The following is a 55,154-nucleotide window of genomic DNA, read 5'->3' as shown; positions in this document are numbered from 1 at the left end:
TCCACGTGTGGGCCGCAGTCGGGTTGAGCCTGCTCATCGCGCTCGCCATCGGTGCGCTCAACGGGTTCATGCTCAACCGCAGCGGTTTGCCGAGCTTCCTCATCACGCTCGCGACGTTCTTCGTCCTGCAGGGCGTCAACCTCGGCGTGACGCGCTCCGTCACGGGTGGCGTCGCGAGCAACGACATCTCCGACATGGCCGGTTTCGACTCCGCGCACGCATTCTTCGCGGCCTCGATGAAGATCGGGCCGGTCAACCTCAAGATCCCGGTGCTGTTCTGGATCGTCCTGACGATCATCGCCGCCTTCGTGCTGCTGCGCACCAAGGTCGGCAACTGGATCTTCGCCATCGGCGACGACGAGAAAGCGGCCCGCGCCGTCGGTGTGCCCGTGTGGAAGGTGCGCGTCGGGCTCTACATGTTCGTCGGGTTCTGCGCCTGGCTGTCGGGCATGCACCTGCTGTTCGCGTTCAACCAGGTGCAGTCCGGTGAGGGCATCGGCAACGAGTTCATCTACATCATCGCGGCTGTCGTCGGTGGCTGTCTGCTGACGGGCGGCTACGGCTCCGCGGTCGGTGCGAGCTTCGGTGCGCTCATGTTCGGCATGACGCAGCTCGGCATCAACTACGCCGGCTGGAACCCCGACTGGTTCAAGACGTTCCTCGGCGTCATGCTGCTCGCCGCCGTGCTCCTCAACACCTACGTCAAGCGAAAGGCGGACGCCCGATGATCCGCATCAAGACCGGTGACGACGGCCGCCGCCGCCCGGGCGCAACGGGAAGGCCGGGCACGGGTGACACTGCTGGCGCGACGCAGTCGGTGATGCCGGATGACGCTGCCCCCCGACGCGAGGCGGCCGAAGAGACCCGAACAGCGTCGGCTGAACGCACCGCGTCCCCCGCGGTTGATGTTTCACGTGAAACGGCCTCCTCGGGCACGGACAGCGCGGGCGAGACGAGGGGCGCCACCGGCGTGAACTCCCACGATGACACCGCCATCGTCCAGCTCGTCGACGTCGGCAAGGCCTACGGCAACGTCGACGCCCTGCGTGGCGTCGACCTCACCGTCCGACCCGGCGAGGTGACGTGCGTGCTCGGTGACAACGGTGCCGGCAAGTCGACGCTCATCAAGATCATGTCGGGCCTGCACGACTACACGAGCGGCGAGATGGTCGTCGACGGCGAGGTGCGCCACTTCTCGTCACCGCGCCAGTCGCTCTCGTCCGGTATCGCGACGGTTTACCAGGATCTCGCGCTCGCGCCGCTGCAGTCGGTGTGGCGCAACTTCTTCCTCGGCAACGAGTTGACGAAGGGCCCGTTCGGAGCGCTCGACATCAAGCGCATGAAGGCCGTCTGCGACGAGGAACTGACGAAGATGGGCATCGCGGTGCCCGACCTCGACCGTCCCGTTGGTGGCCTCTCGGGCGGGCAGAAGCAGTGTCTCGCCATCGCCCGAGCCATCTACTTCGGCGCCAAGGTCATCATCCTCGACGAGCCGACGGCCGCGCTCGGCGTCAAGCAATCCGGCGTCGTTCTGAAATACATCATGGCGGCGCGTGACGCCGGCCTCGGCGTCGTGCTCATCACGCACAACCCGCACCACGCCTACCTGGTCGGCGACCACTTCGTCGTCCTGAAGCTCGGCCGCGTGACGCTCGATGCGTCGAAGAGCGAGATCGGCCTCGACGAGCTGACGGCGCAGATGGCCGGCGTGAGCGAACTCGAGGCGCTCGAGCACGAATTGCGCCACGACGACGCGCCGAAGGTGGCCGCGTCACCGATCGACGTCGAGTGATTCCTTCGGAGCCGAGACCGCGCGCTGCGGGATCGCAGCTCTCAGAGACGAGTTGAGGGCCGAAACTCTGCATTGCAGGGTTTCGGCCCTCAGCCGTGGAAGGTGCGCGTGGGCCGGCGACGCGGCCTCCAGGCGAGCGCGGCGGACGTCAGCCCAACAGGTGCGTGTGCGTGATGGCGAACGATCGCTCGTCGTAGCCGTACGCCGACGCGACGGCCCCGAGCACACCGGACAGCGGGTCGTGCTCGTGGCGGATGACGACGAACTCGTCGACGCGCGTCAGTGTCAGGCGTGGCCAGACGCCGAGGCTCGTGCCCCCATCGATCGGGACGATGACCTGCGTCGAACCGTTGCTCACCCGCATCTCCGACGGCGGCAGCGGCATGGTGCCCTGGGTCCCCGTGGCGATGAGCACGCGGTTCATCGGCTGCGTCATGTCGACCGTCAGCGTGTTGCCGCGTGGGGTGACGCTCGAGCCGTCCTGCAGCGCGAGCAGGTCGAGACCACGCCGACGCACGAGCCATTCGACCGTCAGGTAGCCGACGCCCGAGGCAAGCCGGTCGAGCGCGGCGACGCGGTGCAGCTTCACCGTGCGCCCCCCGACGACGCTGACGCCCAGCGGCGGCGGAGACGGGCGTCGACGTGCCGGCACGACCTCGACCCGCCCGCTCGGAGCGGGCGCTTCGCCGCCTTGCCCCACCGCGACGCCCTGCTCGCCCGCGGACGGGGCCATGTCCGTCACCGACGGGCTCGTCTGCCGCGCGAGAACGCGCAGCCAGGCACCATCGGGGTTGCCGAGCTGCGAATCCGGCACACCGCGCTCGGACGGCGCATCCTCCGGTGCGTCCGCAGGCAGCGGCGCCGGCGTCGGGGGCTGCACCCGGCCTGGCTGATCCTGCGCGTAGCCATCGGTGCCTCCGGGAAGTGAGAAAGCGCCCCCCGACGATGGAGTGGGCGACGAATCCCCCTGCCCGGAGCCGTAACCGGGCGGTGGCTGCAGCGTCACAGCCGGCTCCCGGCCTGCTGCATCGCGGCGTCGAGGCCGGCGTCGTAGCCGCGGCCGGTGAACTCGACACGCCACCCGGCATCCCCTCGCACGACCTCCGCGACGACGAGCGCCGACACAGGCCCCGCCGCTGACGCGAGGTTGCCCGAGCGCGTGATCTCGCGACCCGTGGCGTCGTCACGCACGCTGACGTCGAGGCTGCTCACCTCGTCGAGGGTGCGCTTCGGGGCGTTGGCGCGCGGCTGAACGAACGCGAGGACGACGATGCGCTCGACGTCCGTGGGGGCTGCCGCGAGGTCGACCTCGACGACGCCGTCGGAGATACCGAGGCGCGTCGTCTCGTCGGGGGTGGCCGGCTGGTTGGAGTGCACGACGTGCTCGCGGCTCTCGACGCGGTCGCGCACGAGCGGCATCGCGGCGATGCCGAGGCGGTCGCCCAGCGCGGTCTGCGCGCCGGTGTTCCAGCGCACGTCGAGCGAGACGATGCGGACGCCGTCGAGTGAGGCGCCGGTGCCGGGCGCGCGGGATTCGTCAGCCATGGCCGAACTTCTCCTCCAAGAACGCGCCCTGGATCTCCAGGGCGTCGCGGGCGTTGTCGATCGAACGGCGCGCCGCGGACGAGGCGACGTGCTCGATCGTCGTGAGCTGCTGGATCAGCATGTCCTGCGCCCCGGCGACGCCGCGCGCCGCGAGGTAGGCGTTGATCGTGTCGGGCACGTGGGCGCTCGCGGTGCGCTCCAGCGTCACGAGGGTCTGCACGTCGAGCAGGCGCGCCGACGGGTCGGCGACGACGTCCTCGAGGTGGTCTCCGATGAGACGGCACAGCACCATCGCTCGCCCGGGCACCTGCGCGCCGAGGGAACGCAGCCACCGCACGTACGGGTGCAGCGCCGCCTCGACGGCTTCGACGGTGCCCGGAGTCGGCCCGCTGGGCTGCTGCTGGCGCGCGTCGTCGCGCGAGAACCACCCCACGTCAGATCCTTCCTGCGAAGCGGTGCGTCACGAGGCTCAGGCGGGCCCGCCGGGCAGCTGGCCGCGCATGTTCTCGTTGCTCTCGAGCTGCTGCTTGCGGGCGCGCTCCATGTACGGCTCGGCACGCTTGATCTGCGTCTGCAGGGACGTGATGGTCGCGGCCATCGAGTCCGTCGCGGCGCTGCGGTAGGAGTCGATCGCGTCCATCGTCGCGAAGACGTTGGTGAACGCGTTCTCGAGCTTCTGCACCTCGACGAGCGACTCGGTCGACTTCGCGTTGATCTCGGCGCCCTGCTGACGCAGCTGCTGCGACGTCGACTCGATCATGTTCGACGTGGTCGAGCGCAGGGCGTTGATCTGGTCGAGCACGAGCTTCTGACGCGCCAGCGCCTCGGAGACGATGACGGCCGTGTAGAGCGCGGCGACTGTCGTCGACTTGGCACGGTCGACGGCCGTGATGAGCTGGTCGTTGTTCTGCAGGACGAGCCCGAGCGACATGTAGCCCTGCGTGGCGACGGCGATCTCCGTCGCGAGGTCCTGACGGCGCTGACGGACGGTGAAGAGCACCTGCGACTTCATCGCGTCGGCCTTCTCCGTCTCACCGCGGGCGCCGAGCTCGGCGACGCGCTGCTCGATGGCGGCGTCGAGCTGCGTCATCTTCTCGTCGAGGTCGCGCAGGCGGATGAGCGACTCCCACAGGCGCGTCTGCTCGAGCTGGATGCCGGCGTTGTCCTTGCGCAGGTCGTCCTGGCCCGATTCGAGCGCGGCGATGATGGCGTTGAGGTGGGTCTGGCTCGACTGGTACTTCATGAAGTAGCGGTCGACCTTGTCGCCGCCCGGCATCCACTTGAGCAGCTTCTTCGCACCCTTGAGGTCGGCGCGGTGCGGGTCGAGGTCGGTGACCGTCTGACGCAGCTCGGCGAGGGTGTTGCCGACCTTGTTCTGGGCGCTGTCCTTGCCGGCGAGGGAGGGGCGCTGCAGGATCGAGTTGCTCACCTGCGCAGCCTTCATGGACTCCTCGCGGCCCATGTTGGTGATCTCCTTGAGCCGCGCGCGGAACGCCGGGTCGTTGGGGTCGATCTCCTCGAACCTCGCGACGGTCTGCGTCGCCTCCGTGACGGCGAGCTGCTTGTGCTGCTCGTCGATCGGCACCATCGCCGCAGCCTTCTCGGGCTCGACCACGTCGACCGGTTTCGGCGGGGCGAGCATGGGCTGGGGTTCAGGGTTCGTCATCGTGCTCCTCCTTGGTCACGCGGCCAAGACATCTCGGTTGCGTCGAGCCTAGTCCACGCCGGTGACAACGCGCTGAGGCCCGGGGAACGTTCCCCGTCCGGCTCTGCGGCGCCAAGTTTCACGTGAAACACGGTGGTGCTCCGTCGTGCCGCGGACGTTCCCCGTCGCTGCGCGGCTAGGCTGAGCGATGACCCCGCAGCCCGTGCCGATGTCGCCGGGCGCGTCCCCTTCGGAAACGGATCCTCATGCTCCTCAAGACGTTCGGATGGTCCGCCGCCATCACGATCGCCGGCCTGGTCGGCGGCTTCCTGATCGGTGGGCCCTCCGGCCTCGCCATCGTCGCCATCCTCATCGTGCTCGAGGTCTCCCTGAGCTTCGACAATGCCGTCGTCAACGCGACCATCCTCAAACGGATGAACGCCTTCTGGCAGAAAATCTTCCTGACGGTCGGCATCCTCATCGCCGTCTTCGGCATGCGCCTGGTCTTCCCCCTGCTCATCGTGTGCCTGACGGGTCACGTCGGGCCGATGGAGGCCATCGACCTGGCCATCAAGGGCGGCGACCAGGAGACCCCCGGCACATACGCGCACATGCTCCACGATGCGCACCCGAGCATCGCCGCGTTCGGCGGCATGTTCCTGCTGATGCTGTTCCTCGACTTCGTCTTCGAGAAGCGCGACCTGCAGTGGCTGCGCCCCATCGAGCGTCCCCTCGCCAAGATCGGCAAGCTCGATCAGCTCTCCGTCGTCGTCGCGCTGCTCGTGCTCGCCGTCGTGTCGCAGACGCTCGCGAAGGAGCCCGGCACCGTCCTGTTCTCCGGCATCCTCGGCCTCATGACGTACCTGCTCGTCGGCGGTCTCGGTGACCTGTTCGAGAGCCAGGGCGAGGATGACGACGACGCTGCGGCAGGCGATGACGACGCTGAGCGCAGCGTCGCCACGAAGGCCGGCGACACTGCGGCGCAGGCACCCGCGTCGAAGGGTGTCGGCACCACGGCGGGCAAGGCGGCGTTCTTCCTGTTCATGTACCTCGAGGTGCTCGACGCGTCGTTCTCGTTCGACGGTGTCATCGGCGCGTTCGCCATCAGCCAGGACATCTTCATCATCGCGCTCGGCCTCGGCGTCGGGGCGATGTGGATCCGGTCGCTGACGGTGTACCTCGTGCGTCAGGGCACGCTCGACGATTACGCCTACCTCGAGCACGGCGCGATGTGGGCCATCGGAGCGCTGGCCGCGATCCTGCTCATCAGCATCAAGCACGAGGTGCCGGAGGTCGTCACCGGGCTCATCGGTGTCGGCTTCATCGGCGCTGCCTACCTCAGCTCTCTGGTGCGCAACAAGCGCATCGAGGCGGCCGGCGGTCAGGTCGAGCACCTGGGCGGCTGAGCCCTCACGAACAGCGCGCGGCCACTCGTCCTGATGGGGACGGGTGGCCGTCAGCGTCCCGCGCGCACGAACGTCGCCGCATCGTGGCCGTAGGCAGCGGCCACGGGCCCGAGGTCGCCGGAGCTGGGGTCGTGCTCGTCGAGCAGGACGACGAACTCGTCGACCCCGACGAGGCTGAGGCGGGGCCAGACGCCGTAACTCGTGCCTGCGGGCAGGCGGCACTCGACGCGCGTCGAACCGTTCGCCACGATGATGCTCGACTCGGGCAGCTCGACGCCGCGCGCGGTGCCCGTGCAGATGAGCACGCGATCGAGGCCGGGGAGCAGATCGATGACGAACTCGTCGCCGCGCGGGTCGACGGTGGAGCCGTCGACGAGCGCAAGAAGGTCGCGGCCCTCACCGGTGAGCGACCACGAGATCGTCAGGGCGCCGTAACCCGAGGCGAGACGGTCGAGGGTGATCGCGCCGTCGAGCTGCGTCGTCGTCCCGCCTGTCATCTCGAGGCCGCGAGGTGCGTCGTGGCACGCGCGCGCGGGCGGGAACGACGCCGGCGTGCGGGAGGCGCTGGCAGGCCCGGGCGGGGTGCCGGCCGACGTGGAACGGTGGCCCGCCGCCGGCGGGGTGACGGCAGGGGTGCCCGTCGTGGCCGGTGTTGCCGCAGTGCTCACCGGCGTCGCGGACGGCGCCTCGAGAGGGTTGGGTCGCGCGGTGTGGACCCACAGCCAAGGACGCGGGCCACTCGTCGTCGGCGAGGACGCGCTCGGCGAGGCGGCGGGCTGCGCCTGCCCCGCCGCGGAAGCCGGGCCCGGGGTCGATGGGCCCGGGGTCGATGGGGGCGCGGAGGTCCCGGGCGGCGCGAGCGTCGGGCCGTCCGGCGTGCCCGGGCCGCCCGACGAGGGCGGACGCAGGAAGCCGTCACTCATGCCGGCAGGCCGAACTGCGCGAGGCCCGCGTCGAGTCCTCCGTCGAAGCCCTGGCCGTTGACCTTGACCTTCCACTCACTGCCGCGGCGGTACACCTCGACGGCGATGAGCGCGGTGACGTTGCCGGCGCTCTTGGCGAGGTCGACGGAGCGGGTGATGGGCGTGCCCTTCTCCGCGTCGGTGACGACGGCGCGCAGCGAGCGCAGCTGCGACAGGGAGCGGCGCGCGGCGCCGGGGCGCGGGTGGATGAAGACGATGACGGCGACGCGCCCGACGTCGGCGGGGACGGCGTCGAGGTCGATCTCGACGACGCCGTTCGAGGCGCCGAGGCGGGTCGACTGCTCGGGTGAGGTGGGTTGGTTGCCGAACACGACGTGGCTGCGTCCGGGCAGTTTTTCGTCGACGAGGGGGAGCGCGGCGACGCCGAGGCGTTCGTCGAGGACGTTCTCGCGTCCGGCGTCCCATTCGAGGCTGATGCGCAGCAGGCGCAGGCCGGGGACCTCGCGTAGTGAGACGTTGGCGCCGGGGACGAGATCAGACATGGAACGAACCGTACTTGTCCTCGAGGAAGCTGCCCTGGATGAGGAACGCGTCGCGCGCCGCTTCGATGGAGCGCGCGGCGGCCTTGGACGCGGCGACCTCGAGCGTCGCGAGCTGTTCGACGAGGAGTTCGTCGGCGTCGGGCATGGTGCGGGCTGCGAGGTAGGCGTTGATCGTGTCGGGCAGGTGGGTCGTCGCCATGCGTTCGAGGGTGATGCGGGAGCCGACGTCGAGCAGGTGAGCCGACGGGTCCGCGACGACGTCGTCGAGGTGCTGGGCGATGGTGCGCGCGAGGATGTAGGCGCGGTTGGGGATCCGGCCGGATTCGCGGCGCAGGAACTGCAGCAGCGTGACGTTGCCGGCGGCGATCGCCTCCACCGAGCCGGGCTCGGGGGCGGATGGGGCCGCTGGGGCTGCTGAAGACGCTGCGCGCTCGCCGAGCCGATCGAAAAAGCCCATCGTCACGGCCTCCCCTGGCTTCGTCGGTGCGTTCGAGTGTTCGCACAGAGCGTACTGCTGCAACCTTCGCAGCGTCTCGTGCGTTGGTAGTGTCACGAGCAAGGGCCGAGACCTGCGTCACGCTGGTCACGGCCACCGGAGCATCAGGTGATCAAGGAGCAGTCATGGCTGTCAGCCTCGCCAAGGGCGGAAACGTCTCACTCACCAAGGAGGCCGGGCCCGCCGGTCTCACTGACGTCGTCGTGGGTCTCGGATGGGACGCGCGGACGACGACGGGCACGGAATTCGACCTCGACGGTTCGGCGATCGTCGTCGACGCGTCGGGCAAGGTCATCGACGACGGTTTCTTCGTCTTCTACGGCAACCTCGCGAGCCCGGACGGCACCGTCCAGCACACCGGTGACAACCTCACCGGTGAGGGCGAGGGCGACGACGAGCAGATCAAGATCGGCCTGTCGGGCCTGCCGCCGCAGGCTGACCGGGTCGTCGTCGCGGTGTCGATCTACGATGCGGAGACGCGCCAGCAGACCTTCGGGCAGGTGCGCAACGCGTTCATGCGTGTGATGAACGCGGCCGGCGGCTCGGAGCTCGCGCGCTACGACCTGACGGAGGACGCCTCGACCGAGACGGCGATGATCTTCGGCGAGGTCTACCGCAACAACGGCGAGTGGAAGTTCCGCGCCGTCGGCCAGGGGTACTCGAACGGCCTTGCGGGCATCGCGCGCGACTTCGGCGTCAACGTCGGCTGACGCGTCGCGTCCGGCTCGATCTCGACGCACGATCCGTACGACTCACATCGAACGAGGAGAAATCTCATGGGTGTTTCGCTCTCCAAGGGTGGCAATGTCTCCCTGACGAAGATGGCCCCGTCCCTGCAGGCCATCACGGTCGGCCTCGGCTGGGACGTGCGCACCACGACCGGCGCCGACTTCGACCTCGACGCCTCGGCGCTGCTGCTCGGTGCTGACGGCCGCGTCATCGACGACCAGCACTTCGTCTTCTTCAACAACCTCCGCAGCCCTGACGGCGCCGTCGAGCACACCGGTGACAACCTCACCGGTGAGGGTGAGGGCGACGACGAGTCGATCAACGTCGACCTGTCGACGCTCTCGCAGAACGTCGAGCGCGTCGTCGTCGCGGTGTCGATCTACGAGGCGCCGCAGCGCGGGCAGAGCTTCGGGCAGGTGGCGAACGCGTTCATCCCGCGTCGTCAACCGTGCTGACGGCGCCGAGCTCGCGCGCTATGACCTGACGGAAGATGCCTCGACCGAGACGGCGATGATCTTCGGCGAGGTCTACCGCAACAACGGCGAGTGGAAGGTTCCGCGCCGTCGGTCAGGGCTACGCCGACGGTCTCGCGGGCATCGCGCGCGACTTCGGCGTCAACGTCGGCTGAGCAGTTCCTGCGACGTGTGAGGGGTGAGGGCTTTCGGGCCCTCACCCCTCACACGTGTGTCGTCACAGCCCGAGCATCTGCGCGGCCGGCTTGACGAGCTTCTTCACGGTGCGGCCGTTGGCGAACTGGCCGATGGCGCGCATGTCCCACGTGCCCTGCGGAGTGCGGCTCAGCGCTGCGATGACGACACCCGTCGCGCGATCCGACTCGCTGAGCGAGAACCGCACGAGTTCGGCACCCGACTGCGCATCGACGAGACGGGCGTACGCGTTGCGCACATCGGTGAACTTCTGCCCCGAATAGCTGTTGATCGTGAACACGAGGTGCGCGACGGCCGGCGGGATGGCCGTCAGGTCGAGGGTGATGATCTCGTCGTCACCGTCACCCTGGCCGGTGAGGTTGTCGCCGAGGTGCACGATGGCGCCGCCGAACTCCTTCTTGTGCATGAACCAGACGATCTCCAGCTCGCGCCCGCGCGCGTCGAAGGCGATGACGGACGCGTCGAGGTCGATGTTGCGGCCTCGCTTCGCCGGATCCCATCCGAGCCCCATGAACACGCGGCTCATCGGCGGCGCGCCCGTCTTCGTCAGGCTGACGCGATCACCCTTGCGCAGGCTCACATGGCCCTTGTCGAGGTTGACGACCGACGGCGCGGCCTGAGTGGCCGGCGCGGCCAGGGGCATCTGAGGCGGCGCCATCTGAGGAGGCGGTGCCATCTGCGGCGAGGGCACCTGCTGCGGAGCCTGCTGGTGGTGCGGAGGCTGCAGGGGTTCGTACTGCGGGGCCTGGGGCTGGTGGGGCGGCTGCAGCGGCGCCTGGTGCGGAAGCGGGGCCTGAAGCGGAGCTTGGGGCTGGTGGGGCGGCTGCAGGGGGGCCTGCTGCGGTGCCGACGGCTGCTGTGGAGGCTGTAGCGGCGCGGGCGTCGGGGACACCGGCGCCGCGTACGGCTGGCTCGTGTCGCTGCCTGGCTGCTCGCCCTGCGAGGGCTCGGCAGGCCGGAGCGCCGGTGCCGGGGCAGGAGCCGACGCAGGGGTGGCAGCCGGCGCCGTTGACGACGAGGGCTGTTCGGGGGCGTCGTCGACGCTGATGCCGAAGTCGGTGGCGAGGCCGGCGAGGCCGGAATCCCAGCCCTGGCCGACGGCGCGGAACTTCCAGGCGCCGGCGCGTCGGTACAGTTCGCCTGCGACGAGGGCGGTCTCGCTCGTCGCGCCCATGTCGCCGAACTGGGCGACGACCTGGCCGCTCGTCGCATCGTCGACGCGCACGGTGAGGCCGGGCACCTGCGAGAACGGGCCGCCGTCAGCGCTGAGGACGACGACGATGCGTTCGACGACGCCCTCGACGCCCGTGAGATGCGCTTCGACAGACGCGGACCCGGGCGAGGAGGGGCCGAGACGCACGGCGCCCGACGCGTGCTGCGGGGCGTTGTAGAACACGAAGTCCGAGTCGTCACGGACCTTGCCGGTGGCGGTGACGAGCAGGGTGGACAGGTCGACGGTCGGCGCCTGGGGTGCCGCCGTCCAGGTGACGACGATGTTGACGGCATCGCTGGGGACGGCGACGTTGGCGCCCTTGGTGAGCTGGGTCATGCCTCGATCCTCACATGCCGTGGCGTCCCGTTGGCGGATGACGGGCGTCGACGGGGCAGACTTGGGCGCAGGCACACCGACATCAGGGAGGGCATGCGGTGCAGCACTATTCCCATCTCGACGAATCGACCCGCGAGGCCATCTTCGCGAGCCCGCCTCATTCTTTCTCGGCGCGTGATGACGCGCAGCACGTCGGTTCAGGCCTCGGGGCGTGCCTCTACATGCCCGGTACGCGCCCGCAGCTCGCCGATGACGTCGTCACGCATCACGCGCGTGGTCTCGTTAGCACCGTGTGGTGCCTCGAGGATTCGATCTCCGAGAGCGAGGTGCCGGCGGCGCAGGCCAACATCGTCATACACCTCGCGGCGCTCGCGGCGCGGTTTCCGACGTCTGACGACGTCGCCGCGGCGCTGCCGCTGATCTTCGTCCGGGTGCGCACGCCGCAGCAGTTGCGCGACCTCGCCACCCTCGTGAACGAGGGGCCAGGCGGCGAATCAACCTGGAGTTCAGCGGTGTTGGCGGGTTTCGTCATGCCCAAGTTCACAGGCGCGAACGCGCCGGCCTACTTCGACGCTCTCGCGGAGGCGAGCGCGCTCGCGGGGTATCGCCTGCTCGCGATGCCCGTCGTCGAGACGCCCGGCCTGCTTCATCGGGAGACGCGCGGCGGCCTGCTGTCGGCTGTCTCGACGGTGCTCGCACCCCATCGCGACGTCGTCGCCTGCGTGCGCATCGGTGGTACCGACCTGGGCGCCGCGCTCGGGCTGCGTCGCCCGCGCGAGCTGACGATCTACAACATCGGGCCCGTCGCGGACGTGGTGTACGACATCGTCAACGTGTTCGGCCGCACCGACGGCACCGGCTTTCCGATCTCCGGGCCCGTCTGGGAGTGCTTCGCCAACTCGCGCCGCCTGTTCAAACCGATGCTGCGCGAGACCCCGTTCCGTGCGCTCGAGCACGACGACATCCGTGAGGAGTTGCTCGAGGAGAACCTCGACGGCCTCGTACGCGAACTCGCACTGGATCGGGCGAACGGGCTCACGGGCAAGACGATCATCCACCCCCAGCACGTCGGCATCGTGCACGCGCTGAGCGTCGTCTCCAGCGAGGAGCACGCCGACGCCGTCGACATCCTCGCCAAGCATGCGAGCGGTGGTGGGGTGCAGGCCTCCAGCGCCGGCAACAAGATGAACGAAGCCGGCCCGCATCGGGGGTGGGCGGAGCGCACGATGACGCGCGCCGAACTGTTCGGTGTCGCGCGGCCCGGCCTGGGCATGGTCGACTTCCTCCTCGCGCACGTCGAGGCCCTCTCGGGTCGTGGCGCGGGCAACCCAGCCGGTGAGCAGGCATGACGAAGGAGCACCCCATGACGACGACGTGGCCGGGCGAGTGGGTCGCCGAACGCCTCGGTGCCGACCTGCGCACGACGCAGGCGCTGCCGGGGCTCGATCTGCACGACCTCGTCGGGCTCGCGGTGCGACGCAACCCTCGTCGCGCACACTTGCTCGTCTCGAACGTCCTCGGCAAGCACGTGCCCGTCGACCCGCAGATCGTGCGCGGCAGTGGCCGGGTGCTCGGCGAGCTGGTGCGTCGGGTTCTCGACGCAGGAGCGGCGGTTGGTAGCAGTGACGCGGGAAGCGACGACTCAGGTGCGCAGGGCCATGGCGTCGTCGATGGTGCTCTCGCACGCGTAGGACAGGCGCTGCACGAGGCTCTCCGGGCTCCTGACGACGCGCGGGTGGTCGATGAATTCACTTGCGCCGTCGACTCGTTCGTCGATCTGCAGCACTCACCTGCATGCGTCGTCATGGGGTTCGCCGAGACGGCGACGGCGCTCGGCCAGTGCGTCGCGGATGCGCTGCGGGCGCCGGCGATCCACTCGACGCGACGCCCCGTCGCCGGGTTCACGCCCGTCGGCGCCTTCGAGGAGGAGCACTCACACGCCACCAGCCACCTCGTCCTGCCTTCGGACGACGGCTTCTTCGCGCGGCGTTCTGCTGGGCGCGTCGTGCCGCTCGTCCTCGTCGACGACGAACTGTCGACGGGCCGCACGGTGCTCAACACCATCGCCGCGCTGCACGAGAGCCTGCCGCGCGAGCGTTACGTCGTCGCGACGCTCGTCGACATGCGCAACGCGAAGGACCGCGCGGCGATGGCCACCCGCGCCGCTGAGCTCGGCGTGCAGATCGACGTCGTCTCGCTCGCGGCCGGTCACCTCGACCTGCCGAGCGACGTGCTCGAGCGCGGGCAGCGGCTCGTCGAGCAGGTGGAGTCGCGCGCGAGCGTCCTGAGAGATGCCGGCGCAGAGCAGGGGCCCGAATCGAAGGCTGCGTGGGCATCGGGGAGCGCCAATGTCTCGACGGCCGCACCGAATGCTGCCCGGGGAACCATCACCGAGGTCGACGTGCCGTGGCCGCCCCGCACCCCGTTGACGGGGCGTCATGGGGTGACGCCTGCGCAGCTCGCCCCCCTGACCGCGACGCTTCCGGAGGCGGCGAACGTCGTCGCACAGGCTCTGCCCTACGGCAACGGTGAGGTGCTCGTCCTCGGCGCCGAAGAGCTGATGGACGCGCCGCTGCGTCTGGCATGCGCGCTGCGCGAACGCGGTGTCGCCACGCGGTTCTCGACGACCACCCGCTCGCCCGTACTCGCCGTCGACGACCCCGGTTATGCCATCCGCAACGCGCTGACGTTCCCGGCCTTCGATGACCCGGCCGACGGTGACGGCCCGCGTTTCACGTACAACGTTTCACGTGAAACACCGTGGCGGACGATCGTCCTGTGCGTCGACCCGCCGAGCCTGACGCCGCAGCTGCACGCCCCGGATGGCGTCATCGAGGCGCTCGCGGCCTGTACGGACCGCGTCGTCGTCGCGCGGCTGCCCGAGCCGGCGACGGCCCCGGAACGCGAACTCGTCGGCCCGACGTTTGGTTCGTACGCGCCCGAGGAGGTGACGTGGCTGCTCGAAGATCTGTCCGGCGTCACGCTCGAGGCGCCGACCGAGGAACGCGAGGAAGCCATCCAGTCCGGCGGCGCGCATCATGCCGAGAGCCTGCCCGTCGAGTACCAACCGGACGCGGCCTACGGACAGCTGTTCCGCGACGCGCTGGAGATGTCGAGGGCCCGGGTGGCTGCTGCGGTCGCCGCCGTCACCGAGCTGGCGCTCGCAGAGCGCGGCGATGACCTCGTCCTCGTCTCCCTCGCCCGCGCCGGCACTCCCGTGGGGGTGCTCATGAAGCGTTGGGCTCGTCAGGCGCGCGGGCTCGACGTGCCGCACTATGCCGTCTCGATCGTGCGCGGGCGCGGCATCGACACGGTGGCGCTCGATCACATCGTGGCGCGGCACGATGCGTCTTCGGTGCTGTTCGTCGACGGTTGGACGGGCAAGGGCGCGATCAGCCGCGAACTCGTCGCGGCGCTCGAAGAGTACGAGCAAGCCACGGGGGTGCAGTTGGATCCGACGCTCGCCGTGCTCGCCGACACCGGGTCGTGCACGACGATGTGGGGCACGCGTGATGACTTCCTCATCCCCTCCGCCTGCCTCAACTCGACCGTCTCCGGTCTCGTGTCACGCACCGTGCTCAACGACGCTCTGATCGGGCCCGGCCAGTTCCATGGAGCCAAGTTCTACGCCGAACTCGCGCCGCACGACGTGTCGGGATTCTTCGTCGACGCCGTCACGGGAGCATTCCCGCCGGCCGCGGACGCCGCCGACATCCGCGCCGAGGCGCAGGCGCGATGCGCGGCGGAGCCACCCCGGTGGACGGGGTGGGCCACCGTCGAGACGCTCGCCGAGGAGTTCGGCATCGGCAGCGTCAACCTCGTCAAACCGGGCGTCGGCGAGACGACCCGCGTGTTGCTGCGCCGGGTGCCCTGGAAGATCCTCGTCGCGCCCGGCGCTGGCGAGGATCTGCGCCACATCGAGGCGCTCGCCGCGGCGCGTGGCGTGCCGGTCGAGGAGTATCCCGGCCTCGACTACAGCTGCGTCGGCCTCATCCACCCGCGCTTCACCCGCGGGGCGACCGGCGATGACGGCACCTCGGCCACACGCGACCCGAAGGAGCGAGCATGACGACGCATCCCGTCTCGATGCCGATGACGGACGAGCTGCGCGCCCTCGTCGCGTCCTACGCGGACGCCGCGCCGCCCCGGCCCTCAGGCGGGGAAGCCATCGTCGCGTGCGACCTCGACCGGACGCTCGTCTACTCCGCGAAGGCGCTCGCACTCGCCGGCGCTGACGCCGACGCACCCGTCCTGCTCGTGGCGGAGGTTTACGAGAAACTGCCCCTGTCATATCTCACGGTCGATGCCGTCGCACTCGTGCAGGAGATGCATCGCGTGGCGACCTTCGTGCCGTCGACGACGCGAACGCGCGCGCAGTACGAGCGCATCCGGCTGCCGATCGACCCGCAGTACGCCGTCACGACGAACGGTGGGTTCCTGCTCGTCGACGGCGTCAGCGACGAGGACTACCACTGTGCCGTCCTCGACGAGCTCGACGGCTCGTGCGCGCCTCTCGCCGGGATCCGCGAGCACCTCGAGGCGATCGCCGATCCGGGGTGGCTGCGCAAGCTGCGCGACGCCGAGGGCATGTTCGCCTACCTCGTCGTGGAGCGCGCCGAGTTGCCGGCGTCGGTGGTGCGCGACCTGACGGGGTGGGCGGGTGAGCGCGGCTGGGAGGTGTCGCTTCAGGGCCGCAAGCTGTACGTCGTGCCGCGGCCGCTGCGCAAGTCGCGAGGCCTGGCGGAGGTGCGGCGTCGCACGGGTTCGACGTTCACGGCCGCGGCGGGCGATTCGCTGCTCGACACGGACCTGTTGACGTCCGTCGACGCCCCCGTCCGTCCGCGCCACGGGGAGCTCGACGATCTCGACTGGACGTGCCCGGGCCTGCAGGTGACGACGGCGTCCGGCGTCCTCGGTGGCCGCGAGGTGTGTGCGCGGCTGCTCGCGGCGGTGGGGTGACGCGCGCTCGTTTCGCAGGGCCGACCCGGCCAGTCACGTCGACGGTCTCGTGCCTGGCGCGAAAACTGCTCGATCGGCAACGGCGTCCGATGCCTGTTGCGCTGACATGATCGACGCATGCTCCTGCCCTTGACCGGCGTCACGCTCTTCCTCCTCGGTGCGTTGACGCTCGGTGCGCGCGAGGTCGTCGCCGCAGGCCATCGTCAGGGCGTCACCTACCGCGCGCCGGCGCTCGCACGCCTCGACATCGTGTGGCTGGCAGCGTCGACGCTCGCCGTCGTGCTCATGGGTGCGGCGATGCAGGTGTGGTGGGGTACGCGGCCCGGCCTCGTGCTGACGCTCGCACTTGTCGCGCCCACCCTCGTCAGGCTCGCCGTCATCGATCTCGACGTCCATCGCCTGCCCAACGCGCTGACGCTGCGCGCGGCGGGCGTCGTCGCGGGCGGTCTCGTGCTGGCGGGTTTTGTCGACGCACACCGCTCCGGCACGACGGTCTTCGACGCTGACGCCGCCCGCCGCGCCATCGCTGGTGCCGTCGCGCTGGGCGCGTGCTACCTCGCTCTCGCGTTGCTCGGCGGCGGCTCCGGCATGGGGCTCGGCGACGTGAAACTTGCCCCGACGCTCGGCGCGCTGCTCGCCTGGGCAGGGTGGAACGTGTGGCTCACCGGCGCGTTCGGGGCGTTCCTGCTCGGCGGTGCATGGGGCGTCGTGCTGCTCGCGCGCGGCAGGGGACGGCAGGCGCGCATGCCGTTCGGCCCGTTCATGATCGCCGGCGCCCTCGTCGCCCTCGCGCTGGCCTGACGCGCGCCCTCACGGGCGGCAAAGGGTCGCGCGCAAGGCTCACGCCAGGGCGTCCTTGCGGCCCGGGGACCTACTTCGGTCAGTCGGCGTGGCGCACAGATCCTCCGGCGTGGCGCTGTGCCGACGAGTGGCGCTGGCCTCTCGTCATCCCACACCCATTCCGAAGAAGTTTGCCGCGTTTCGATATCTCGACTCGATACATCTGTTAGGAATGTCTCTGAGCGTTCACCCGCTCGTCATTTCCGTGTGGCGCGTCCGTTTGAAAAACTGGACATTCGTGTCGCGCGGTGCGACGCAGACTGTTTCCAGGCGAAGGAGAGTGGCATGTCACGTCGTGGCACGGTGCTCGAGTTCGCCGTCCTCGGTCTGCTGCATGAGGCGCCCCTGCACGGGTACGAGTTGCGCAAGCGGCTCACCGGTGTGCTCGGTGCGTTTCGTGTCGTGAGCTACGGGTCGCTGTATCCGTGTCTCGCGAAGCTGTCCCGCAAGGGCCTCATCTCCGAGAGTGCGTCGTTCGCTCCCGGCGGTCGGCGCCCGCGCATCACGTACGAGATCACCGACGAGGGTCGGGATCATTTCGCGGATCAGTTGTCGCGCTCCGGCCCGACATCGTGGGACGACGAGAACTTCGACGTGCACTTCGCCTTCTTCTCGCGCGCGAGCGCGGAGGTGCGCCTGCGCATCCTCGAGGGGCGACGTCTGCGGTTGCAGGAGCGTCTCGAGCGCTCCCGCGAGCAGGCGATGGACAGCCGCAGCACACGCGATTCGTACATTGCGGAGCTGTTCCGTCATGACATCGAATCGACGGAGCGTGAGGTGCGTTGGGTGAACGAACTCATCGAGATCGAGCGGAAGGCTGCTGCCGATCCGCGCCCCCTCGCCTCCGAGACCTGACGATTCGGGCGGCGCTCGCGTCGTCCGTCGGGACCGAAGGCTCGTCCACAACGGAGTGAGTTCCATGGGAAATATTCGCGTCGCCATCGTCGGCGTCGGCAACTGCGCGAGTTCGCTCGTGCAGGGTGTCGAGTACTACAAGAACGCGTCCGCTGACGCGCACGTGCCGGGTCTCATGCACGTCACGTTCGGCGACTACCACGTCGGTGACGTCGAGTTCGTCGCGGCGTTCGACGTCGACGCGAAGAAGGTCGGGTTCGACCTGTCGGAGGCGATCAACAACTCCGAGAACAACACGATCAAGATCGCGGACGTGCCGCCGACGGGCGTCATCGTGCAGCGCGGCCACACCCTCGACGGTGTCGGCAAGTACTACGCCATGACGATCGACGAGTCGGACGCGGAGCCCGTCGACGTCGTGCAGGCGCTCAAGGACGCGCAGGTCGACGTCCTCGTCAGCTACCTGCCCGTCGGTTCGGAGAGCGCCGACAAGTTCTACGCCCAGTGCGCGATCGACGCGGGTGTCGCGTTCGTCAACGCGCTGCCCGTCTTCATCGCGTCCGACCCGGAGTGGGCGAAGAAGTTCGAGGACGCGGGCGTGCCGATCATCGGTGACGACATCAAGAGCCAGGTCGGCGCGACGATCACGCACCGCGTCATGGCGAAGCTGTTCGAGGACCGCGGTGTCGCGCTGGATCGCACGTACCAGCTCAACGTCGGCGGCAACATGGACTTCAAGAACATGCTCGAGCGTGAGCGCCTCGAGTCGAAGAAGGTATCGAAGACGCAGGCCGTGACGTCGAACCTCTCCGGTTCGCTCGCCGGCAAGATCGACGACAAGAACGTGCACATCGGCCCGTCCGACTATGTCGCGTGGCTCGACGACCGCAAGTGGGCGTACGTGCGCCTCGAGGGCCGCGCGTTCGGTGACGTGCCGCTCAACCTGGAGTACAAGCTCGAGGTGTGGGACTCGCCGAACTCGGCCGGCATCATCATCGACGCCATCCGCGCCGCGAAGATCGCCAAGGACCGTGGTGTCGGCGGCCCGCTGCTGTCGGCGTCGAGCTACCTCATGAAGAGCCCGCCCGAGCAGCGCGAGGACACCGTGGGCCGCGAGATGTTGGAGGCCTTCATCCGCGGTGATGAAGAGCGCTGACGATCAAGCGAGCGGAGGTAGGACCGCAGCGAAGCGAGGATCCTGCCGAAGTGAGCGTTGAGGAAGCGCTCAGAAGAGGAAGAGCGCTGAGTCGGCATCGATGTCGCGCCGTCCGGCGACCTGAACGGGTTGACGAGTTGAGGGCCGAAACTCTGCACTGCAGGGTTTCGGCCCTCAACTCATGGCTTGGGGTCTAAAACTCTGCATTGCGGAGTTTCAGACCCCACGGGTGGGTAGTCTGCGCACGCACCCGGCCGCGCGACACCCCGCGTCGGCCGGTCGAAAGGGCCCGGCGCGTTGCTCGTCACGCTCGTCGGAACGTCGCTGGGCGTCGCGACCCTGCACGCGACGAGTTGTGCGTTCACGCGAGGGCGCAGCCGGGCCGGCGCAACGATCGGTGCGACCTCAACGAGACTTCATCTCGTCCTCCACCACCCACTTGTGGTTCTTCATCGTCATTCCGTCGGCCGTGTAGTCGACCATGTACACCGTCTGAGTGGTGGACGACGCGATGGTGCCCTCGGCGCCCTGCATGCCGTCCATGTGGTCAGCTGTGATGGTGACGGCTTCCCCGTCGGCGAGGTGTTTTGTGCCGGCGCTCTTCAGCTCTTGCTGCACGACCCACTTGTGGTTCTTGACCATCGCACCGCCGGTGGTGGGCTGGTAGTTCACCGCATATGTGGCGGTGCGGTAGGCCCCGACGACGGTCGCGGGGGCATTTTTCATGCCGTCCATGTGATCGGTCGTCAGCGTGACCCTGCTGCCCACCGGGAATCTCGGGTTCTTCGCCGGGGTCATGTCCGCCGGGGCCGGGCCGCCGTCCATCTCGTGCATGTGACCATGGCCGGAGGAGGCCGACGTCGACGTGGCCGCGGCCGACGTCGGCATGCCTGAGTGCGAGGAATGGTCGCTGCCGGAGGAACATGCGGTGCCGGCGCCCAATGCCACGGCGGCGGCCGCAGTGGCGGCCAGATTTCGACGGTTCATGAGGTGCGGCCTTTCGCTTCGGGGGCGTGTTCGACGAACATAGCGGACGTCCCTCTGAGTTCTGTCAGAGCGGCGTGGGTTCACAGCAGTGTGCCGAGCGATGCCACGGCGCCGCCGAGGAGGAACGCGGTGATGGCGTACGCCAGGGGCTTGTTGTCCATCGCTGCACCGCTGGCGTGGTGAGTGATCGCGTGCCCTCTGCCCTGGCGCAGCAAGTGCTTGTTCACCGGGTAGGCGGCGACATAGGCCGCGACGAGAGCCACCGCCATCGAGACCCAGAACAGCAGGTCCATCAACCGTGCGTCCATCGCGCCCGGTACGAGCCACATGACGAGGTTGTCGACGAGCTCCATCGTGGCGATCGAGACGGTGTCCGCTGCGAGGACGAGCAGGAGCGCCTGCTTGGCGGGGATGCCTGCGCGCAGCAGCGGTGTCGCTGACAGCGTGTACCCGAAGACGAATGCGAGCGCTATCGCGACGGCCGTGCTGAGACCGTTGCCCCATCCCAGGGCCGTTGCGGCGATGAGCCCGACGATCTCGCCGATGGCGCACCCGGTGAGGCAGTGCAGCGTGGCCGACGCAGCCATCGACGACATGTCATGACCTGAGCCGTGATGGTGTTCGTGTTCGCTCATGTCAGCCGCAACGCCAATACCCCTAGGGGGTATTCCATGACTACTGGGAGGTTCCACTGCACCCACTGGACGGAGAGCGTCCGTCGTCGACCTCGTCGCTCTCGTCGAGTTGAGGGCCGAATTGCTGCATGGCAGAGTTTCGGCCCTCAACTCACGACTTGAGGTCTGAAACCCCGCATTGCGGAGTTTCAGACCTCAGCGGTTTCAGGCGCCCTGACCGGCGGTCGGCGCGGCGCGCCAGCAGGACTGGGGTCTGCTGGAATCGGCCCTGGCTCGGCCGCGAGCGGTGGTCTTCGGGGAGGATGTCTACCCGGGGATCCTGATGAAGGCAGCCGCACTCGTCCATTCCCTGGCCAAGAATCGCGCGTTGGTCGACGGCAACAAGCGGACCGCACTCGGTGCGCTCTGGCTGTTCCTCGCCCTCGACGGGACTCATCTCGTCGGCAGCGATGACGAACGATACGAATGCATGCTCGACGTCGCTGCCGGGGGCCTCGATGACGTCGGCGTGATCGCCGAACGCCTTCGTGACCTCACGGAACCCATGTGAGACGGCGCTCGCCGACGTGACAATGCTTCTCACCCCGCGTCGGCGTACCGTCAGAAGCATGACTACGACTGTTGCCTGCTACCAGGCCGTTGCCGCCGACAAGCCCCTCGAGCCCGGCACCGTCGAGCGCCGCGACCTGCGCCCCGACGACATCCGCATCGAGATCGAATTCGCCGGCATCTGCCACTCCGACATCCACACCGTCCGCGGCGAATGGGGCAAGGTCAACTACCCCATGGTGACCGGCCACGAGATCGTCGGCCGTGTCGCCGAGATCGGTTCCGACGTCACCGAGTTCAAGGTCGGCGACCGTGCCGGTGTCGGTTGCCTTGTCGACTCGTGCCGTGAGTGCGAATGGTGCAAGAAGGGCGAGGAGAACAACTGCCCGAACGCCGTCGGTACCTACAACGGCATCGACCGTCACGACGGGCGCCCGACCGCCGGTGGTTACTCGCAGGCCATCGTCGTCTCCGAGGCGTTCGCCCTCCACATCCCCGAGAAACTCGACGCCGCCGCCGTCACGCCACTGCTGTGCGCCGGCATCACCACCTACTCGCCGCTGCGCACCTGGGGTGTCACCGAAGGCTCCAAGGTCGCCGTCGTCGGCATGGGCGGTCTCGGCCACGTGGCCGTCAAGCTGGCCAAGGCGATGGGCGCCGAGGTGACCGTCATCAGCCAGACGCGCTCCAAGGAAGAGGACGGCCGCAAGTACGGCGCCACCGAATGGATCGCGACGAAGGAGAACCCCGACGCGCTCAAGGAGCACAAGGGCCAGTTCGACGTCATCATCAACACCGTCTCCGCCCACATCGACGTGCGCGCCTACATGGCGACACTGCGCCCCCACGGCGCGATGGTGCTGCTCGGCCTGCCGACCGAAGCCCTCGAAGTCAACGCCGGCAACCTCATCGGCGGCCGCAAGTCCCTCACCGGCTCCAACATCGGCGGCATCCGCGAGACGCAGGAAATGCTCGACTTCTGCGCCGAACACGGCGTCACTGCCGAGATCGAACTCATCAACGCCGACCAGATCAACGAAGCCTACGACCGCGTCGTGAACTCCGACGTCCGCTACCGCTTCGTCATCGACGCCAAGACGTTCGCCTGATCCCTCGGCCCGTCTTCCGGGTGGCGCGGATCCTGAGCTCGCAGGCTCGCCCAGGATCGGCGCGCCGCCTCGGTGCGACAGGCCTTCGGGCGGAACGACGAGAGCCGCCTCGACCGCACACCTCGCACGCTCGGTGTTCGGCCGGGGCGGCTCTCGTCATCCCGAGTCCGCGTCGCGGGCGGTCGGGGCTGCGGGTCTCTGAGCCTGGAGATGGAGCGTGGCGGGGTTGGACGTCGGCGCTGCGTCACCCCTTGTCCCTCACTGGGTGAGCGCCTCGGTGCGCATCACTCGGCTCACACGCCTGCTCAATCTCCGACACGGCCCAACCGTTGCAAGCGGCCGCGAAGAGAATCGCGACGTTCTTCGTTCGCCGGTAGCTCGACGAAACGCTCGCGGTAACGCGCGAGGAGGTCGTCCTCGAGCCGGCGCACGGCACCGGGCTGGTGACGGTAGCCCATCGAACGTGAGATGCGTTCCGAGTCGACGGATTTCAGCTCGTCAGCCAGCATCGGGATCGACGTCACCTCGAGCTCCGTCAACCAGTTCGCGGCCTCGACGTACGCCTCCGGCCGGGCGAAGCCCGATGTTTCGTACCGGCCCGCGAGGAACGACGCGAGCTCGCGGGCGTCGACGCGCAACCCGTCCTCGAACCGGCCCTCACCCTGCTGCGAGAGGCCACTCGACAACGTGTCGCGAATGACGGAGAACTCACGGTCGGCGAGCTCGATGAGCCCCGCCGCCAACGTGAAACGACGATCCAGCTCATGCGCGAACTCCGCCGGCACGTCACCCTTGTACCGCGCGTCGTGCTCGAATTCCGCCCACGCGTGCTGCAGCACTGTGCGCAACTGCACCGACATGCACTGCGCCGCGTCGTACGCCGTCGCCGACGGATCGTTCGAGATCAGCATGTGACGACTCGCGTAGCCGAACCGTCCCTCGCTCGCCGTCTCACGACCCATGTCGCGATCCTCGAGCACCGTGAAGTTCTCCGCGAGCAACTGTGCGACGGGCTCGATGTCGCTGTGCACGTACGTGATGATGCGGACGCCGACCTGATCGGTGATGTCGAGCGCCGGATCGAAATCGGTGTGCCCCAACTCGCTCGCACGTCGAGCGACCTTGTCCGAGAACGATGCCGGCGACTTCGCGCGCCCCGTGATCGACAGATAGTTGATGCCGGCGTCGTCGATGATCGAACGCACCTTGCGCACCATGTCGTCCGTACGCCGCCGCGTGCGGGGATAGCGGGAGGTGTACGTCGCCATCGCGCGTTCCAGAGACCGTCGGCTCATGAAGAGCATCCAAACAGATGCAGCCCGCGCACGTCACCTGCCGGCAGCGCCCCGCGGCCGACAGGACGTCGCACTGCGCCCGACGGCCTGCCCACGTCGCCACTTCCACCACCCTGTTGCCCCGACGCTGGCGCTCCGGGCACGGCTCACGCACAGGCATTGACAGCCACCACGAGGACGCGGCGGGAGCCCACTCGATACGCTGATCGATGAGAATGACGCCGCACGTCGTGCGTCGCGCGAAAGTGAGGCACGTCCGTGGTCAACGATTCCGGTTCGAAGCGACCCCCGTCGAGGGGCGGGTCGCGTCCGTCGAACAGCGGTAGTCCCAAGGCACCCACCTCCCGGCGCCGGTGCGCGGGGCGCCCAGGGCGCGAGTCCCGCGGCGCGGCGTCGACGGGGGAGCAAGAAGAAGAGCGCGCACTCGTTACCGTTCCGCATCGTGCGCGCCGCCCTGCTCGCCCTCGCGAGCCTCGTGCTGCTGGCCGTGCTCACGTTCATCGGCCTCTACCTGTTCATCGACATCCCCAAGGCCAACGCCCAGGCGACGCAGGCGGTCTCCGTCGTCTACTACGCCGACGGCAAGACGGAGATGGGCCGCTTCACGACGACGAACCGTGACCCCGTCGAGCTGAACAAGGTGCCGATCGACGTGCAACACGCGTTCATCGCCGCCGAGGACCGCAGCTTCTACTCGAACCGCGGCATCTCCCCGACGGGCATCGCGCGCGCCTTCATCAACGACTTCACCGGTGACGGTGGCAGCCAGGGCGGCTCGACGCTGACGCAGCAGTGGGTGAAGAACTACTTCCTGACGCAGGACAAGACGGTCACCCGCAAGGTGAAGGAGGTCGTCATCAGCCTCAAGGTCGACCAGGAGATGAGCAAGGACGAGATCCTGCAGGCCTACCTCAACAACGTCTACTTCGGGCGCGGGACGTACGGCATCCAGGCTGCGTCGCAGTCGTACTTCCACAAGGACGTCTCCCAGCTGACGACTGTGGAGGGCGCGTTCCTCGCCTCCGTCGTCAACAACCCGGAGAACATGGATCCGAGCGTCGGGCCCAACTCCGAGCAGCGTGCCAACGAGCGCATGGCGTACACGCTCAACGGCATGGTCAAGATGGGGTGGCTGACGGCCGAGGAACGCAACAAGGCCGTCATGCCGAAGTTCTATCCGCGTCAGCCGATCAAGTACGCGGACGGGCCGCAGGGCTACGTCATCGCCTCCGTCCGCGGCGAACTGTCGCGCAAGCTGAAGCTCAGCCAGGAGGACATCGACCGCGGTGGTCTGCGCATCACGACGACGATCGACAAGCGCGCGCAGGACGCGGCCGTCACGGCGGTGGAGAAGCACACGCCTGACACGTTGCTCGGCAAGCTGCACACCGGCCTCGTCGCCGAGCGTGCGAACGACGGCGGCGTCGTCGCGATGTATGGCGGCGCCGACTACGACCCGGTGAAGTCGCCCTACTCGGACGCAGATCAGGCGATGCTGCAGACCGCGTCATCGATGAAGCTGTACACCGCGATCGCTGCGCTGCAGCACGGCAAGTCGGTCGACACCCAGTACAACGGCAACAACTATCTGCCGATCGGTGCCGGCAAGTACGTGCAGAACAACCAGAACGAGTCGTGGGGTTGGCAGCCGATCAGCAACATGCTCGCGTACTCGATCAACACGGCGTTCGTCCGGCTCAACCGGGAGATCGGGCCGGCGAATACGCTCGAGGCGGCGCAGGCCTCGGGCATGCCGAAGACGCTCGGGGGGATGAACGACACGAACATCCTCAACGTCCTCGGCACGGGTGACAGCCGCGTCGTCGACCAGGCGACGGGGTACAACACCCTCAACTCCGGCGGCGTGTTCCATGACCGACACCTCATCTCGACGGTGAAGTCGTTCGACGGCAAGTACTCCTACACCGTCGACACCAAGGGCAAGCGGGTGTACGACAAGGCGATCGCGGACGACCTCACGTGGGCGCTCGGCAAGACGGGTGTCTACGGCACCGCGGCGGGCGCGCAGGACGAGCTCGGGCGCGCCATGGCGTCGAAGACAGGTACGGCCTCGGGCAACAAGTACCTCTGGTTCAACGGCTTCACGCCTGGCCAGATCACGACGAGTGTCGGCATGTACTACAGCACCGACGGCAAGACGGCGCAGCCGATGCAGAATCTGCCGGGTGTGACGGCGAGCGACGTCTACGGCGCGGGTCTGCCGCGCAAGGTGTGGGTCGACTTCATGGATGCCGCCCTCGAGGGGCAGAAGAAGACGCAACTGCCCAAGCGCTCGTACTACAACGAGAACAAGCCCGAGTCGGCGTCCACGTCTGCGTCACCGACCCCGACGAAGACGTACGCCGCGCCCTCCAGCGCCGCGTCGCAGCCCTACCCGGAGCCGACGCAGTCGAACGTCCAGCCCACCCAGCCCGACGCGACGGACGCCCCAGGCCCGGCGTTGTCCGGGTCGACGGCGCCTGACGCGACGCTGCCGGCCTCCTCCAGCGCGGCTGTTTCACGTGAAACGAGCCCGCCGCAGACGGCGGCGTCATCGGCCGCCGCGAGCGGCCGGTCATCCCCGGGAGCCTCGGCGAGTCGCTGACCGGGCACCCCCGCTTAGGCTGACCCCATGACGCACACGGCCACGCCTGCGCACCCGACGACCGCTCCGAGCTCGGGTCGAGCCCCGACGCGCACCGACCCGGTGGCCGCGGAGGCCAGTCACGTCGTCGGTGGGCCGCTGGGGCGTCACGCCGTCGTCGGGCGACGCGGGTGGCGCCCGGCCGCCGCTGTCCTCAGTGCGCTGAGCGCGGTCTTCGTCGCGCTCGGGGTGCTGCAGAAGAACCACTGTGTCTCGACGGGGTGGGCGACGCCCGGATCCTTGTGGCGCGCCTGCTACTCCGACCTGCCCGTCGCCGTCGCCGCGCCCGCCGGATCGTCGCCGTGGTCGAACCCGACGATGCAGGGCCAGCCCCCGCTGACGGCACTCATCACCTGGCTCGTGCGCACGATCGTGCCCGGCGGTTCGCAGCTGCGGCTGCAGCAGGGGATGTTCGCGTGGGGGGCCGCCGTCGTCGCGTTGCTCATCGCCCTCGCCGTGTGCGCGAGTGCCGCGTCGCGACCCGACAGCCCCTGGGTGGCTGCCCACATCGCGTTGTCGCCGGTGCTCATCACGAGTGCGCTCATCTCGTTCGACGCGCTCGGTGTGGCCCTCGTCGCAGCCGGGCTGCTGGCCTGGGAGCGCTCGCGCTTCCCGCTCGCGGGGGTGGCGCTAGCGGGCGCCCTCCTGACGCGTCCGACGCTCGGCGCCGTCCTCGCGGCCGCGCTCGTCGTCGCGCTCGTGCGCGGCCACACGAAGGGCGCCCTCGCGCTCTTCGTCGGGGCGGGCGCGACGTGCGTCGCGATGTTCGCCGTCATCGCCGTGTGGGGCGGCGACCCGTTCACCGCGTTCACCGCCTGGCGCCAGCAGGGCGCCGGGTACGGCTCGCTCTGGTACATCCTCAGCTTCGCGGGCGTGACGTTGTCACCTGCCGTCCTGACGGGCCTCGCCGTGCTCGGGTGGATCGCGGCGATCGCGCTGGGGGCGATTCTCGCTCAGGGTCGTGAGCGGCTGCCGCTCGCGCCCATCGCGCTGCTCATGCTCGTCACGGTGATGCTGACGTCGCGTGCCCTGCCAGTGCAGGCGTGCTTGTGGGTCCTGCCGCTCATCGCGCTCAGCGCGCTGCCGTGGCGCGACCACCTCGTCTGGGCGGGCGCCGAGTTCGTCTACTTCATCACCGTGTGGGGGTTCATCGCGCGCGCCTCGAACATGGCGAAGGCGCTGCCCTCCGGCTGGTATTGCTTCTTCACCCTGGTGCGACTGGTCGGGCTGGTCTACCTGGTCACCGCGGCGATCCGCGCGACGCGTTCGTCGACCGTCGCGTCATCCGAGGACGGCGACGACGGCCGCCGCGCCGGCCTCACGGCTCGGCAGCACGCGAACGCCGCGTCAGCCTGAGTTCATCCACAGAGATTGGTCGCCGGTGACGGCTACGGGTAGTCTTGTGGGGTTCGTGCCGTCTCATCCACAACCTGTGGCTCCGGCGCGTGCTCCCCGACGGCTCGATGGGCCATCGTGGTGCGTGCGACGACGAGAGGGCGCGGCAACGCTGCAACCCTCCTGTCACGGAGAGACCGTGACCGCTTGAGACCAAAGGAGGTGGGTTACCGCATGCGTCATTACGAAATGATGATCATCCTCGACGGTGAGCTCGACGAGCGCACGGTCCAGCCCTCGCTGGAGAAGTTCCTCTCTGTCGTCACGAAGGACGGCGGCACCGTCGACAACGTCGACGTCTGGGGCCGTCGCCGCATGGCTTACGACATCAAGAAGAAGTCCGAAGGCATCTACGTCGTGGTCGACTTCAACGCGACCCCGGCCACCGCTGCAGAGCTTGACCGTCAGCTTGGACTCAACGAGTCCATCCTGCGCACCAAGATCCTGCGCAAGGACGCCTGAGAACTCCCCACATTCAGTAGGAGGAACCACCCATGGCGCAAGGTGACGTCAACATCACGATGGTCGGCAACCTCGTTGCCGACCCCGAGCTGCGCTACACGCCGAACGGCGCTGCCGTGGCGAACTTCCGCATCGCCTCGACCCCGCGCGTCTTCGACCGCCAGTCGAACGACTGGAAGGATGGCGAGGCGCTCTTCATGTCCTGCTCCATCTGGCGCGAGGCAGCGGAGAACGTCTCGGAGTCGCTCCAGCGCGGCTCGCGCGTCATCGTCACCGGCCGTCTGAAGTCTCGTTCGTACGAGACGAAGGAGGGTGAGAAGCGCACCGTCACCGAGCTCGAGGTCGACGAGGTCGGCCCGTCGCTGCGGTACGCCACGGCGAAGGTCAACAAGACCCAGCGCTCCGGCGGCGGCCAGGGTGGCAACTTCGGAGGTGGCAACGGCGGCGGCAACGTCAGCCAGGGCAACTTCGGGGGCAACTCCGGCGGTGGCAACGGTTTCGGCGGCAACTCGGGTTCTCAGGGCGGCAACTTCGGTGGCAGCCCGACCGACGACCCGTGGGCGACCGGTGGCAACTCGGGTGGCGGCTTCGGCGGCAACTCGGGTGGCAACGCCGGCGGCCAGCCGAACGGCTCGCAGGGCGGCGGCAACGGTGGCTGGTCCACCGGCCCGTCGTACGACGAGCCCCCGTTCTGATCGTTCCTCCTCTTCCCGGGCGTCACCACGACGATGACGCCCCACCGGCCCGGCACGCACGTGCCGGCCACTCACACACTCGCTATCCCGAGTCACCACTCGGGCTCTCATAGAAGGAGAGCACCACGATGGCAAAGCCCGTTGTGCGCAAGCCCAAGAAGAAGGCCAACCCGCTGAAGGCGGCGAAGGTCGAGAACATCGACTACAAGGACGCTGCGCTGCTGCGCAAGTTCATCTCCGACCGCGGCAAGATCCGCGCCCGTCGCGTCACCGGTGTCTCCGTCCAGGAGCAGCGCCTCATCGCCAACGCCGTCAAGAACGCGCGTGAGATGGCTCTGCTTCCCTACTCGAGCTCCGCTCGCTGATCGAGGAAAGGAACACCGACATGAAGGTCATCCTGACCCACGAGGTTTCCAAGCTCGGCACGGCCGGCGACGTCGTCGACGTCAAGCCCGGTTTTGCCCGCAACTACCTTCTGCGCAACAACCTCGCCACGGAGTGGACGAAGGGCGGCCAGAAGCAGGTCGACTCGATCACGAAGGCTCGCGAGACGCGTTCCATCAAGACGCTCGAAGAGGCGAAGTCCGTCAAGGGCAACCTCGAGAACGCCAAGGTGACGCTGAAGGCTCGCGCCGGCGAGAACGGCCGCCTCTTCGGCGCCGTCACGACCGGTGAGATCGCCGACGCGATCAAGGAAGCCGGCGCCGGTTCCGTCGACAAGCGCAAGATCGAGATCACGACGCCGATGCGTTCGCTCGGCGAGTACTCGGTGCTCGTGCGTCTGCACCCCGAGGTGCAGGCCACGGTCGACGTCAAGGTCGCCCGCGCCTGATCCTCACCGCTCCGCCCCGGCCTCGTCCGGGGCGGAGCGACGTCGAAGCCCCGCGCCACGGTTCGTCCGTGGGCGGGGCTTCGACGTGCGTGCGTCAGAGGGCGGTCGCGAGGTGCGCGTGGATGGTCGCGGCGACGCGGTTGGCGACGGACGTGCCGATCGCCATCGTCGGGGTGCGCTGCAGGATGGCGAGCGTGTGGTTGCGGCTTCCGCCGACGTGGCCGATGCTGTTGACGCGCCACAGACCGGCGTAGGGCAGCCAGCCGTTCTTCACCTGACTCGTGCCGATCGAGCCGACGCCCCAACGCTGATCCGCCGCGACCTGTCCCATGAGCGTCAGGATGTAGCCACGGTTGGCGGCGTTGAGCAGCCTGCCGCGCCAGCTGATCTCGTTCATGAGGACGATCTGGTCGTAGGCGGAGGTCGTCGTCAGACCCCAGGCTCCGGCAGCGCGCGTCGACGTCATGCCGAGGCTGTTCGCGACGGCCTGCACCGCGGGTGCGCCGCCGACGCTGCGCCACAGGTTCGTCGCCGCGTTGTTGTCGCTGACGCGGATCATCGGGGAGGCCTGGCTCTTCTCCCACGCGGTGAGGCCGCGCCCCGCCTTCTGGGCGCGCGAGCAGACGGTCGCGAGGATGAGCACCTTGACGATGCTCGCGCACTCGTTGCGGAACGGCGCGTTGTACTGCCACACCCGCATGCTGCGCCGATCGTGCACGGCGACGGACAACCCGCCGGTCGTGGATGCGTCGATGGCGTGCATCTTGTCGTAGAGCCCCACCGTGGTGGCCGAGGCCCGGTTCGCCCCGAGCGTCGAGACGGCGCCGGTGGCCCCCAGTGCGAGCGCTCCGGTGAGTGCGGTCCGGCGGCTGACGCCGTGACTCGTGAGCAGTCGATCATCGAGGTAGTGCGTCATGGGAACTCCCTGAGAGATGCCTGCGTATGACCTCAAGATAGTGGGTGAGGGCGGCCCATGGGGCATTCGCGGCCCCGCGAGCATCGGGGCCGGCGGGACCGGGGCGTCAGCCGGCGCTCTCGAGGTGCATCCAGGCGGTGCCTCGACGCCGGTGGTCGAGCACGGCCATGCGCGCGAGCAGGTAGAGCGCATACAGCACCCAGACCGCGACGAGCGGCGCCGCGGCCCCCCAGCCTGTGACGGCATCCCGCGAGGTGCTCAGTATCCACACGAGCGGCAGGTAGCCCACGAGAAGCGCCAGTTGCGCACGGGCGAGGAACGCGCCGTCCCCAGCACCCATGAGCACACCGTCGTGGACGAACAGCACGCCCGACGGTGCGCTCACGAGGGCGATGACGACGAGGGCGGCGCTCGTCGTGTGCGCGATCGTCGCATCGGAGGTGAACAGCAGGGGCACCCACCACGCGGTGACCAGCGTCGCGACACCGCCGACGAGTCCGCAGCGCCAACCCCATCGGGTGAGCGTCGCGGTCAGTTCGCGGGTGCGTGAGGCGTCACCGCGGCCCAGTGATTCGCCGACGAGCGCTTGCGCGGCGATGGCGACGGCGTCGAGCGCGAACGTCAGGAAGGTGAAGATCGTCGATGCGATCTGGTGCGCCGCGAGGGTCCCGGGGCCGAACAACCCGGCGGTGGCCGTCGTGAGGAGCAGGACGGCGCGCAGCGCGATCGTACGCACGAGGATCGGCGCCCCGGCGCGTGCCGCACCCAGGACACGTCCCGGGTGGGGGCGGACGTCGAGATGGCGCACCCGTCGGCCGATCGAGGCGAGCAGGGCGAACGCCATGAGCCACTGCGCGGCCGTGGTGCCGGCGGCCGAGCCGGCGAGGCCGGTGTGCAGACCGAGGACGAGGATGGCGTTGAGTGCCGCGTTGAGGGCGAATCCGGTGACGGTGACGAGCAGCGGCGTCCGCGTGTCCTGGAGGCCCCTGAGCAGCCCCTGCGCTGCGAGGCAGACCATCATCGCCGGGATGCCGAGGGCGCTGATCCGCAGGTATGTGACGCCGGCGTCCACGACCTCAGGCGCGCTGGTCATCGCGCGCACCGCGAGTGGCGCTGCGGCGAACGTCGCGGCGGCGAGCGGGATGCCGAGCACCAACGCGAGCCACACGCCGTCGAGGCCCGCCCCGATCGCACCGTCCTCGTCGTTCGCGCCCATGCGGCGTGCGACGAGTGCGGTTGTCGCGTAGGCGAGGAAGACGAAGATGCCGGTGAGGCTGAGCAGGACGGCGCTCGCGGCTCCGAGCGCCGCGAGCTGCGTGACGCCGAGGTGGCCGACGATCGACGAATCGGTCATGAGGAACAAAGGCTCGGCCACGAGCGTGAAGAAGGCCGGCACGGCAAGAGCGCGGATCTGGGGCCCCAGGGACTCGGTTTCCTGCACTTCTCGCGCCGCCCGTCTCATCATATGAGAAAAAATGTCCTCTCGTGCAACCGCGTCGGCGCGCCTGCTCGGCGGAGCCCCCTGACACCTGGTATTGGCCCGAAACTACGCGGAACGACGGGAAAGATCCAGGTGGGCGTCGTGGCCGCTCATCGCGCGCGGCGCGCGTCGAGTCAAGCATTTAGCGGGCGTGTCGGCAACTTTCATTTCGCACTCAGGAAACGCTCGGGCAGAGTGAAGCCTGCACCTTTGTGAGCGGGGGCTGGCGAGGGTGTGGCAGTGGCGTGCGTCTCCACCCTGGAGACGCGGTGCGCTGGAACGCGAAAACCGTAGAAAGGCTGCTCACTTGAGTACACATGCTCCCCTGCACATGAGGAGACGCGAGCGCACCGTGCGCCCGCAGCTCGCTCTTCGATCCGGCCTCGGCGCCGGGGTGGCACTCGCCATCCCGACCACCGGAGCCCTCGTCGCGGCCGCGCCCGCGATGGCCGCACCCGGCACGGGTACGACCACGCCGAGTGCGACCACACCGACCGTCAAGCCCGTCCTGTTCTTCGGCTCCCGTGGGGAAGCGGTGAAGGCGATCCAGGCGCAGCTCCAGGTCAACGCGGACGGCATCTTCGGCCCTGCGACGCTGTCGGCGGTGAAGTCGTTCCAGCGCAGCAACGGGCTGTACGCCGACGGCATCGTCGGCAAGCTGACGTGGGCGAAGCTCGCTGCGGCGACGACGCCGACGACTCCGACAACGCCGACCACTCCGACGACGCCGACCACTCCGACGACGTGCTCCGCGAACACCACGACGCTGCGCTTCGGTTCGACGCACGCGCTCGTCAAGGTGCTGCAGAGCAAGGTCGGAGTCGAGGTCGACGGCATCTTCGGGCGGGCCACGCGTGCAGGGGTCGTCTCGTTCCAGGCGCAGAACGGTCTGTACGCGGACGGCATCGTCGGCAAGCTGACGTGGTCGAAGCTGGGCTGCTCGACGACGACTCCCACGACGCCGACTCCCACGACGCCGACTCCTCCCACGGTGCCCACGACGCCGACGACGCCGGCGACGCCTCCCACGGTGCCGACGACGCCGACGACGCCTGCTCCGTCCGCGACGGCCGCGCAGATCATCGCGTACGCCAAGACGTTCCAGGGTGTGCCGTACGTGTGGGGCGGTTCGACGCCGTCGGGCTTCGACTGCTCCGGCTTCGTCTCGTACGTGTTCAAGCAGTACGGCATCACGATGCCGCGCGTCTCCGCGCAGCAGCAGGCGTACTTCCCGAGCACGACGAACCCGCAGCCGGGTGACCTGCTGTTCTACGGCTACCCGGCGTATCACGTCGCCATCTATCTCGGCGACGGCATGATGATCGACGCACCGCACCCGGGTTCCACCGTGGGTGTTCGCGCGATCTACGGCAAGCCGTCGAGCTACGCGCGCGTGCTGCGCTGAAAGACGGCGTCGAGACTGCCGCGATGGCAGGGGGTGGCGCTCGGATCCGGTCGTACCGACAGTGGGGAAGCTGACGCGGACGACGGACCGAGCGCCGTCCCACATCGTGGACAAAACTGAATGGTGAATATTTCGTCGAACATTTTTTCGAGGCTCGAAAGGATGTTCGTTTCGTGCTGCCCGGAACCATGCCGAAAGTGCCCGTCAGCCGCGTGATCACAGGAAGATCACGGGGTGCCAGAACGACATGCATGTGATTTTCGGGGTGCTTTGCGGCGACGTTCGGCTCGTGCATCCTCGACATGTCGCACCCCCGTGCGACACGTGAGCACGAGCGCCCACCGCGAGTCGACCGGCGCTCTTCGACGACGGAGCGAACCGCCATGACGAAGTACTTGCCGAAGCACCTTGCCACGCGCCACGGCCGCGTCGAGTCCGCGCGCGTCGGTGCTGCCGCAGCCCGCGGCTCCCGATCCGCCCTCGCGCTCGGCGTGGGCGCGACGCTGCCCGTCGCCGGAGCGGCTGTGATGGCTGCCCCGGCTTTCGCGGCGCAGGAGACGCCGGCGCCGGCGCCCGCTCCCACCACCTCGCCCGTGCTGACCTTCGACTCGCGCGGCGAGGCCGTCAAGACGCTGCAGGCTCGCCTCGCTCTCGTCGTCGACGGCTGGTACGGCCCGGTCACGACAGCGGCCGTCAAGGACTTCCAGCGCGCCAACCGCCTCGACGTCGACGGCGTCGTCGGCCCCCGTACGTGGGCGGCGCTCGACGCGTCGTCCGCACAGCCGAGTGCCGGCGACGTCGTCCGACGCGGCGACTCGGGCCCGCTCGTGCGCGCCATCCAGTCGAAGCTCGGGGTGAACGTCGACGGCGTGTTCGGGCCGCTCACCGAGTCGGCGGTCATGACGTTCCAGCGCTCGCACGGCCTCGGCGTCGACGGCGTCGTCGGGGCGAAGACGACGTATGCCCTCGCTCTCGCCACGGACCAGCCGACCGGTGGTGACACCGGCACCCCCGGCCAGCCGGGCGTCCCGCCGCTCGTCCACCCGGACGCGCCGTACGAGCTACCGTTCCTCAACGGCTACCCGGCGCCCATCACGCAGGGTCCGTACGGGGCGGCGAGCCATCACAAGTACTACGACAAGCACGCCGTCGACTTCGGGGTTCCGACGGGGACGCAGGTCGTCGCCTCCGCGTCGGGCGTCGTGTTCAAGACCGAGAACAACGTCACCGGTGGCAACACCGTCCTCATCAAGGACGCCTCCGGTTTCTGCATGGAGTACGCGCACCTGTCGTCGATGAACGTCGTTGCGGGGCAGCAAGTCTCGCAGGGGCAGAAGATCGCATTGTCGGGCAACACCGGCTTCTCGACGGGACCGCACCTGCACTGGGGCATCGTTGACTGCTCCTCCTACACGAGCATCAAGATCGCCGACTCGAAGGAGCTCGGCACCACCTACGTCCCGGGCACGGTCGGCGTCTCGCGCAACGGATCCTGACGGCGACACCCCACCCGGCCTGCCCGGGTGGGGTGCCTCACGTGCACTGCCGTGGCGGCGCGGCGTGGGATGCCGCGCAGGCTGGGTGTCGACCGCGCGGGCTGTCGACGGGTGGCAGGCGCTCACGCGCCGTGCGTGTGAACCTGTGAAAACAGTTTCGATCCAGCGCTGAGGTGTGTCGTGACGCCCGGAAGCCGGGGTGGTCTTGATTGAGTGGGATGGCACCCCGGCGCATCAGCCCCCCACTGGTTCGCCATGCTTCAGGGGGCGGAACTCGACCGCATGTGAGAGTTCCACCCTCGGAAGATGACCACGGCGAACGTTCGTGCGTCGGGGTGTCCTCGCTCGCTGCAGCGAGGTGCTCGTGGGGCTGATGTGGCGTGGTGGTCCGCCTCGCGCAGGACGATGGGCGCCAAGCGGGCCGTGAACGCGACGTGACCGGCTGGTGGGGGGTGGGGGAGCTTTCGGGGCTGTGGACGACAACCCAGGTTGTCGACGACCGGGAGCAATCTTCGTCCACAGGGTGTGGATCGGCGAATCACCGCAGTGGCGCGGTTCCCACGACGGGCTGGCGAATCATCCACAGGTTCGTCCCGGGTCTGTGCACAACCGCCACCGGCGTTTCCAACACCCTGTCCACAGCACCGTCCACAGACGGGTTCGTGAACGGACGGGGCGTCTGCCTACTGTTGTCGGTGGTGAGTGCAAGGGTGGGTCGTGACGGATCGTGCGGCGTCGGCCGGGCGGGTGGCACCCGATTCGAGGAGTTGTGAGCGTGGCTGAGCTGGAGCCGTACGAGGCGCCGCCGGAGTTCGACGGGGCGGGTTCGTCGTCGATGCCGCCGGGCAAGCTGCCGCCGCAGGATCTGCAGGCGGAGCAGAGCGTCATCGGCGGCATGATGCTGAGCAAGGACGCGATCGCCGACGTCATCGCCGAGGTCAAGGGCATCGACTTCTACCGCCCGGCGCACGAGACGATCTTCGACGCGATCACCGACCTGTACGGCCGAGGTGAGCCGGCGGACGCCATCACCGTCGCCGACGAGCTGACGAAGCGCGGCGAACTCGCGCGCATCGGCGGGCAGGCGTACCTGCACCAGATCATCGCGTCGGTGCCGACGGCCGCGAACGCCGGGTACTACGCGCAGATCGTCGCCGAACGGGCCGTGCTGCGCCGGCTCGTGGACGCCGGCACCCGCATCGTGCAGATGGGCTACGGCGACGAGGGCGGCGACGTCGAGGACATCGTCAACGCCGCGCAGGCCGAGGTGTACGCCGTCGCCGACAAGCGTGGCGGCGAGGACTACGTGCGGCTCGGCGACGTCATCGAGGCGACGGCCGACGAGATCGAGCAGGCCTCCGGCACCGACGGGCAGATGGTCGGCGTGCCGACGGGTTTCTCCGAGCTCGACGGGCTGACGAACGGTCTGCACCCCGGGCAGATGATCGTCATCGCGGCACGACCGGCCATGGGAAAGTCGACGCTCGGCATGGACATCATTCGCAGCGCCGCGATTCATCACAACATGACGGCCGCGTTCTTCTCGCTCGAGATGGGGCGCACGGAGATCACGATGCGCCTGCTGTCGGCCGAGGCCGGAATTCAGTTGCAGCACATGCGAAAAGGCCAGATGCGTGACGAGGACTGGACGCGTCTGGCGACGACGATGGGCCGCGTCTCGGACGCGCCGTTGTTCATCGACGACTCACCGAACATGTCGCTCATGGAGATCCGCGCGAAGGCGCGCCGGCTCAAGCAGCGCCACGACCTGAAGATCATCGCGATCGACTACCTGCAGCTCATGAGCTCGGGCAAGCGCGTCGAATCACGTCAGCAGGAGGTGTCGGAGTTCTCGCGTGCGCTCAAGCTGCTCGCGAAGGAGCTCGAGGTACCCGTCATCGCGATCTCGCAGCTGAACCGTGGCCCCGAGCAGCGCACCGACAAGCGCCCGCAGATGGCGGACCTGCGTGAATCGGGTTCGATCGAGCAGGACGCCGACATGGTGATCCTGCTGCACCGTGACGACTACTTCAACAAGGAGTCGGAGAAGGCCGGCGAGGCCGAGATCATCGTCGCCAAGCACCGTGCGGGCCCGACGGCCGACATCACGGTCGCGTTCCAGGGTCACTACTCACGGTTCAAGGACATGGGCGGTCAGAACTTCTGAGCCGTTGCCAGCGATGACGTCATAGATAAGGCGGCGTGAGACCCCAAGGTCGATCGCGAGCTTGGCCTTGTTCGCGCCGGCGGCTGCTGCCTGACGCACGTGCGCAACCTGTTCGTCGGTGAGGCGGCGGGCACGGCCCTTGTACACGCCGCGTACTTTTGCCAGGTCGATGCCTTCACGTTGGCGTTCGCGGATGAGGGAACGCTCGAGTTCGGCGACGGCGCCGATGAGTTGGCGCTGGAACGTCGCGAACGGGTCGGCCGTGGCGTCGGGTGAGAAGGTGAGGCGTTCCTTGACGAACTCGACGCTCACCTTGCGCGCGGTGAGGTCGGAGACGATCTGCTCGAGGTCGATCAGCGATCGCGCGAGTCGATCCATCGACGCGACGCGCAACGTGTCACCGCGACGCACGTAGCGCAGCGCATCCGACAAGCCAGCGCGATCGGCTCGGCTCTTGCCCGATTGATGGTCAGTGAACAGCTCATCGACGCCCCTAAGCGCTTCGAGCTGCCTAGCGAGATTCTGTGACGTCGACGAGACGCGTGCGTACCCCACGATTTGACCCGGCATGTCTAGACCCTACCCGCAAAGTGGGCAAAAAGACGGTTACCGACCCTATTCGCATGCGCGTCCGATCAGCCCGTGCTAGTGCAAATAGGGTGTACCCCATCCGCGCTAATGTGATTGTGTCAAGTCGATCTGGCCCCAGGGTGACGGTCCGATCTGGCCCCGGACGCGTTGGACACCAACCCCGGGGGACGACTGCACCAACGCCAACTGGCCGAGCCCGGTTCGGCAGCTGAGGGTCACAGGCCGAACGCGCCGCCCTCAACCAAGATGACAATGCCCAGGCCGATCAAGACCAGCGGAAAGAGGATGTGCTCCCAGCGTTCAAGCACCTCGGCGATCGGCTTACGAGTTGCGACGAACTTCGCGGCGAGGACCAGGACGACGACCAGCGCCAGGAACACGAGGCAGTAGGCCACAAGGGCGCCGGTACCTACCGCCAGGAACACCGGGACGTAGACCCCGATGTTGTCTCCGCCATTGGCGAACGTCACCGCGGCGACCGTGAGGGCGCCGACGGGCCGGTCCGCGACGTTGTCGTCATCGTCGCCGTTGCTCCACGCCTGCCAGGCGGCATAGATGCCCAGCAGGAGCGGGATAAGACCGAAGTACGGGATGGCGTCGTCGGGAAGGATGAATCCGGCGCCGAAGGTCACTGCTAATGCGGCGATAAGGATGCCACCGAACCCGAGGTACTGTCCGGCGATGATCTTGGTGGTGGCGCCTCGTTGCCCGGCTCCTCGGGCGAAGAATAGGGACAAGACGATGATGTCGTCGATGTTCGTCACCAGGTACAAGCCGATCGCCTGCAGCGCGGCGGCGGTCGTATCCATGCGTATTCGTCTCCTTCCGTCGACGTTGTTCGAGTGCTACTGCGCGCGTGCCTGCTCTGGTGCCGTGTTCACGGGTTCCTGGTGTGACGCTGTTCCTTTTCGTCATCCGCCGCGCGCCCGGGGCGCGCGTGCACCAGTGCGATCACGACGCATCCGGTGACGAGGAATGTGTCGGCGAGGTTGAAGGTGGGCCACCAGCCGGTGTGCAGGTAGTCGGTGACCATGCCGTCGCGGGCACGGTCGGCCACGTTCGCGACGGCGCCGCCGATCACGGCGCCCCCGGCGATCTGCTCCATCCGCCCGGCTCGCGGAGCCCGGTGCCAGGCGTACAAGACGAACGCGACAGAGATGGCAGCGGTGATGGCCACGACCACGCCGGCGGGCAGCTTGTCGCCCATGCTGAATGCCACGCCTGAGTTGTAGGCCAGCTGCAGCTGGATGACTCCGAGATCGACGGTGGACTCGGCGAGCCGGGCCTCAGAGGCGCCCTTGGCGATCAGGTCCACCGCAGCGATGGCCGCGGCTGTGAGCAGGACCGTGCCGCGACTTGTTCTCGCAGGCGCCGCCGTCTCGCTGGCACGGCCAATCACCTGGCGTCGGCTTCCGCTGGCACCGAAGCCGCGGGCGTGGCTGCCGGTGGTGGTGGGAGCGGCCGGGTACGGCCGGCGCGGACGCCGTTGCCGATCACGAAGATCTCCGCGACCTCGTGGACCAGCACCACCGCGGCGAGTCCGAGCACACCGAAAGCAGCGAGCGGGATCAGGAGGGCGATTAGGCCGAGAGACAGTGCGACGTTCTGCAGCATGATGGACCTGGCGCGGCGCGCATGGGTCAGGGTGTGCGGTAGGTGCCGTAGGTCCTCACCCATGAGGGCGACGTCAGCGGTCTCGATGGCTACGTCGCTGCCCATGGCGCCCATCGCGATCCCGACGTCGGCGGTGGCCAGTGCGGGGGCGTCGTTGACTCCGTCGCCGACCATCGCGGTCGGCCGGTCCTCGCGGAGCCGGCGGATGATGGCCGACTTGTCCTCCGGGCGAAGCTCGGCGTGCACGTCGGTGATGCCCGTCTGGGCGGCCAGCGCGGCGGCGGTGCGTTCGTTGTCGCCGGTGAGCATGGCGACCTGGTAGCCGTCGGCGCGGAGTCGGGCGACGACCTCCGCGGCCTCGGGCCGCAGGTCATCGCGGACAGCGATGGCGCCAACCACGCCACCGTCGTACTCGATCAGCACGGCGGTGGCGCCGGCCTCCTGCATGGCGGTGACCGGGTCGGCGAGGTCGCCTGCGGGTATCCAGCCGGGCCGACCGAGTCTGGCCTGGCGGCTGTCGATGGTGCCGGTCAGGCCTGCCCCGGTGATGGCCTCCACGCTCTCGGCGTCGCGGTACACCGGGACGGCTGCGAGGATGGCGCGGGCCAGTGGGTGCTCACTGCGCGACTCCAGCGCGGCCGCGATCGCAAGGACCTGCTCCTGGGTGTGGCCGGGAGCGGTGGCGACCTGGACCACTGACGGTTGGTTGCGGGTCAGCGTGCCGGTCTTGTCCAGGGCAACGGCACGGATCCGGCCGAGTGCTTCCAGTGCGGCGCCGCCCTTGACCAGGGCGCCGATGCGGCTGGCGGCACCGATGGCGGCGACCACGGTGACCGGAACGGAGATCGCCAGGGCGCACGGGGAGGCCGCGACCAGCACGACCAGCGCGCGCTCGATCCAGGTGGCCGGATCGCCCAGCAGACTACCGATGATCGAGATGCTTCCGGCGAGGACCATGATGCCGGGCACCAGCGGCTTGGCGATCCGGTCGGCCAGGCGCTGGGCGTTGCCCTTGCGGGCTTGCTCGGCCTCGACGATGGTGACGATCCGGGACAGGGAGTTGTCCTCGGCGGTGGTGGTGACCTCGACCTCAAGCACGCCGGTTCCGTTGATGGAGCCGGCGTAGACGGCGTCTCCGGCGGCAACCTCGACCGGGACGGACTCCCCGGTGAGGGCCGAGACGTCCACAGCGGTGCGACCGTCACGAACGACGCCGTCGGTCGCGACGCGCTCACCCGGACGGACCAGGAGCAGGTCGCCGATCGCGAGCTCGGTCGGAGCGACGGTGACCTGGGTGCCGTCGCGAAGGACAGTGGCCTCCGCCGGAACCAGCGACAGCAGTGCGCGCAAGCCGCGGCGGGTGCGGGCGACGGCGTACTCCTCCAAGCCCTCACTGATGGAATAGAGGAAGGCCAGCATCGCTGCCTCGGCAACCTCGCCGAGGATGACGGCGCCCACCGCGGCGATCGTCATCAGCGTGCCGACGCCGATCTTGCCCTTGACCAGACGCTTCAGGGTGCTCGGGACGAAGGTCCAGGCGCCGAGCGCCAAGGCGACGCCGTTCAGGCCGGTCACCGTCGAACCGGAGGCACCGGAGCGGTCGGCAATGAAGCCTGCGACGAGGAAGACTCCAGCGAACGCGGCGAACCGCAGCTCGCTGACCTCCCAGAGCCGCTCAGGCTCTAGCTCCGCTAGCTCGTCATCGCGCGGATCGTCGTGGCCGCAGCCGCATGCATCCGTCATGGTGCTACTTCCTCGGTCGTGGCGAGGATGCCGGCGGTGATCGCGACCGCGCCCTCGATGAGGTTGTAGGCGACGGTGAACTGGGCCAGCCGCAGACCGCGCCGGGTCAGCTGCTCGGTCTCGACGGCGGACAGCTGGGTCACCGCTTCACCTTCTCGGCACCAGGACGGGCAACATCTCCGTAGGTGGGGCAGAGTGCAACGGCCTCGCCGGTCGCGCCGAGCAGGGTCTCGGCCACGGCAAACAGCTCGATCAGCTCTGGGTGGGTGACCCGGTAGACCGAGGACCGTCCCTGCGGCCGGTAGTCGATCAGCCCGCAGTCGCGCAGGCACGCGACGTGGGATGACACCGTGGACTGCGGCAGGCCGAGCTCCGCGGTCAGGTCGACCACCCGAGCCTCCCCCGAAGCCAGCCGGCGAGCGATCGCGAGCCGGGTGGGATCAGCCAGCGACCGGAACAGCGCTACCGCGGCGGTCAGGTCTGGTTGCAGCCCCGGGTCGTCTGCAACCTCACTTCTCATCGACATGCGCCGATAATAACGACATCAGCCATTGATCGGCCAATCTCGGTGACACCGATGTCGGGCGCGGTGACGGTCGTCGTGGCCCGGTGGGGCTCAGGTCACAGAGCGGGGGTGAAACCTGAGCTGAGGTTGACCTGTATCCATGTCATGGCGGACTGCCAGGCACCGGTCACCATCAGGACACCCACGGCGAGCATGAGCACGCCGCCCAGGCGCTGGGTGGCCCGGTGGTGGGTTCGCAGCCAGCGTGAGGCGCGGTCGGCGCGGGCCCACCCTGCGGCGATCAGCACGAACGGCAACCCCAGGCCCAGGCTGTAGCCGGCTGCGAGCAGTACTCCGCGCAGGACTGGCGCGCCGTCGTTGCTCAGCGGTGAGGCGGCGACCTGGATAGCGCCGTAGACGGGGCCGATGCATGGGCTCATGCCGATGCCGAAGACCATGCCCAGGACGGGCGCGCCGAGGAGCCCGGCGGCTGGTCGCCACCGGACCGGCAGTCCCCGCTGGCCGATGAACCCGAGGTAGACCAGCGCCAGGAGGATGACCAGGACCCCACCGCCGCGCATCAGCAGGTCCCGGTGGCCGAAGAAGAGGCTCATCGCCGCGTTGAGCGCCACCGACAGGCTGACGAACACGACGGAGAAGCCGATCACGAACAGCGCGGCGCCGGCGACGACGCGCGTACGCCTGGTGTGGTCGGTCAGTCCGGTGACGTAGCCGAGGAAACCGGGCACCAAAGGCAGCACGCACGGCGAGGCGAACGAGACGGTCCCGGCCGCCACGGCCAGCATGACGGCCAGCGGCAGGCTGCCGCTGGCGACGACGTCGGCCGCGTCGGACGTCATGTTGCTGGCTCGGCGAGCATCTGGTCGACCAAGGACCGGAACGTCGTCTCGGTTGACTCACCGGACACCCGTGCGGCGATCCGGCCCTGCTTGTCGATCACCAATGTGGTCGGCACCGTGACGACCTTCCCCTGCAGTCCCAGCAACGACTTGCCGCCGTCATCGCGCAGGGAGGGATAGCGCACACCGAACTTGGCCGCGGTCGCGCTGGCAGAGGTCACTGAGTCCTTCTGTAGTACACCCATGAACTGCACCGGCGCACCGGCCGCACGGTAGCGGGTCCAGGCGCTCTGCAGCTGTGGTAGCTCCTTCTGGCGCGGCGGACACCACGAGCCCCAGAAGTTCAGCAGCACCACCTGGCCGCGGGCCGAGCTGAGCGACCACGCCTTGCCCTCCAGGGTCGTACCCTCCAGCGCCACGGGCTTCTTTCGCTTCCCAGGTGCGATCACCTCGATCTGGCCGTTACCGGCGACGTACCCCTTGTTGTCGCCACGCTTGGCCTGGCCAGCAATCGAGTTCGAACCATCACCACAAGCAGCGGCTCCGGCCAGCACCACGGCCGCTGCCGCCACAGCAGCGAGCCGACGCTGGAACGGGGACCGACGAAGGCTACGCACCCGCGCACTCTATTACTACCGACCGTGGTGGAGTGAGTCGAAGCGCCGGGTCCGCCCAATCGCTTTCCCGCGGCCGGCGCTCCACCAGCTCAAGCATCCTGGGGTTGACCCCGTCTGGTGGACATCGGTTATGCGGCTTCAGCAGCCGCGGTGGTGAGTTGGTCTTCGAACGCTGTCGGGCTGATCTGACCGAGGGCGCTGTGCCGCCTGCGACGGTTGTAGACCGTGTCGATCCAGGTACTGACTCCGGTGATGGCTTCGGCCCGGGTCGTGAACGAATACCTATGGTAGTACTCGGTTTTCAGGGTTGACCAGAAAGATTCCTGTTGCGCGTTGTCCCAACAGACCCCGGTGCGCCCGACCGACAATCGAACATCGAGCTCTTCTGCGGCCTCGGCGAGTTGGGCCGAGGTGTACTGACTGGGTTCAACTGGTCGATGCAACACCGGCTTGTGCCAGCAACAGTAGTTCTTCGTTGAAGGCTTCTGCGGGGGTCTTCCAGCCGAGTGCCTTGCGGGGGCGGGTGTTCAGGGCGTGCGCGACGGCTTGGAGTTCGTCTTGGCCCCAGCGGGCGAGGTCGGTGGTCAAGTCCGCTGGGGTGGTGTACGAGGTTGATCCCTCGGTTGGTCGTGTTGTCAGGCTGTGAGGGCCTGTAGTTCGAGTTCGGTGGTCACCTCCTCGGTGGTGGTGTCGACGGCTTGTGCGCGGGCGAGGACGTCGAGGCCGAGGTAGCGGCGGCCTTCGGCCCACTCGTCGTGTTGCTCGGCCAGGACGGCGCCGACGAGCCGGATGATGGATGCGCGGTCGGGGAAGATCCCGACCACGTCGGTGCGCCGGCGGATTTCGCGGTTGAGCCGCTCGTTCGGGTTGTTCGACCAGATCTGACGCCAGACCTCTTTCGGGAACGGCGTGAACGCCAGAATGTCCGCCTTGGCACCTTCGAGATGTTCAGCCACCGCCGGGAGCTTCTCGTGCAGGGCGTCGACGACGCGGTCGAACTGGGCGTGCACGGCCTCAGCATCGGGCTGGTCGTAGATCGAGTGCAGCAACGCCTTGACCCACGGCCAGTTGGTCTTCGGGGTCGCGGACATCAGGTTGGCCGCGTAGTGGGTCCGGCAGCGCTGCCAACCGGCGCCCGGGCTCGTGGCCGCGATCGCAGCTACGAGCCCGGCGTGGGCGTCAGAGGTGACGAGCTTGACCCCCGTGAGGCCGCGGGCGGTCAGATCCCTCCAGAACGCGAGCCAGCCGGCGCCGTCCTCGCTGGTGGTGACCTGCGCGCCGAGGATCTCGCGGTGCCCGTCAGCGTTGACACCGGTCGCGACCAGCACGTGCACCGGCACCACACGGCCACCTTCGCGGACCTTCAACACCAGCGCGTCAGCGGCGACGAACGTGAACGGCCCGGCGTCTTCGAGTCGTCGGGTGCGGAACTCTTCGACGTGCTCGTCGAGTTCCTTGGCCATCACCGAGACCTGGGACTTCGACAGGCCGGTGATCCCGAGAGTCTGGACGAGCTTGTCCATCCGCCGCGTCGAGACGCCGAGGAGGTAGCAGGTCGCCACCACGCTGGTCAGTGCTCGTTCGGCACGCTTCCTGCGCTCGAGCAGCCACTCCGGATACAGCGACCCGGTGCGTAGCTTGGGGACGGCGACATCCAGGGTGCCGACGCGGGTGTCGAGGTCGCGGTGGCGGTAGCCGTTGCGGGAGTTGACCCGCTCCGGGGTCCGTTCGTTGTAGCCGGCACCGCACACCGCGTCGGCCTGGGCGGACAGCAGTGCATTGACGAAGGTGGTGAGCAGGTCCCGCATCAGATCGGGGCTCGCCTGGGACAGCTGCTCGTTCAGGAAACGGGCAGGGTCGATACTGGGTCCAGCGGTCATCAAGGTGTCCTTCTTCGAGGTTGGTTGTGAGAGATCACTCGAAGGATCCACCTGGTGGCCGCGCCTACGTTGAAGGCACGCGCTCACTCAGGTCCGTCGTACACCACTCTGCTGGACTCCACTCTGCGCGCCTCGGTGGCGAACTTGCAGCGCCACCTCGGCATTCGCGCTGACGGCGTCTTCGGCCCGCAGACCCGCGCGGCCGTCGTGCGCTTCCAGCGCGCGCACCACCTCGGCGTAGACGGTGTCGCCGGCCGGGCCACCTTCCGCGCGCTCCACATGTACTACGTGGACGCCTGAGCGAACGCGAAGGAGGGGTGGTGATTCCAGTGGAATCACCGACCCCTCCTTCGCGTTCGCTGGGCGCGGGGGAGTCTGTCAGTTCTCCAGGAGTTCGATGCGTTCGATCAGTGGGGGGTGGGTGTTGAGCCACGACATGGGTGGCGTCTGACTCTCTTCGTTGCCATTGTCGTGCTGGTTTTCGAGGTAGGAGGTCAAGCCGGGCGCGAGGCCGTGCTTCTTCACGAAGTCGTCGGCGCGGAACTCTTCAGCGCGGTCGGCGGCGCGCAGGGCCAGTAGCAGCCCTGTCCAGATCAGTGCGCAGGCTACGCCCGCACCAAGGGCTACAGGGTGGTTGCGCAGCAGGCCCAAGAGCATGAGGGCGGCCACGGCGCCGACAGCGAAGGTCGCAAAATGCCCGAGGTCATGGCGGAGTTGGCGGAACACTCCGCCCGTCGCCGCATTGAACATGCGTCCGCAGAAGAGGGCGGGCGTCATCATCCAATAAACGACCGGGTGCACGAGTTGGCCTCCCCTCAGGTGGCCGATCTCGTGCGCCACGACGCCGGCGAGAACCTCAGGGGGTATCGCTCCCTCATCCTCGAGGGCGTCGACGTCCTCGCCGCAGAAACCTACGCTGCGGCGAAACATGGCACACGGGGGCGCATTCCTCAGGTTGGTACGGAAGATGTATACGTCCTGGAGCGCGACGCCTGCTTCCTCTAGAAGGTTGACCGTGTCTGCGCCCAGAACGGTTCGAGCTTCCCCTACGGGCTTCCATTTGAGCACCGCCCTGATGAGATTCCGCTCGGCTGCGGGCGATCCCCTGTAGGCCCATCCGACAGCAAACCGGCTCTTCACAGATTGAGGGTGTAGTTGGGGTCTGAATCCCCCGGCTTCCAGGAGTGCTCGGGCGATGTAGTGGGTGAGGTTGCGGAAGCCGAGGGCGCCCGCGTAGGTGCTCAAGGCGTCCGTTCACGGCTTCGGTGGGTCCGTTGCTGGTGCGCGGCCGGTCGAAGTAGGCCAGGACGTCACAGACGCGTCTGGCCAGGGTGCGGCCCAGCTTGCGCAGCTCGACCAACGCCGTGGGCACACCATCGGCGAGGGCGTCGATCACGGAGCTCATCTCGACGCGGCCGACGCTCCGGTCGTGGTGACGGTAGGCGGAGATCATGCGCTGATAGATCCCCCAGGTGCACTCGACCTGGATGTGGCGTTCGTCGGCGAAGAGGGACTCGAGGCGCTCGTGTTGGCGGCCGGTGACCAGGTCGGCACCGGTGTGCAGAGTCCGCCGCGCGGTGTAGAGCGGGTCGCCCTTGCGTCCGCGGTGTCCGTGGAGCTCTTGCTGGACCCGGCGGCGGCAATCGTCGAGGGCGTCGCCGGCCAGGCGGACCACGTGGAAGGGGTCCATCACGCAGACGGCGTCCGGCAGCTCTTCGGTGGTGGCGGTCTTGAACCCGAAGAAGCCATCCATCGCGACGACCTCGATACCCCTCCGCCAGGCTTGGTCCCGCTCGGCGAGCCAGTCCTGGAACGCCTTCTTCGAACGGCCATCGAGCATCGCCAGCAGGCGGGAGGGGCCGGTGCCGTCGCGCACCGGGGTGAGGTCGATGATCACAGTGACGTACTTGTCGCCCTTCCTCGTGTGCCGCCAGACATGCTCGTCGACCCCGACCACGCGGACGCCGTCCAAGCGGGACGGGTTATCGATCAGCAGGCGTTGACCTTCGGCCAGAACAGCGTCGTTGGCGGTATTCCACGACACCGCGAGTCCTTCGGCGACGCGGGCCATGGACAGGTGCTGGACCACGATCGCGACCAGGCCCCAACGCAGCCCGGCGCGGGAGATCTTCGCCCGCGGCTCGGCCGCGGCGGTGGTGTCCTGACGCCACACGTGAGCGCACTCGGCACACCGGTACCGGCGCACGGTGACCAGCAAGGTCGTGGGGCGCCACCCGAACGGCTCGTGCGCCAGCTCCCGGGTCACGGTGTCCCGGGATACCCCTCGGCAGCCACACCGGCGGCACCAGTCGTCCGGTTCGACGACCCGGCAGGCCAGCACCGCACGATCCGGCTCGAGAAGTTGCCCGGTGATCTCCAGGCCAAGGTCGTCAACGCGCGTGAAGGTGGTCAGGTCAGGGCACGTGAAGGTAGCGTCAGGCAACGTCGAGGTCTTTCGGATGGCTGCGTGTAGGAACCTCCATCTTCGGAAGACCTCGACACCTACCTCCGGACCGACGCGCCAGCGCCGACTACACCCTCATCTGTGAAGAGCCGGTTTGCCCGCCGCGAGGCAGGCGAGCAGGACGGCGCTGATCGCTGCCATCCCGGTCGAGAACGCGACGCCTTCCTCGGCGCCCTCCATCGTGGCGAGCCCACGCTCGAAGCGGTCGACGTTCGGGTTCCACAGACGCTGGTACACGTACGAATCACCGGGGCGCGGGCGACCACCGGTTGCCATCTGCTCGTACGAGTCACCGCCCTGCGTCACGCCGGTGACGGGGTAGGTGGTCGACTGATCGATTCCTGCGACGTGCACCCCGAGCTAGGCGAGGTCTTCGCGGCCCGCGTGGACGGCGTCCGTCATGAGTGAAGAGATGTGTTTCACATCACATAGCGTGTGGGGTCTGCGAAATAGTGGCAACATCTCGCCGAATCCTCCGAAAGGGGTCAGTCTCCCGTGGAAGGTGCGAAATCGAGTGCTCGTTCGTCCGGCGACTCGCAGGTTCGACGACCGTTACTCGGCCCCGCGTGGAGCCCTGACGCCGTCGATCGTCGGCTCATCGAGCTACTTCTCGAGGACGGCCGGATGTCGAACGCCGAACTCGCGCGGCAGGTCGGCGTGCCGGAGTCGACGTGCAGCGGCCGGTTGCGTGTGTTGCGCGAGCGGGGCGTCATCGCGGGCGTCCACGCCGACGTCGATCTCGGCTCGCTCGACGTGCCCCCTCGAGGCCATGATCGCGCTGCGCTTCACGGGCCACACACGTGACGACATCGACGGCTTCCACGCCGCAGTCGCCGATGTGCCCGGCGTCCTCGCGGCCTTCCACGTGACGGGGGAGAACGACTTCCTCGTCCACGTCTGTACGCAGTCTCCCGACGCCCTGCGCGACATCGTGCTCGACCACCTCGCGGTGCTGCCCGGCGTCGTGCACGCCGAGACGAGCCTCATCTACGAACGTATTCGCGGTTCCCGCCCTCTCGGCTGAGGCGCGACGGCCCGCGATGAAGGGCGAGGGGCGAAGGGCGATTCACGAAGAGGCCGCGGTACCCGAACGGGTACCGCGGCCTCTTCGTGAAGGCTGGTGTGATCAGGCCTTGGCGAACTCGAGGTCGAGGTTGATCTTGATCTTGTCGGAGACGAGCGCGTTGCCGCCGGGGGCTGCGGCGTCGAAGCTGAGGCCGAAGTCCTTGCGGTTGATCTCGCCCTGGGCCTCGAAGCCGGCGCGGGTGCCGCCCCACGGGTCGTCGGAGATGCCGTTGAACTCGTAGTCGAACGTGACGGGCTTCGTCACGTCCTTGATCGTCAGGTCGCCCGTGATGGTGTCGTCGCCGATGTTCGTGGCATTGAACGTCATCGTCGGGTACTTCTCGACGTCGAAGAAGTCAGCGCTCTTGAGGTGACCGTCGCGGTCGGCGTTACGGGTCTGGACCGATGCCGTCTGCACGGTGAACTCGAGCGTCGAGTTCTTGCGGTCCTCGGCGACCTCCGCGTTGACGCTGACGTCCGTGAAGCGACCCTTCACCTTGGTGACGGCGAGGTGGCGCGCGACGAAGCCGATCTCCGTGTGGTCGGCGTCGATGTTCCAGGTGCCGGGAGCGATGTCGTTGAGGGAAACCATGGTTGTGGTCCTTCCGTTGCGATGTGTGGTCGGTACTGAAATGACGATACACGCAGATAGTTGAACATTCAACTACACTGAAGAAACGTGGACGGAAACAAGATGTCCACACGAAAGCGTTGACACTGAACGAAACGTGAATCAACCCTCCGGTCGGACACCGGACGGTAGGGGCGCGCGACGGTGGTGAAGCACGAAACGGACGGTGGAGGATGACGAAAGAGACGCGCTGGCTCGATGAGGACGAGCAGACGGCATGGCGTCACTACCTGCGGGCATCGCGCGCGCTGAGCCTCGCGCTCGATCGCGAACTCCTCGACCACGGCATGTCGCTGGCCGAGTACGAGATCCTCTCGATGCTGTCCGAGGCCGAGGGGCGTCGTCTGCGGATGGGGGCGCTCGCCGACCTCGTCGTCCAGTCCCGCAGCCGCATCACGCACACCGCCACGCGCCTGCAGCGACGCGGGTGGGTGACGCGGGAGTCGTGTTCCAGCGATTCGCGCGGGGTCGAACTCGTCCTCACCGACGGCGGCTACGACGCCCTCCTGCTCGCAGCCCCCGTTCACGTCGCGAGCGTGCGTCGATACTTCGTCGACACCATGGATGGCGACCAACTGAGCATCGTCGGTGACGGCATGCGCCGCGTGCACGAGCAAGTCGGTGGCGAGCGGGGCTGAGGCCCGCCAAGGGCGTTGTCAGGGGGCGGTGGGAGAATGGACAACATGAGTGGAAGCACCTCGAAGTCCGCAGAACTCCTGGCCCACGCGCGCACGGTGACGCCCGGCGGGGTGAACTCGCCGGTGCGCGCCTTCCGTGCCGTCGGTGGCACGCCGCGGTTCATCCGCGAGGCGAAGGGGCCGTGGCTCACGGACGTCGACGGCAACCGCTATGTCGACCTCATCTGCTCGTGGGGCCCGATGATCCTCGGCCACGCCCACCCCGACGTCATGGCCGCCGTCCAGGACGCGGCCTCGCGCGGCTTCAGCTTCGGCACCCCGAGTGAGAACGAGGTTGCCCTCGCCACCGAGATCGTGCGCCGCGTGGAGCCCGTCGAGCAGGTGCGCCTCGTCTCCTCCGGCACCGAGGCAACGATGTCGGCCATCCGCCTCGCGCGCGGCGCCACGGGCCGGAGCAAGATCGTGAAGTTCGCAGGCTGCTACCACGGCCACGTCGACGCGCTGCTCGCCGCAGCCGGCTCCGGCGTCGCCACCTTCGCCCTTCCCGACACGGCCGGCGTGCCGAAGTCGAGCGCCGGCGAGACCATCGTCCTGCCCTACAACGACGTCTCCGCGCTCGAGACCGCCTTCGCCGAGCACGGTGACGAGATCGCCGCCGTGATCACCGAGGCATCGCCCGGCAACATGGGCGTCGTGCCGCCCGCAGCCGGTTTCACGAAGGCGCTGCGCGACATCACGACCAAGCACGGCGCCCTGCTCGTCTCCGACGAGGTGATGACGGGCTTCCGCTGCTCCGCCGCCGGCTGGTTCGGCCACGAGGGCCAGCAGGGTGAGGTGAGAGCGCCCCCGACCTGTTCACCTTCGGCAAGGTCATGGGCGGTGGCTTCCCCGCGGCCGCCTTCGGTGGCCGCGCCGACCTCATGGGCATGCTGGCGCCCGACGGTCCCGTCTACCAGGCGGGCACGCTGGCGGGTAACCCCGTGGCCACGGCCGCCGGCCTCGCCACGCTGCAAGGCTGCACCGACGAGGTCTACGCCCACCTCGACTCCACGGCGCACGCCATCGCCGACGCCGCCTCCGCCGAACTGACGAAGGCCGGTGTACCGCACACCGTGCAGTGGGCGAGCTCGATGTTCTCGATCTTCTTCCGCGACGGCGCGGTCACGAACTACGACGACGCGAAGGACCAGGACACCGAGGCCTTCTCGCGCTTCTTCAACGCAATGCTCGACCAGGGCGTCCACCTGCCGCCGTCGGCCTACGAGTCGTGGTTCGTCTCCGCCTCGCACGACGACGAGGCCGTCGCGCATGTGATCGACGCCCTTCCTGTCGCCGCGCGAGCCGCGGCCGCTCCCACAGACTCGGCTGCGACACTCTGACCATGACGAACGACGTCCCGCTTTCCCCGTCGACCGAGGCCCCCACCCCCACGACGAAGACGCTGGTGCACCTCGTGCGTCACGGCGAGGTGTTCAACCCGAAGAAGGTGCTCTACGGGCGCCTCGACGGCTACCACCTCTCCGAGCTCGGCCGTGAGATGGCCGAACTGACGAGCCAGTGGCTCGCTCCGCGCGACATCACCTACCTCGTCAGCTCGCCGCTCGAGCGTGCGCAGGAGACGGCCGCGCCGCTCGCCGAGAAGCTCGATCTGCCCGTCGTCCTCGACCCGCGCGTCATCGAAGCCGGGAACGATTTCGAGGGCCTGACCGTTGGATCGAACCCCAAGCAACTGCTCCAGCCCCGCTTCTGGCCGAAGCTCGTCAACCCGCTGCGGCCGAGCTGGGGAGAGCCGTACCAGGAGATCGCCGAGCGCATGTACACCGCCATCCTCGACGCCCGTGACGCCGCGGCCGGACACGAGGCCGCCGTCGTCAGCCACCAGCTGCCCGTGTGGACGGCCCGTCGCTTCGCCGAGGGCAAGCGCCTGTGGCACGACCCGCGATCGCGTGAGTGCACGCTCGCGTCGGTCACGACGATCGAGTTCACCGGTGACGAGATCACCGGCGTCCAGTACGCCGAGCCCGCGGGTCGCCTGCTGCCCAACTCGACACAGTCGGTGGGTGCCTGATGGCGCGCCGTGCCCGATCGCTCAAGGCAACCGCAGCGACGTCGCTCGCCCTTGCCGTCACCCTCGGTCTGAGTGCGTGCGGTAGCGAGCAGAACGACAGCATCAGCAAGCAGGCCCAAGCCGGCGACAACAAGGGCTATGTGGCCGGTGACGGTTCCGTCGAAGAACTTGCGGCCGCCAAGCGTGCCGAGCCCGTGAAGCTCACCGGCGAGACGCTGGACGGCAAGAAGTGGAACGTGGAGTCCGAGCGCGGCAAGGTCGTCGTCCTCAACGTATGGGGCGCGTGGTGCGGCCCGTGCCAGGCCGAGACGCCGCACCTCGAGAAGGCGTGGAAGAACTACGACAACGCGAACAAGCCCGTCGTGTTCATGGGCCTCGACCAGCGTGACTCCGACGCCGTCGCTAAGTCCACGCTCAAGAAGTGGGGCGCCACCTACCCGTCGCTGAAGAACGACGACGGGCAGAACCTGCAGGGTCTGCAGCGCAAGGTCGTCGCAACGCCGACGACGCTCGTGCTCGACAAGCAGGGGCGCATCGCGGCACGCGTCTCCGGTTCCACCACCGAGACCACGGTGCGGAACATGGTCGACAAGGTGCTCGCGGAGAAGGCTTGAGCTCCGGCGTTGCGGCGCTCGCTCACCTGACGAGTTCCCCCGAACAGATCGTCGCGAACGGCGCGTTGCCGCTCGCGATCTTCTTCGCTGCGCTCGCGGGGGTCGTCTCGTTCGCGTCGCCGTGTGTGCTGCCGCTCGTGCCGGGCTTCCTCGCCTACGTCACGGGCTTGACGGACGAGAAGCGACGCACCCGACTCGTGCTCGGCGCGTGCCTGTTCGTGCTCGGATTCTCCGTCGTCTTCGTCGGCATCCAGGCCGCCGTCAGCCTCGTCTACGACACGGTCGGCGCTCACCGCAGCCTGCTCACGCGCATCGGCGGCGTCATCGTCATCCTCATGGGGCTCATGTTCCTCGGCGTCGTGGGCCAGCGAGGCTTCACGGTGCGCTGGCGCCCGGCCGCGGGCCTCGTCGGGGCACCGTTGCTCGGTGCCGCGTTCGGTCTCGGGATGGCTCCCTGCATCTCGCCGGTTCTCGGCACGCTGGTGGCGGCCAATACGTCCCTCAACGCGGACAGCCAGGGGAGGGCTCTGTTCCTCACCGTCTGTTACGCGCTCGGCATGGGCCTGCCGTTCATCCTCATCGCCGCTGGGTGGAGCCGTGCCGAGAAGGCGTCGAAGTGGCTTCGTGACCACCACCGTCCGATCCAGATCGTCGGCGGCACTCTCATGATCGCCATGGGCTTGCTCATGGTGAGCGGGCTGTGGGAGGAACTCATGGCCCTCGTCCAGTCCAACCTCGTCAACCAGTTCGAAACGGTGATCTAGTGGCAGCCAAGAAGGCCCCGGGCAACAACGGGCCCGAGACCAGCGACGACGCAGCGGAGGGCGCAGCCGCCAAGAAGTCGCCGCGAGGCGGCGCGAAGGCCGGTGGCAAGTCCGGCACGTCGGTCAAGGCCGGCGCGAGCATCGGTGTCGTCGGCATGCTGCGCTGGTTCTGGCGCCAGCTGACGACGATGCGCACGGCGCTGTTCCTGCTGCTGCTCGTGGCCATCGCGGCCGTGCCGGGCTCGATCTTCCCGCAGCGCTCGATCGACGCCACCCGCGTCACCCAGTACGAGCAGGACCATCCCGACCTGTTCCCGTGGCTCGATCGCCTCGGGATGTTCAACGTCTACAGCACGCCGTGGTTCGCCGCGATCTACCTGTTGCTCGCCGTCTCGCTCATCGGCTGCATCATCCCGCGCACCAAGGTGCACTGGAAGGCGATGCGTTCCGGGCCGCCGAAGATGCCGCGCAACATCAAGCTCCTGCCGGCTCACCGCAACGAAACGCTCGACGCCAGCCCCGAGGCCGTCGCGCAGGCCGCGCGCGAGGTTCTCCGACCCACCCCGAGCTGCGCCACGTCCGCACCCGCGTGCGGACCCCGGGGCAGAACGGGTCACGCGAACGCGGGTTCGGCACCTTGAAGTACGAACGGCTCTACATCGATGAGATCGCCGACGCCGTCATGCTCGCCAAGCACGCCCAGGAGTACCGACTGGAGTACAACTCCATCCGCCCGCACGAAGCCATCGCCTGGAACCGGCCACTCGACGTCCATCTGGGGATCGCCGACCCGACGATCCCGACATTTCAAACCACCGAAATCCTGCCAACTACTTGACGCGGGACACAAGTTCGCCGACCTGGGGATGGTGCAGGTGCTTTGTACCGCTCGAGCAGAGTCGAACGTCATGCTTGGCCCAAAGCCGGGCAAAGTCAGGGCTGTTCATCGAGAGGTCGCCAACAAGTTCGGCGAGCAGGCGGTCGTCGGGGTACTGTGCGGCGACGTAGCGCAGCGAGGCGACAGCCCGTGCTGCTTCATCGGCCCAGTCGCGGTGCAGTTCGCGGGTGTGGGGGTCGAGAAATAGCAGCCGCAACTGGTTCGGGCGGGTTGCGGGGTCCTCCGGGGCCGCGAAGGGGAGGTGGCCAGCGACCAGCACGTGCCCGAGTTGGTTCCAGGCCAGGATGTCGTTACGGCGGCCGAGCAACAGTGCGGGCACGGTGGGCATCGAGGTGAGAAGCACGAGGGCTCCGCCGTTCGGGATCTCGGCGCGGGCGGTCCGACGACGCTTGGCAGGCGTAGGCCGCGCTAGCTCGAACAGATGCGCCCGTTCGGCGTCGTCAAGGTTCAGGGCTCGCGCCAGCGCATCAATGATCGCGTCGCTGGCATTGGTCGATTGCCCTTGTTCTAGTCGCGTGTAGTAGTTGGCGGAGATACCAGCGATCTGAGCGAGTTCCTCGCGTCGCAGCCCAGGCACCCGGCGCGTTCCCCAAACCGTGATCCCTGCCCGGTCGGGAGTGACCGCACCGCGCCGGCTGCGGAGGAAATCACCGAGCTCGTTCGCGGGCCGGACACGCTGCTGTTGAGGTCGCACCGGTCCAGTGTGGCTCACGCTTTACTGCGGAGAGTGCCCCTGTCAGGGGTACCAAGCGCAGGGATCTGGCTGCTCCGGTGGCGCGGCCCGAGGGTTGACCGCATGACCACCGATTCTTCGCTCGCGCCTGCTGATCAGGCCGCCGCGGATGCCGCCTTCGGCACCCGTGAGCGCATGGCGCTCTTCGTCCTCCTCACGGCGAGCTTCACTCTCGCCGTGGACTTCTCCATCCTCAATGTGGCGCTACCGCGCATCGGAAGCGATGTGGGCTTCGCGATCGCCGACCTCCAATGGATCTCTACCGCCTTCGCCGTTTGCGGGCTCTTCCTACCTGAG

The 55,154-nt window shown here is 68.3% G+C and carries 56 protein-coding genes and 6 pseudogenes (1 of these 62 running past the window's edge); 33 read left to right on the top strand and 29 right to left on the bottom strand.

Annotated elements, in window-relative coordinates:
- On the top strand, window positions 1–728 hold the 3' portion of the coding sequence (locus tag HMPREF0321_RS05065; RefSeq protein ID WP_006944611.1) for an ABC transporter permease. 352 nt of this gene lie to the left of the window's left edge; only the last 728 of its 1,080 coding nucleotides appear in the window; its start codon lies off the left edge, out of view; it ends in the stop codon at window positions 726–728.
- 242 nt (window positions 729–970) lie between these two features.
- Window positions 971–1,792 (top strand): ATP-binding cassette domain-containing protein, encoded by an 822-nt coding sequence (locus HMPREF0321_RS05060; RefSeq protein ID WP_040014498.1) that lies wholly within the window; start codon window positions 971–973, stop codon window positions 1,790–1,792.
- Between the two features lie 148 nt (window positions 1,793–1,940).
- Here the strand turns inward: HMPREF0321_RS05060 and HMPREF0321_RS05055 are convergent, their stop codons facing one another.
- The 4 genes from HMPREF0321_RS05055 to HMPREF0321_RS05040 form a co-directional block, all read right to left on the bottom strand.
- Window positions 1,941–2,672 (bottom strand): hypothetical protein, encoded by a 732-nt coding sequence (locus HMPREF0321_RS05055; protein WP_006944762.1) that lies wholly within the window; start codon window positions 2,670–2,672, stop codon window positions 1,941–1,943.
- A gap of 122 nt (window positions 2,673–2,794) precedes the next feature.
- Window positions 2,795–3,337 carry a TerD family protein gene (locus tag HMPREF0321_RS05050; protein WP_006944772.1) on the bottom strand — a complete coding sequence of 181 codons (543 nt, stop codon included), beginning with the start codon at window positions 3,335–3,337 and terminating at the stop codon, window positions 2,795–2,797.
- Entirely contained in the window at window positions 3,330–3,770 is a 441-nt protein-coding gene (locus HMPREF0321_RS05045; protein WP_006944815.1) for a hypothetical protein, read from the bottom strand. The genes HMPREF0321_RS05050 and HMPREF0321_RS05045 overlap by 8 nt, the downstream gene beginning before the upstream one ends.
- Before the next feature lie 36 nt (window positions 3,771–3,806).
- Window positions 3,807–5,003 (bottom strand): toxic anion resistance protein, encoded by a 1,197-nt coding sequence (locus HMPREF0321_RS05040; RefSeq protein ID WP_006944600.1) that lies wholly within the window; start codon window positions 5,001–5,003, stop codon window positions 3,807–3,809.
- Between the two features lie 245 nt (window positions 5,004–5,248).
- Here HMPREF0321_RS05040 and HMPREF0321_RS05035 point away from each other — a divergent pair, with 245 nt between their 5' ends.
- Window positions 5,249–6,388: a DUF475 domain-containing protein gene (locus tag HMPREF0321_RS05035; RefSeq protein WP_006944707.1), complete on the top strand. Its 1,140-nt coding sequence runs from the start codon at window positions 5,249–5,251 to the stop codon at window positions 6,386–6,388.
- 50 nt (window positions 6,389–6,438) lie between these two features.
- Here HMPREF0321_RS05035 and HMPREF0321_RS15980 read toward each other — a convergent pair whose 3' ends face one another.
- The 3 genes from HMPREF0321_RS15980 to HMPREF0321_RS05020 are packed head-to-tail and all read right to left on the bottom strand — an operon-like array spanning window position 6,439 to window position 8,229.
- Window positions 6,439–7,311, bottom strand: coding sequence for a hypothetical protein (locus HMPREF0321_RS15980; RefSeq protein ID WP_006944817.1), 873 nt, complete (start codon window positions 7,309–7,311; stop codon window positions 6,439–6,441).
- Window positions 7,308–7,853: a TerD family protein gene (locus HMPREF0321_RS05025; protein ID WP_006944616.1), complete on the bottom strand. Its 546-nt coding sequence runs from the start codon at window positions 7,851–7,853 to the stop codon at window positions 7,308–7,310. The genes HMPREF0321_RS15980 and HMPREF0321_RS05025 overlap by 4 nt, the downstream gene beginning before the upstream one ends.
- Complete coding sequence (locus HMPREF0321_RS05020; RefSeq protein ID WP_006944659.1) at window positions 7,846–8,229, bottom strand: hypothetical protein; 384 nt, start codon at window positions 8,227–8,229, stop codon at window positions 7,846–7,848. Before HMPREF0321_RS05020 ends, HMPREF0321_RS05025 begins: the two co-directional genes overlap by 8 nt.
- A 245-nt stretch (window positions 8,230–8,474) precedes the next feature.
- On the opposite strand from HMPREF0321_RS05020, the gene HMPREF0321_RS05015 reads away from it, so the two are divergent.
- Both HMPREF0321_RS05015 and HMPREF0321_RS05010 read left to right on the top strand, forming a co-directional pair.
- The gene (locus HMPREF0321_RS05015; protein WP_006944806.1) at window positions 8,475–9,059 is read left to right on the top strand and encodes a TerD family protein; all 585 of its coding nucleotides are present in this window, start codon (window positions 8,475–8,477) and stop codon (window positions 9,057–9,059) included.
- Between the two features lie 66 nt (window positions 9,060–9,125).
- Window positions 9,126–9,706 (top strand): annotated as a pseudogene (locus tag HMPREF0321_RS05010) (TerD family protein).
- Between the two features lie 62 nt (window positions 9,707–9,768).
- Here HMPREF0321_RS05010 and HMPREF0321_RS05005 read toward each other — a convergent pair.
- Window positions 9,769–11,295: a TerD family protein gene (locus HMPREF0321_RS05005; RefSeq protein ID WP_006944820.1), complete on the bottom strand. Its 1,527-nt coding sequence runs from the start codon at window positions 11,293–11,295 to the stop codon at window positions 9,769–9,771.
- Between the two features lie 98 nt (window positions 11,296–11,393).
- Here HMPREF0321_RS05005 and HMPREF0321_RS05000 point away from each other — a divergent pair, with 98 nt between their 5' ends.
- The 6 genes from HMPREF0321_RS05000 to HMPREF0321_RS04975 all read left to right on the top strand — a co-directional run bounded on the left by HMPREF0321_RS05000 (window position 11,394) and on the right by HMPREF0321_RS04975 (window position 19,105).
- Window positions 11,394–12,644 carry an HpcH/HpaI aldolase/citrate lyase family protein gene (locus HMPREF0321_RS05000; protein ID WP_006944619.1) on the top strand — a complete coding sequence of 417 codons (1,251 nt, stop codon included), beginning with the start codon at window positions 11,394–11,396 and terminating at the stop codon, window positions 12,642–12,644.
- Between the two features lie 14 nt (window positions 12,645–12,658).
- Complete coding sequence (locus tag HMPREF0321_RS04995) at window positions 12,659–15,364, top strand: phosphoribosyltransferase (protein WP_050786482.1); 2,706 nt, start codon at window positions 12,659–12,661, stop codon at window positions 15,362–15,364.
- Entirely contained in the window at window positions 15,361–16,254 is an 894-nt protein-coding gene (locus HMPREF0321_RS04990; RefSeq protein WP_006944751.1) for a hypothetical protein, read from the top strand. The genes HMPREF0321_RS04995 and HMPREF0321_RS04990 overlap by 4 nt, the downstream gene beginning before the upstream one ends.
- A gap of 117 nt (window positions 16,255–16,371) precedes the next feature.
- A complete protein-coding gene (locus HMPREF0321_RS04985; protein ID WP_006944602.1) occupies window positions 16,372–17,055 on the top strand; it encodes a prepilin peptidase in 684 nt (227 codons plus the stop codon).
- Between the two features lie 324 nt (window positions 17,056–17,379).
- Window positions 17,380–17,949: a PadR family transcriptional regulator gene (locus HMPREF0321_RS04980; RefSeq protein WP_006944740.1), complete on the top strand. Its 570-nt coding sequence runs from the start codon at window positions 17,380–17,382 to the stop codon at window positions 17,947–17,949.
- A gap of 64 nt (window positions 17,950–18,013) precedes the next feature.
- On the top strand, window positions 18,014–19,105 hold the full coding sequence (locus HMPREF0321_RS04975) for an inositol-3-phosphate synthase (RefSeq protein WP_006944606.1): 1,092 nt from the start codon (window positions 18,014–18,016) through the stop codon (window positions 19,103–19,105).
- Between the two features lie 405 nt (window positions 19,106–19,510).
- On the opposite strand, the gene HMPREF0321_RS04970 is transcribed toward HMPREF0321_RS04975, so the two are convergent.
- Both HMPREF0321_RS04970 and HMPREF0321_RS04965 read right to left on the bottom strand, forming a co-directional pair.
- On the bottom strand, window positions 19,511–20,092 hold the full coding sequence (locus HMPREF0321_RS04970) for a YdhK family protein (RefSeq protein WP_006944735.1): 582 nt from the start codon (window positions 20,090–20,092) through the stop codon (window positions 19,511–19,513).
- Window positions 20,093–20,172: 80 nt separating this feature from the next.
- Window positions 20,173–20,727 (bottom strand): DUF4396 domain-containing protein, encoded by a 555-nt coding sequence (locus tag HMPREF0321_RS04965; protein ID WP_006944691.1) that lies wholly within the window; start codon window positions 20,725–20,727, stop codon window positions 20,173–20,175.
- A gap of 286 nt (window positions 20,728–21,013) precedes the next feature.
- On the opposite strand from HMPREF0321_RS04965, the gene HMPREF0321_RS04960 reads away from it, so the two are divergent.
- Window positions 21,014–21,277 (top strand): type II toxin-antitoxin system death-on-curing family toxin, encoded by a 264-nt coding sequence (locus HMPREF0321_RS04960; RefSeq protein WP_006944759.1) that lies wholly within the window; start codon window positions 21,014–21,016, stop codon window positions 21,275–21,277.
- Between the two features lie 58 nt (window positions 21,278–21,335).
- Entirely contained in the window at window positions 21,336–22,385 is a 1,050-nt protein-coding gene (locus tag HMPREF0321_RS04955) for an NAD(P)-dependent alcohol dehydrogenase (RefSeq protein ID WP_040014495.1), read from the top strand.
- 305 nt (window positions 22,386–22,690) lie between these two features.
- Here the strand turns inward: HMPREF0321_RS04955 and HMPREF0321_RS04950 are convergent, their stop codons facing one another.
- Entirely contained in the window at window positions 22,691–23,680 is a 990-nt protein-coding gene (locus tag HMPREF0321_RS04950; protein WP_040014517.1) for a GTP pyrophosphokinase family protein, read from the bottom strand.
- Between the two features lie 442 nt (window positions 23,681–24,122).
- Between HMPREF0321_RS04950 and HMPREF0321_RS04945 the strand changes: the two genes are divergently transcribed.
- The 6 genes from HMPREF0321_RS04945 (at window position 24,123) to rplI (ending at window position 29,708) form a co-directional block, all read left to right on the top strand.
- On the top strand, window positions 24,123–26,285 hold the full coding sequence (locus tag HMPREF0321_RS04945; RefSeq protein WP_006944793.1) for a transglycosylase domain-containing protein: 2,163 nt from the start codon (window positions 24,123–24,125) through the stop codon (window positions 26,283–26,285).
- Window positions 26,286–26,312: 27 nt separating this feature from the next.
- A complete protein-coding gene (locus HMPREF0321_RS04940; protein ID WP_006944687.1) occupies window positions 26,313–27,680 on the top strand; it encodes a hypothetical protein in 1,368 nt (455 codons plus the stop codon).
- A gap of 213 nt (window positions 27,681–27,893) precedes the next feature.
- Window positions 27,894–28,181: a 30S ribosomal protein S6 gene (gene rpsF / locus HMPREF0321_RS04935; protein WP_038569923.1), complete on the top strand. Its 288-nt coding sequence runs from the start codon at window positions 27,894–27,896 to the stop codon at window positions 28,179–28,181.
- A gap of 32 nt (window positions 28,182–28,213) precedes the next feature.
- Entirely contained in the window at window positions 28,214–28,876 is a 663-nt protein-coding gene (locus HMPREF0321_RS04930; RefSeq protein ID WP_006944764.1) for a single-stranded DNA-binding protein, read from the top strand.
- Window positions 28,877–29,004: 128 nt separating this feature from the next.
- Entirely contained in the window at window positions 29,005–29,241 is a 237-nt protein-coding gene (gene rpsR, locus HMPREF0321_RS04925) for a 30S ribosomal protein S18 (protein ID WP_006944621.1), read from the top strand.
- A gap of 20 nt (window positions 29,242–29,261) precedes the next feature.
- Window positions 29,262–29,708, top strand: coding sequence for a 50S ribosomal protein L9 (gene rplI, locus HMPREF0321_RS04920; RefSeq protein WP_006944736.1), 447 nt, complete (start codon window positions 29,262–29,264; stop codon window positions 29,706–29,708).
- A 94-nt stretch (window positions 29,709–29,802) separates the two neighbouring features.
- On the opposite strand, the gene HMPREF0321_RS14730 is transcribed toward rplI, so the two are convergent.
- Window positions 29,803–30,624: a serine hydrolase gene (locus tag HMPREF0321_RS14730; RefSeq protein WP_006944609.1), complete on the bottom strand. Its 822-nt coding sequence runs from the start codon at window positions 30,622–30,624 to the stop codon at window positions 29,803–29,805.
- Window positions 30,625–30,730: 106 nt separating this feature from the next.
- A complete protein-coding gene (locus tag HMPREF0321_RS04910; protein WP_254653969.1) occupies window positions 30,731–32,065 on the bottom strand; it encodes an MATE family efflux transporter in 1,335 nt (444 codons plus the stop codon).
- A gap of 346 nt (window positions 32,066–32,411) precedes the next feature.
- Between HMPREF0321_RS04910 and HMPREF0321_RS04905 the strand changes: the two genes are divergently transcribed.
- The 3 genes from HMPREF0321_RS04905 (at window position 32,412) to dnaB (ending at window position 37,172) form a co-directional block, all read left to right on the top strand.
- Complete coding sequence (locus HMPREF0321_RS04905; RefSeq protein WP_139023553.1) at window positions 32,412–33,509, top strand: NlpC/P60 family protein; 1,098 nt, start codon at window positions 32,412–32,414, stop codon at window positions 33,507–33,509.
- Between the two features lie 383 nt (window positions 33,510–33,892).
- Complete coding sequence (locus HMPREF0321_RS14725) at window positions 33,893–35,005, top strand: peptidoglycan-binding protein (protein WP_006944790.1); 1,113 nt, start codon at window positions 33,893–33,895, stop codon at window positions 35,003–35,005.
- A gap of 769 nt (window positions 35,006–35,774) precedes the next feature.
- Window positions 35,775–37,172, top strand: coding sequence for a replicative DNA helicase (gene dnaB / locus HMPREF0321_RS04890; protein WP_074041083.1), 1,398 nt, complete (start codon window positions 35,775–35,777; stop codon window positions 37,170–37,172).
- Here the strand turns inward: dnaB and HMPREF0321_RS04885 are convergent.
- The 11 genes and pseudogenes from HMPREF0321_RS04885 to HMPREF0321_RS04845 form a co-directional block, all read right to left on the bottom strand.
- Complete coding sequence (locus HMPREF0321_RS04885; protein ID WP_006944698.1) at window positions 37,137–37,742, bottom strand: recombinase family protein; 606 nt, start codon at window positions 37,740–37,742, stop codon at window positions 37,137–37,139. The two genes, dnaB and HMPREF0321_RS04885, sit on opposite strands and share 36 nt — an antisense overlap.
- Window positions 37,743–37,978: 236 nt before the next feature.
- Window positions 37,979–38,572 carry a cadmium resistance transporter gene (locus tag HMPREF0321_RS04880; protein ID WP_006944675.1) on the bottom strand — a complete coding sequence of 198 codons (594 nt, stop codon included), beginning with the start codon at window positions 38,570–38,572 and terminating at the stop codon, window positions 37,979–37,981.
- 68 nt (window positions 38,573–38,640) lie between these two features.
- Window positions 38,641–39,078 carry a signal peptidase II gene (locus tag HMPREF0321_RS04875; protein WP_235006024.1) on the bottom strand — a complete coding sequence of 146 codons (438 nt, stop codon included), beginning with the start codon at window positions 39,076–39,078 and terminating at the stop codon, window positions 38,641–38,643.
- 80 nt (window positions 39,079–39,158) lie between these two features.
- Window positions 39,159–41,120, bottom strand: a complete 1,962-nt coding sequence (locus HMPREF0321_RS04870) for a cation-translocating P-type ATPase (RefSeq protein WP_006944623.1) — start codon at window positions 41,118–41,120, stop codon at window positions 39,159–39,161.
- Window positions 41,117–41,263, bottom strand: coding sequence for a hypothetical protein (locus tag HMPREF0321_RS15425; RefSeq protein ID WP_006944664.1), 147 nt, complete (start codon window positions 41,261–41,263; stop codon window positions 41,117–41,119). Before HMPREF0321_RS15425 ends, HMPREF0321_RS04870 begins: the two co-directional genes overlap by 4 nt.
- Entirely contained in the window at window positions 41,260–41,646 is a 387-nt protein-coding gene (locus HMPREF0321_RS04865; protein WP_006944798.1) for a helix-turn-helix transcriptional regulator, read from the bottom strand. The genes HMPREF0321_RS15425 and HMPREF0321_RS04865 overlap by 4 nt, the downstream gene beginning before the upstream one ends.
- Before the next feature lie 95 nt (window positions 41,647–41,741).
- A complete protein-coding gene (locus HMPREF0321_RS04860; RefSeq protein ID WP_006944749.1) occupies window positions 41,742–42,485 on the bottom strand; it encodes a cytochrome c biogenesis CcdA family protein in 744 nt (247 codons plus the stop codon).
- Entirely contained in the window at window positions 42,482–43,057 is a 576-nt protein-coding gene (locus HMPREF0321_RS04855; protein WP_040014494.1) for a TlpA disulfide reductase family protein, read from the bottom strand. The genes HMPREF0321_RS04860 and HMPREF0321_RS04855 overlap by 4 nt, the downstream gene beginning before the upstream one ends.
- 173 nt (window positions 43,058–43,230) lie before the next feature.
- Window positions 43,231–43,524, bottom strand: a pseudogene (locus HMPREF0321_RS04850) (integrase core domain-containing protein); the annotation flags it as partial.
- Window positions 43,525–43,528: 4 nt separating this feature from the next.
- Window positions 43,529–43,684, bottom strand: a pseudogene (locus HMPREF0321_RS16705) (IS30 family transposase); the annotation flags it as partial.
- Window positions 43,685–43,737: 53 nt separating this feature from the next.
- The gene (locus tag HMPREF0321_RS04845; protein WP_040014493.1) at window positions 43,738–44,982 is read right to left on the bottom strand and encodes an IS256 family transposase; all 1,245 of its coding nucleotides are present in this window, start codon (window positions 44,980–44,982) and stop codon (window positions 43,738–43,740) included.
- Between the two features lie 54 nt (window positions 44,983–45,036).
- On the opposite strand from HMPREF0321_RS04845, the gene HMPREF0321_RS16700 reads away from it, so the two are divergent.
- Window positions 45,037–45,282 carry a peptidoglycan-binding protein gene (locus tag HMPREF0321_RS16700; RefSeq protein WP_040014492.1) on the top strand — a complete coding sequence of 82 codons (246 nt, stop codon included), beginning with the start codon at window positions 45,037–45,039 and terminating at the stop codon, window positions 45,280–45,282.
- A 78-nt stretch (window positions 45,283–45,360) separates the two neighbouring features.
- Here the strand turns inward: HMPREF0321_RS16700 and HMPREF0321_RS15420 are convergent, their stop codons facing one another.
- The 3 genes and pseudogenes from HMPREF0321_RS15420 to HMPREF0321_RS04830 form a co-directional block, all read right to left on the bottom strand.
- Window positions 45,361–45,912 (bottom strand): M48 family metalloprotease, encoded by a 552-nt coding sequence (locus tag HMPREF0321_RS15420; RefSeq protein WP_074045820.1) that lies wholly within the window; start codon window positions 45,910–45,912, stop codon window positions 45,361–45,363.
- A gap of 213 nt (window positions 45,913–46,125) precedes the next feature.
- Window positions 46,126–47,425 (bottom strand): annotated as a pseudogene (locus HMPREF0321_RS04835) (ISL3 family transposase); the annotation flags it as partial.
- A 96-nt stretch (window positions 47,426–47,521) separates the two neighbouring features.
- A complete protein-coding gene (locus tag HMPREF0321_RS04830; protein ID WP_006944766.1) occupies window positions 47,522–47,800 on the bottom strand; it encodes a PLP-dependent transferase in 279 nt (92 codons plus the stop codon).
- A gap of 270 nt (window positions 47,801–48,070) precedes the next feature.
- On the opposite strand from HMPREF0321_RS04830, the gene HMPREF0321_RS16970 reads away from it, so the two are divergent.
- Entirely contained in the window at window positions 48,071–48,250 is a 180-nt protein-coding gene (locus HMPREF0321_RS16970) for an Lrp/AsnC family transcriptional regulator (RefSeq protein ID WP_254653968.1), read from the top strand.
- Complete coding sequence (locus HMPREF0321_RS16965) at window positions 48,216–48,470, top strand: Lrp/AsnC ligand binding domain-containing protein (RefSeq protein WP_006944821.1); 255 nt, start codon at window positions 48,216–48,218, stop codon at window positions 48,468–48,470. Before HMPREF0321_RS16970 ends, HMPREF0321_RS16965 begins: the two co-directional genes overlap by 35 nt.
- A gap of 102 nt (window positions 48,471–48,572) precedes the next feature.
- Here the strand turns inward: HMPREF0321_RS16965 and HMPREF0321_RS04820 are convergent, their stop codons facing one another.
- On the bottom strand, window positions 48,573–49,103 hold the full coding sequence (locus HMPREF0321_RS04820) for a YceI family protein (protein ID WP_006944768.1): 531 nt from the start codon (window positions 49,101–49,103) through the stop codon (window positions 48,573–48,575).
- Window positions 49,104–49,315: 212 nt separating this feature from the next.
- Between HMPREF0321_RS04820 and HMPREF0321_RS04815 the strand changes: the two genes are divergently transcribed.
- The 7 genes and pseudogenes from HMPREF0321_RS04815 to HMPREF0321_RS04785 all read left to right on the top strand — a co-directional run bounded on the left by HMPREF0321_RS04815 (window position 49,316) and on the right by HMPREF0321_RS04785 (window position 54,064).
- The gene (locus HMPREF0321_RS04815; protein ID WP_006944617.1) at window positions 49,316–49,780 is read left to right on the top strand and encodes a MarR family winged helix-turn-helix transcriptional regulator; all 465 of its coding nucleotides are present in this window, start codon (window positions 49,316–49,318) and stop codon (window positions 49,778–49,780) included.
- Between the two features lie 45 nt (window positions 49,781–49,825).
- A pseudogene (hemL, locus tag HMPREF0321_RS04810) lies at window positions 49,826–51,159 on the top strand (glutamate-1-semialdehyde 2,1-aminomutase).
- A gap of 2 nt (window positions 51,160–51,161) precedes the next feature.
- Window positions 51,162–51,848: a histidine phosphatase family protein gene (locus tag HMPREF0321_RS04805; RefSeq protein WP_006944756.1), complete on the top strand. Its 687-nt coding sequence runs from the start codon at window positions 51,162–51,164 to the stop codon at window positions 51,846–51,848.
- On the top strand, window positions 51,848–52,462 hold the full coding sequence (locus HMPREF0321_RS04800) for a TlpA disulfide reductase family protein (RefSeq protein WP_006944694.1): 615 nt from the start codon (window positions 51,848–51,850) through the stop codon (window positions 52,460–52,462). Before HMPREF0321_RS04805 ends, HMPREF0321_RS04800 begins: the two co-directional genes overlap by 1 nt.
- Window positions 52,459–53,226 carry a cytochrome c biogenesis CcdA family protein gene (locus tag HMPREF0321_RS04795; protein ID WP_006944738.1) on the top strand — a complete coding sequence of 256 codons (768 nt, stop codon included), beginning with the start codon at window positions 52,459–52,461 and terminating at the stop codon, window positions 53,224–53,226. Before HMPREF0321_RS04800 ends, HMPREF0321_RS04795 begins: the two co-directional genes overlap by 4 nt.
- Window positions 53,226–53,867, top strand: coding sequence for a cytochrome c biogenesis protein (locus HMPREF0321_RS17350; protein ID WP_006944613.1), 642 nt, complete (start codon window positions 53,226–53,228; stop codon window positions 53,865–53,867). The genes HMPREF0321_RS04795 and HMPREF0321_RS17350 overlap by 1 nt, the downstream gene beginning before the upstream one ends.
- Window positions 53,816–54,064, top strand: coding sequence for a transposase (locus HMPREF0321_RS04785; protein ID WP_240742479.1), 249 nt, complete (start codon window positions 53,816–53,818; stop codon window positions 54,062–54,064). The genes HMPREF0321_RS17350 and HMPREF0321_RS04785 overlap by 52 nt, the downstream gene beginning before the upstream one ends.
- On the opposite strand, the gene HMPREF0321_RS04780 is transcribed toward HMPREF0321_RS04785, so the two are convergent.
- Window positions 54,057–54,818, bottom strand: a complete 762-nt coding sequence (locus tag HMPREF0321_RS04780; protein WP_136788242.1) for a helix-turn-helix transcriptional regulator — start codon at window positions 54,816–54,818, stop codon at window positions 54,057–54,059. The genes HMPREF0321_RS04785 and HMPREF0321_RS04780 overlap by 8 nt on opposite strands.
- 102 nt (window positions 54,819–54,920) lie before the next feature.
- Here HMPREF0321_RS04780 and HMPREF0321_RS04775 point away from each other — a divergent pair.
- Window positions 54,921–55,154, top strand: a pseudogene (locus tag HMPREF0321_RS04775) (hypothetical protein); the annotation flags it as partial.

Origin of the sequence: Dermacoccus sp. Ellin185 (assembly GCF_000152185.1) — a bacterium.
In the GTDB taxonomy this organism is placed as follows: Bacteria; Actinomycetota; Actinomycetes; order Actinomycetales; family Dermatophilaceae; genus Dermacoccus; species Dermacoccus nishinomiyaensis.
Note: the sequence above shows the minus strand (reverse complement) of the source record. Positions and strands in the feature narration are given on the sequence as shown.

Bases quoted from the DNA above. Each gene is read 5' to 3' on its own strand.
- HMPREF0321_RS05050 (WP_006944772.1), bottom strand. From the start codon at position 3,337: ATGGCTGACGAATCCCGCGCGCCCGGCACCGGCGCCTCACTCGACGGC.
- HMPREF0321_RS05040 (WP_006944600.1), bottom strand. From the start codon at position 5,003: ATGACGAACCCTGAACCCCAGCCCATGCTCGCCCCGCCGAAACCGGTC.
- HMPREF0321_RS05035 (WP_006944707.1), top strand. From the start codon at position 5,249: ATGCTCCTCAAGACGTTCGGATGGTCCGCCGCCATCACGATCGCCGGC.
- HMPREF0321_RS15980 (WP_006944817.1), bottom strand. From the start codon at position 7,311: ATGAGTGACGGCTTCCTGCGTCCGCCCTCGTCGGGCGGCCCGGGCACG.
- HMPREF0321_RS05025 (WP_006944616.1), bottom strand. From the start codon at position 7,853: ATGTCTGATCTCGTCCCCGGCGCCAACGTCTCACTACGCGAGGTCCCC.
- HMPREF0321_RS05015 (WP_006944806.1), top strand. From the start codon at position 8,475: ATGGCTGTCAGCCTCGCCAAGGGCGGAAACGTCTCACTCACCAAGGAG.
- HMPREF0321_RS05005 (WP_006944820.1), bottom strand. From the start codon at position 11,295: ATGACCCAGCTCACCAAGGGCGCCAACGTCGCCGTCCCCAGCGATGCC.
- HMPREF0321_RS04995 (WP_050786482.1), top strand. From the start codon at position 12,659: ATGACGACGACGTGGCCGGGCGAGTGGGTCGCCGAACGCCTCGGTGCC.
- HMPREF0321_RS04990 (WP_006944751.1), top strand. From the start codon at position 15,361: ATGACGACGCATCCCGTCTCGATGCCGATGACGGACGAGCTGCGCGCC.
- HMPREF0321_RS04985 (WP_006944602.1), top strand. From the start codon at position 16,372: ATGCTCCTGCCCTTGACCGGCGTCACGCTCTTCCTCCTCGGTGCGTTG.
- HMPREF0321_RS04980 (WP_006944740.1), top strand. From the start codon at position 17,380: ATGTCACGTCGTGGCACGGTGCTCGAGTTCGCCGTCCTCGGTCTGCTG.
- HMPREF0321_RS04975 (WP_006944606.1), top strand. From the start codon at position 18,014: ATGGGAAATATTCGCGTCGCCATCGTCGGCGTCGGCAACTGCGCGAGT.
- HMPREF0321_RS04970 (WP_006944735.1), bottom strand. From the start codon at position 20,092: ATGAACCGTCGAAATCTGGCCGCCACTGCGGCCGCCGCCGTGGCATTG.
- HMPREF0321_RS04965 (WP_006944691.1), bottom strand. From the start codon at position 20,727: ATGAGCGAACACGAACACCATCACGGCTCAGGTCATGACATGTCGTCG.
- HMPREF0321_RS04955 (WP_040014495.1), top strand. From the start codon at position 21,336: ATGACTACGACTGTTGCCTGCTACCAGGCCGTTGCCGCCGACAAGCCC.
- HMPREF0321_RS04950 (WP_040014517.1), bottom strand. From the start codon at position 23,680: ATGAGCCGACGGTCTCTGGAACGCGCGATGGCGACGTACACCTCCCGC.
- HMPREF0321_RS04940 (WP_006944687.1), top strand. From the start codon at position 26,313: ATGACGCACACGGCCACGCCTGCGCACCCGACGACCGCTCCGAGCTCG.
- rpsF (WP_038569923.1), top strand. From the start codon at position 27,894: ATGCGTCATTACGAAATGATGATCATCCTCGACGGTGAGCTCGACGAG.
- HMPREF0321_RS04930 (WP_006944764.1), top strand. From the start codon at position 28,214: ATGGCGCAAGGTGACGTCAACATCACGATGGTCGGCAACCTCGTTGCC.
- rpsR (WP_006944621.1), top strand. From the start codon at position 29,005: ATGGCAAAGCCCGTTGTGCGCAAGCCCAAGAAGAAGGCCAACCCGCTG.
- rplI (WP_006944736.1), top strand. From the start codon at position 29,262: ATGAAGGTCATCCTGACCCACGAGGTTTCCAAGCTCGGCACGGCCGGC.
- HMPREF0321_RS14730 (WP_006944609.1), bottom strand. From the start codon at position 30,624: ATGACGCACTACCTCGATGATCGACTGCTCACGAGTCACGGCGTCAGC.
- HMPREF0321_RS14725 (WP_006944790.1), top strand. From the start codon at position 33,893: ATGACGAAGTACTTGCCGAAGCACCTTGCCACGCGCCACGGCCGCGTC.
- HMPREF0321_RS04885 (WP_006944698.1), bottom strand. From the start codon at position 37,742: ATGCCGGGTCAAATCGTGGGGTACGCACGCGTCTCGTCGACGTCACAG.
- HMPREF0321_RS04880 (WP_006944675.1), bottom strand. From the start codon at position 38,572: ATGGATACGACCGCCGCCGCGCTGCAGGCGATCGGCTTGTACCTGGTG.
- HMPREF0321_RS04870 (WP_006944623.1), bottom strand. From the start codon at position 41,120: ATGACGGATGCATGCGGCTGCGGCCACGACGATCCGCGCGATGACGAG.
- HMPREF0321_RS04865 (WP_006944798.1), bottom strand. From the start codon at position 41,646: ATGTCGATGAGAAGTGAGGTTGCAGACGACCCGGGGCTGCAACCAGAC.
- HMPREF0321_RS04860 (WP_006944749.1), bottom strand. From the start codon at position 42,485: ATGACGTCCGACGCGGCCGACGTCGTCGCCAGCGGCAGCCTGCCGCTG.
- HMPREF0321_RS04845 (WP_040014493.1), bottom strand. From the start codon at position 44,982: ATGACCGCTGGACCCAGTATCGACCCTGCCCGTTTCCTGAACGAGCAG.
- HMPREF0321_RS15420 (WP_074045820.1), bottom strand. From the start codon at position 45,912: ATGTTTCGCCGCAGCGTAGGTTTCTGCGGCGAGGACGTCGACGCCCTC.
- HMPREF0321_RS16970 (WP_254653968.1), top strand. From the start codon at position 48,071: ATGTCGAACGCCGAACTCGCGCGGCAGGTCGGCGTGCCGGAGTCGACG.
- HMPREF0321_RS16965 (WP_006944821.1), top strand. From the start codon at position 48,216: ATGATCGCGCTGCGCTTCACGGGCCACACACGTGACGACATCGACGGC.
- HMPREF0321_RS04820 (WP_006944768.1), bottom strand. From the start codon at position 49,103: ATGGTTTCCCTCAACGACATCGCTCCCGGCACCTGGAACATCGACGCC.
- HMPREF0321_RS04815 (WP_006944617.1), top strand. From the start codon at position 49,316: ATGACGAAAGAGACGCGCTGGCTCGATGAGGACGAGCAGACGGCATGG.
- HMPREF0321_RS04805 (WP_006944756.1), top strand. From the start codon at position 51,162: ATGACGAACGACGTCCCGCTTTCCCCGTCGACCGAGGCCCCCACCCCC.
- HMPREF0321_RS04800 (WP_006944694.1), top strand. From the start codon at position 51,848: ATGGCGCGCCGTGCCCGATCGCTCAAGGCAACCGCAGCGACGTCGCTC.